Raw genomic sequence first — 57,671 nt, forward strand, 5'->3', positions numbered from 1 at the left:
CGAGGCCATCGACCCAATGTAGCAACGTGGCTCGTGGCCCGTACCCCTTTCCGACACGGATCCTTTGCGAACCCTTGACACAGAGCTCGAGTCGAGCCCCCGACGAATCAGTTTTTGGCCCTAATTCCACCTTGAACGGACAGTTGTTGCCAGGAATGATGGCTTGACCTGTGCTGATCGAACCCGGGCACAGGGTGTGCGCCGACCGGCTCGTATTCACCCGTGCGAGACGGCACCTCTTTGACTCCTCTCACAAGGGGCCGAAATGATTCCGCTGCCCGGAGACCACTTCCCGTCCGCCACCGGCTCGACGCTGCGCCGATGGCCGGGCGACCGTCCCCTGAGCATCAGACCGGGCACCGAGTCGGACCTGCCAGAAGTCGTCCGCCTCGACGAGGAGGCCTTCCCGGAGGGCCCGTACGACTACGACATACTCCGGCAGTGGCTCGACGTGTGCGGCGACCGTCTGCTCGTCGCCGATGACGGCACCACCCTGCACGGCTACGTCGCCGTCGCCGCGACGCCGGATCCCACACGTACATGGATTGTCAGTCTCGCCGTCGCTCCCGGCCGCCGCGGACACGGACTGGGCAGGCAGTTGATGCTGGAGACACTGGGCCACCTGCGTTCCGACGGCGTACGTGAGGTGAGGTTGACGGTGGCGCCCTCCAACACGACCGCCATCGTGCTCTACAGGTCGTTGGGTTTCGTCCCTGTCGGGGGCATCCGCAAGGACTATCTCGGGCCGGGAAGGGACCGGCTGCTCCTCGCGCTCTCCTTTTGACTCGCCGCACCAGGACCGCATCTTCGCCGAGGCGTTCCGGGCGCTGCGCCCCGGCGGCATCTGCGCGGGCAGCGGCAGTCGGCGGAGCCTGCGTTCCGCGCTGTCGCATGTGTCCGGGCTGTCGCATGTGCGCGACACGACGAACACGGCCGGTCCGCGGGGACTCCCGGCACGACCGAGCGTGGCCCGCTTCACGAAGGTGTCCGCGGACGTGCACCCGGCGGGCGGCTTCCCTCCGCTTCCCGGTTTCCGGCGACGCGCCCCCAGCGAGCCCTGGAGGGCCGCCCGGATCAGTCCTGCGCGCCGAAGCGGCGTACGTACGCGCGCTGCCACGGCGTCTCCACCGCGTGCCGGTCGTAGTGCCGGCGTACGTAGGCCACCGCGTCCTCGGGCGGTACGCCGTCGAGGACGGCGACGCAGGCCAGGGCCGTGCCGGTGCGGCCGCGGCCGCCGAAGCAGGCGATCTCGACGCGTTCGCCGGCGGCCCGCCGCCAGGCCTCCGTGAGCACCGCGCGGGCCCCCGCCCGGTCGGCGGGCAGCCGGAAGTCCGGCCAGCGCAGCCAGCGGGCTTCCCAGGGGACCGGGGGCGGCTCCTTGCCGAGCAGATACACGGCGTACGTCGGCTCGGGACCTCCGTCGGCCGGAAGCGGCCGGCGCAGCGCCCGGCCCCGGATCAGCCGGCCGGAGGGCAACGACAGCACACCCGCGTCGCCCGGCTCCCAGGTACCGCTGTCGGCGTCGGCGCCGAATCGCTCGCCAGGGTGCGAGTAGGGCTGCGTATCGGGGTCGGTTTCGGCCATGGGTCCACCATAGGGCGGGCCGGGGCAGAGGACCCGGGGCTGGACGAGGCCGGAGCGGAACCGACCCGGGATGTGGCGGGCCGGGAGCGCACACAGGCCCGGACACCCCTCCGGTACCGGGGCTGGGCAGGCCCTGGCCGGGACGGACCCCGGGCAGGCCGGACGCCGAACGGGCACAACGCCGGAGGAGTCCGAGGTCGGACGGGCCCGGAGTCGACCGGGCCCGGAGTCGACCGAGCCCGGAGTCGACCGAGCCCGGAGTCGACCGAGCCCGGAGTCGGCCGAGGGCCGGAGTCGGCCGAGGGCCGGAGTCGAGGCCGGAGTCGAGGCCGGAGTTGAGCGAGGCCGGGATGGGGCGGGACCGGAGCGGAGCCCCGTTCAGCTCACGCCGCGGGAGCCCTGGGCCGCCCGAGTCTCGATTCCCCGGAAATGGTCGGCCATCGCGCGCTGGGCGCCCTCGACGTCCCGGACCCGCAGGGCGGTGAGGATGTCGCGGTGACGGCGGGCCGTCACCTCCGGGGTGATGTCGTCGGTCCAGCCGCGCACCACGGCGACCCGCCGGAAGACGGTCCAGAACGCGCCGAGCAGCTGGGGCACGAGCGGGTTGCCGAGCGATGCGTACAGCAACTCGTGGAACTCGCTGTCGAGTTCGGGGAAGGAGCGCCCGTCGTCGCCGGCCGTCTCCATCTCCGTGACGACGGCTTCGAGCCGGTCCAGCTCCTCCTCGGTCAGCACCTGGGCGACCCGGCTTATCAGCCCCTCCTCCAGCACCTCGCGGACCTGGAGGATCTCGGCAAGCGCCCCGGTCGGATCGTCCGGACGGGCGAGCGTGCGGAAGGTCAGTCCGTCGACGAACGGCGTCATGGACGCCTCGCCCACATACGTTCCGTAGCCGTGCCGGATCTCGACTATGTCGAGTGCCTGAAGGGCCTTGAGCGCCTCGCGGACCGAGTTGCGGCTCACGCCGAGATCGGTCATCAGCTCGGTCTCGGTGGGTAGCGGCGCGCCGGCCGGAAGCCCCTGGTCGAGGATCAGCTGCATGACCTCGCGCTGGATCTGACTGCTCACCCGGCGCTCGGGCCGCCGCCGGTTCCCGGTCTCCTCAGGCATGCGCCGCATCGTACGCTCGCTGGACATCGGACGTCCCACCTCCGGCCTGATTAAACGCCAAGTTCGGCCAACTGCCCTGATTCATACCGCCATTGGTCGCACCAGTGGAAGATACGCCATTCGTGTGCGATCCCTTGACCCTCTCCGCGCCCCCTCTTATGGTCGCGCTGCCCCCTATGACGTAGGACGTCGTATCTCCTGCTCCCCGGGCCATCGCACCGACCGCTCCACCGCCTCACCGGACCGCTCAACTGGACCACTCCTTGCTGGAGGAACCGTGCGCGACGTGAACCGCACTCCGGCGCTGCACCGCCGGTCGTTCCTGAAGTACACCGGGGCCCTGGGCGCGGCCGCCGCCCTCTCCTCGACCCTTGCCGCCTGCACGTCCGGGCCGGAGTCGACGAACGACACCGGCGGTTCGGGCAGCGGCCGGAACGCCACGCTGACGGCCGTGATCGGCTACGGGAACGACGGAAGCTGGGATCCGACGCAGACCGCGTCCGCCTTCTGCATGGCCGCCAACAACCACATCTACGAGGGCCTCCTCGACACCGACCCGATCTCCCGCGAGCCCTACGCCGCGCTCGCCACCCAGGTGCCCGCCGACCTCACCGGCACGTCCTGGAAGTTCACGCTGCGGGCGGGTGCCACCTTCCACGACGGGAAGCCGGTCACCGCCGACGACGTGGTCTTCGTCTTCGACCGGATACTCGACCCGAAGACCCAGACCCTCGCCAAGGGCTTCTTCGCCAGCTGGCTGAAGGAAGTCCGCAGGATCGACGCGCAGAACGTCGAGCTGGTCCTCAAGTTCCCGTTCCCCGAGGGGATCTCCCGGCTCACCCTGGCAAAGATCATGCCCAAGCACGTCTTCTCCCGGCCGGGTGCCTGGGACGACGCGATCAAGGGCAAGGCGATCGGTTCGGGCCCGTACCGGCAGACCGCGCACCACCCGAAGTCCAACACGACGTTCGAGGCGTTCGCCGCCTACAACGGGCCGCGCAAGCCCGCCTTCAAGAAGATGAACTGGCTGACCATAGTGGACGCCGCGCCCCGCGTCGCGAAGATCTCCGGAGCGAGCGCCGGCGCCCAGATCGCCGACAACATCCCGTACGCCAACATCCAGCAGCTCCGCAAGGGCGGCATGACCGTCCAGGGCGGCGCGGGCATGAACAACCTGTTCCTGATGTTCAACACCCGGCACAAGCCGTTCGACGACGTCCGGGTCCGCCAGGCGCTGCACTACGCCATCGACACCGGCAAGATGGTCGAGGTCGCCCTCAGGGGGCACGGGAAGCCGTCGAACTCCTTCCTCAACGAGGCCAACCCCTCCTACCGGCCCGCGAAGACCGTCTACTCCTACGACCCGGAGAAGGCGAAGAAGCTCCTGAAGGCGGCCGGGGTCAAGGAACTGAAGATCGAGATCCTGTCGGTGAACGTCAGCTGGATCGTCGACTGCCTGCCGACCATCAAGGCGTCCTGGGACGCGATCGGCGTCCGGACGACGCTGGCCCCGCAGGAGACTACGGCCGTGTTCACCAAGATGGACCAGAAGCAGGACTACCAGGTCGTCGCCGCCGCCTCGAACCCCAACCAGTTCGGTCTCGACGCCGACCTGATCATGCACTACAACTACGGCCCCCAGAACCCCTGGATGGGCTACGCCCGTTGGGCCGGCGACCCGGTCGCCAAGCAGCTCTTCAAGGACATGGACCGGGCGACGCAGGAGCCCGACGCCGACAAGAAGAAGACGATGATCCAGGACTACATCGACGTCGTCGCCGAGCAGGCCGTGCTCTACCCGGTCGTGCACAACGAGCTGATGACCGCGTGGAATCCGCGTCGGCTCGCGGGGATAAGGCCGCAGCCCTACCCGGGCATCAACCTGCTGCAAGCCAAGTGGGTCTAGGCGACAAGGGAGTTGATACGTGGTCGCCATCGTCAGGATCCTGCTGCGCCGCGCCCTGCTGCTCGTGCCGCTGATGCTCGGGATCGTCCTGTTCGTGTTCCTGGTGATGCGGTTCTCCGACGTCGATCCGGCGTCGGCGTTCTTCCAGGGCGCCAACCCGACCCCGCAGCAACTGCACGACTTCCGGGAACAGAACGGACTGCTCGATCCGCTGCCCTTGCGCTACTTCCACTTCGTGGGTGACCTGCTGCACGGCGACATGGGCACCAGCGCGCTGACCCGGGCGCCGGTCGTCGAACAGGTCACCACCGCGCTGCCGCTCACCCTCCAGCTCACCTTCCTGGGGCTCGGCATCGCGGTGGTGCTGGCGCTGCTCGGCGGGGTCACGGCCGCGATCTACCGCGACCGGCTGCCCGACCAGATCATCCGGGTGGTGTCCCTGACCGGGGTCGCCGCACCGGGCTTCTGGCTGGCCCTGCTCATGATCCAGTACCTCGCCGTCGACCAGGGCTGGTTCCCGACCGGCGGCTACATCAACCCGGCCGACTCGCTCTCCGGCTGGCTGAAGACCATGGCGCTGCCCGCGCTCGCGCTCTCCCTGCCGGTCGCGGCCCAGCTCACCCGGATCGTGCGGACGTCCGTGGTCGAGGAGCTCGACAAGGACTATGTGCGCACCGCGATCGGCAGCGGGCTGCCGCCCCGGGTGGTCGTCGGCCGCAACGTCCTGCGCAACGCCCTGATGAACCCGCTCACCGTACTGGGCCTGCGCGTGGGCTATCTGCTGGGCGGCGCGGTCGTCATCGAGACGATCTTCTCGCTGCCCGGCATGGGCAAGCTGATGATCGACGCCGTGCAGAACGGTGACCCGGCGGTCGTACAGGGCGTCGTCCTGACCACGGCCATCGGCTTCGTGGTCGTGAACCTCGTCATCGACATCCTGTATCTGCTGGTCAACCCACGTCTGAGGGAAGCGGGCTGATGTTCACGCGGAAGGATCTGACGGGGGCCCTCGCCCGGCCCGGTGTCCGGCTGCGCGGCTGGCGCAGGCTGCCGCCGCTGTCGAGGATCGCGGTCTGCTTCCTGACCGTGGTCGTGCTGACGGCGCTGTTCGCCCCCCTGCTCGCGCCGCACGACCCGCTCGACCAGCAGCCGCAGGTGGACGGCACCGGGCATCCGTCGGCCGGCCACTGGATGGGGCAGGACAGTCTCGGCCGGGACATCCTCAGCCGGCTGATGTACGGGGCACGCTGGTCGCTGGCGATCGGCCTCGGCGCCACCGCGCTCGCCCTGGTCGTGGGGGCACTGCTCGGCGCGCTCGCCGCGACCTCGCGCAAGGCGGTCGACGAGACCCTGATGCGCTGCCTGGACGTCGTGATGGCGTTCCCCGGCATCGCGCTCGCCGCCGTGCTCGTCGCCGTGTTCGGCGGCGGCATCACGGTACTGATCTGCGCGATCGCGTTCCTGTTCACCCCGCCCGTCGCCCGGGTCGTACGGGCGAACGTCCTCGACCAGTACGGCGAGGACTACGTCACGGCCGAGCAGGTGATCGGCGCCCGCACCCCGCACATCGTCCTCAGGCACGTGGCCGTCAACTGCGCGGCCCCCATCCTGGTGTTCTGCACCGTGCAGGTCGCCGAGGCGATCGTGTTCGAGGCCTCGCTGTCCTTCATCGGCGCGGGCGTACGGCCCCCGGACCCGTCCTGGGGCAGTGTCATCGCCGACGGCAAGAACATGGTGCTGACCGGCGGCTGGTGGGCCACCGTCTTCCCCGGCCTGCTGATGCTGGTCACCGTGCTGTCGCTGAACATCCTCTCCGAGGGTGTCTCCGACGCGTGGGCCGCGCCGGCCGCCCGGGAGGTGTCCGTACCCCCCGCCGAGGACCGTCTCGAAGCACCCGAGCCGGGCAGCGGCACGGTCCTGGAACTCCCCGGTCTGGCGGAGGCCGCCGCGCGGCTGCGTTCACGGGCCCGCCCGCTCCCGTCCGGCCGGCAGCCTGTTCTCGCGGTCGAGCATCTGGCCATCGGCTTCGAGAACCGGCACAGCGGTGTGGACATCGTCGACGGCATCAGCTTCGAGGTGTATCCCGGCGAAGTCCTCGGCCTGGTCGGCGAGTCGGGCTGCGGGAAGTCGCTGACGGCCCTGACCGTGATGGGCCTGGAGCCGAAGGGCGCCCGGGTGAGGGGCCATGTCCGTTTCGAACAGCGGCAGTTGGTGGGCGAGCCGATGCGGGTACGGCGCCGGCTGCTGGGCCACGAGATGGCGATGGTCTACCAGGACGCGCTGTCGTCCCTGAACCCGGCGATGACGATCAGGGCGCAGCTGAAGCAGGTGATACGGCGGGGCGGCAAGCGCACGGCGGCCGAACTCCTCTCTCTGGTCGGCCTCGATCCCGAGCGCACGCTGCGCAGTTACCCGCACGAGCTCTCCGGCGGCCAGCGCCAGCGCGTCCTGATCGCGATGGCCCTGTCCCGCGAGCCCAGGCTGATCGTCGCGGACGAACCGACGACGGCCCTGGACGTGACGGTCCAGGCGCAGGTCATAGAGCTGCTGCTGCGGCTGCGGGCGGAACTGGACTTCGCCCTGATCCTCGTCTCGCACGACCTGGCGCTGATCTCGGCCGTCACCGACCGGGTGGTCGTGATGTACGGCGGCCAGATCGTGGAGACGGGGGTGACGGCGGACCTGGTGGAGTCCCCGGCACACCACTACACACGCGGGCTGCTGGGCAGCGTGCTGTCCCTGGAGTCCGCGGCGGAGCGCATGACGCAGATCAAGGGGGTCGTCCCCTCCCCGGCCGACTTCCCGGCCGGCTGCCGGTTCGCCGACCGGTGTCCGATGGCGAGCGAGGTGTGCCGGACGACGGCGCCGGACCTGGTCGGCCCGCACACGCACACGGCGGCCTGCCACCACCCGGCCGTCGACCTGCTGACCACGGAGAGCGAGGCCGTGAAGTGAGGATTCCGCCCGACGTGATTCCGCCGACGGCGACCGGGGCCGTCTCATGACCGCGCCGGTGCGGGAGGCCGAGGCCCGCCGGACGGACGCGCTCGTCCGGCTCACCGACGTGCATGTCGTCCACAAGGCGCGCAGCGGCGGTGTGTTCACCAGGGACCGGGTGTACGCCCTGACCGGCGCCGATCTCACCATCGTGCCCGGCGAGACGATCGGCGTCGTCGGCGAGTCGGGCTGCGGCAAGTCGACGCTCGCGAAGGTACTGGTGGGGGTGCAGCGGCCGACCTCCGGGACCGTGACCTTCCGCGGCCGCGACCTGTGGTCCCTGAAACCGGACGAGCGGCGCACGGCCGTCGGCGGCAGCACGGGCATGATCTTCCAGGACCCGTCGACGGCTCTGAACCGCCGGCTGCCCGTGAGCCGCATCCTGCGCGACCCGCTGGATGTGCACCGGCGCGGCACCTCGGCCGAACGGGCCGACCGGGTGAAGGAGCTGATGTCCCTGGTCGGCCTGCCCCGGGCGCTCGCCGACGCGCTGCCCGGCCAGCTCTCCGGCGGTCAGCGCCAGCGGGTGGCGATCGCCCGCGCCCTGGCGCTGGATCCCGACCTGGTGGTGGCCGACGAGCCGACGAGCGCGCTGGACGTGTCGGTCCGCGCGCAGATCCTCAACCTCCTCCTCGATCTGAAGGAACGCCTCGGCCTGGCGCTGGTGTTCGTCTCCCACGACATCCAGACGGTGCGCCGGATGAGCGACCGGGTGATCACGATGTACCTCGGCCGGATCGTGGAGGAGTCCCCGGCCGACGAGGTCACCGACGGCTCCCGTCACCCGTACACCCGGGCGCTGTTCTCGGCGACCCCGGGCCTGCTGGATCCGATCGAGCCGATTCCGCTGACCGGGCCCGTCCCGTCGGCGACACGCCCGCCGAGCGGCTGCCCCTTCCGCACCCGGTGCTGGAAGGCGGACGGGGAGTGTGCGACCCGGATGCCGGAGTTCACGGCCGCGTCGACCCCGGGGCACCGCTTCCGGTGTCACCATCCTGTCGAGGAGGGCCGGTCGACGCGCACCCTGGTCGCGCAGGCCGAGTCCGCCGCCGAGGCCGCCGCCACGGCCGACGTTCCGTTCCAGCAGCACATCCGGGAGCCTTCATGACCTTCCCCGCCCCGCTGACCGGTGTCGTACCGCCCGTCTGCACGCCCCTGACACCGGACCGCGAGGTGGACGTCCCGTCGCTCACCCGACTGATCGACCATCTGGTGGACGGCGGGGTGCACGGCCTGTTCGTCCTCGGCTCGACGTCCGAGGTGGCCTATCTGACGGACGCGCAGCGCAAACTGGTGGTGGAGACGGCGGCGGGGCATGTCGCCGGTCAACTCCCCGTCCTGGCCGGTGCGATCGACATGACCACGCCCCGCGTCCTGGACCACGCGCACACCGCCCGCGCCGCGGGAGCGGACGCGGTCGTCGTCACGGCCCCCTTCTACACCCGCACCCATCCCGCGGAGATCGACCGCCACTTCCGTGTCGTCGCCGCCCGCGCGTCGCTCCCCGTGTTCGCCTACGACCTGCCGGCCTCCGTCCACACCAGGCTGAGCCCCGGACTGGTCCTCGAACTCGCCGCCGACGGTGTGCTGGCCGGGCTCAAGGACTCCAGCGGCGACCTCGGCGCCTTCCGCACGGTCGTCACCGGCGTTCGTACCCACCCCGGCGTCACCGGCTTCACCGCGCTCACCGGCTCCGAGGTGGTCGTGGACTCTGCTCTGGCCCTCGGCGCGGACGGCGCGGTCCCCGGCCTGGCCAATGTGGACCCGGTGGGCTACGTACGGTTGTACGAGCTGTGCGCGGCGGGCGACTGGGAGCGTGCACGCGCGGAGCAGGAGCGGCTGTGCGAGCTGTTCGGCCTGGTGGGCGCCGGCGACTCGGCCCGGATGGGCGGCAGTTCCTCGGCCCTCGGCGCCTTCAAGGCCGCGCTGTTCCTGCGGGGCGTCATCGACTGCCCCGCGACGGCGGAACCCCAGGTGCCCCTGTCGCAGGGCGAGGTCGAGCGGGTCGGGAAGTACCTGGCTTCGGCGGGGCTCCTCTAGCCGGGGCCGGACACCGCGCTGCTCCAGCCGGGGCCGGACACCGCTACCCCAGCAGCCCGCTCACCGGCAGCCGCCTGAACTCGACGCTCTCGTACGGCCCCGTGACACCGGTCTCGTAGAGGATGCCGACCCGGGAGGTGCTGAGCTGGACGAGGTCCGAGTAGGCGGCTCGCTGGGTGGACAGGGTGGCCGCCTTCACGAAGGTCGCGCCGGCGGTGGTGCTGCGCCAGACGGCCATGGACTGGCGGACGGTGGGGACGGAGGGGCCGGAGAAGAGGAGCGGGGCGAAACGGCCGGTCAGCTGGAGGACGCTGCCCTGGACGACGGGGACGTCGTTCAGGGTGGGCTGGACGGCGAAGGGGCGGTCCAGGGTTTCGGCGCCGTCGCCGGAGTAGGAGTCGAGGCGGTTGCCGGGACTCGTTCCGTTCTGGTCGCGCGAGGTGAAGTAGAGCCGCCCGTCGGGGAGTTCGGCCACGGAGCTCTCATTGGCGTTGTCGACCCCGTCGTACGAGTCGTCGACGAAGCCGAGCCGCCAGGTGATCCCGCCGTCGTCGCTGTAGAGCGCGTGCGCTCCGTAGTACTTGGGCTCCTGACCGGTGTCGGCGGACCCGGTGGGCGGGGCGGCGGAGTGGTTGGCGGGCACGACCAGGCGCCCGGCGTGCGGTCCGTGGCGCAGGGCGATCGCGTGGCCGGGGCCGGTGGCGTACCAGCGCCAGCCCGGCAGCTTCGTCTGCGCCGTGATGTCCCGCGGGGCGGTGAAGTGCCGCCCGTCGTCACGGCTGGTCTGGACGAAGACGCGCCGGCTCTGCTCCGCCGTGACCTCGCCCCGCATGATCTGCGCCTCGGTCACCGCACCGCTGTTGTAGGACGTGAGCAGGACGATCCGGCCGGTCCTCGGGTCCACCACCGGCGCCGGGTTGCCGCGGGTGTCACCGCCGCCGGACGCGACGACGCCGAGCGGGCTCCAGGTGCAGCCGCCGTCGGACGACCGTCTGAGGACGACGTCGATGTTCCCGGTGTCACCGGCGCCGCTGTGCCGCCCCTCGGCGAAGGCGAGCAGCGTGCCGGCCCGGGTCATGACGGTCGCGGGGATGCGGTACGTGTCATAGCCCTCCTGGCCCGCGGTGTACGGGACGGAGGAGGTGCAACCGCGCCCGGCCAGGGGCGCGGCCGAGGCGGTGCCGCCGGTGGCGGCGAGGGTGGTGAGGCTGGTGAGGAGTCCGGCGGTGGCTGCGAACGCGAGCATGCGGCTCATGCTGGTCATGGCACTCCCTGGACTGCGTCGACTGCGTCAGACATGGAACGTGGGACGTGGGATGTCCCGGTGAACCTAATCTGCCCCGGGTGCCACAGCAATACCCGCACTTTCACGGCGTATTGACGGGACGTCAGTTCACTCTGACATCACGCCGGACGGATACCGGGTCAGGTCCGCTCCGCGTCTCCCGGGGTCACCAGGCCCGACTCGTACGCCACGATGACCAGCTGGGTCCGGTCGCGGGCGCCCAGCTTGCCCATGATGCGGCTGACATGGGTCTTCGCGGTGAGCGGACTGAGACCCAACGCCGCCGCGATCTCCGTGTTGTTGAGGCCGCGGGCGACCAGGGTGAGCACCTCGCGCTCCCGCTCGGAGAGCCCTTCGGGACCGCCCGCCGCGAGCGCGGGAACCGACGGGGTACGCAGGAAGCGGGCGACCAGGCGGGCCGTGGGGCCCGGTGAGAGCAGCGAGTCCCCGGCTGCCACCGTGCGGATCGCGTCGAGGAGTTCGGCGGGCCGGGTGTCCTTCACCAGGAAGCCGGAGGCGCCCGCGCGCAGCGCTTCCACGATGTGCTCGTCGGTGTCGTACGTGGTGAGCACGAGGACTCTGACTCCGGCCAGGCTCTCGTCGGCCGCGATGAGCCGGGTCGCCTCGATGCCGTCCAGGTCGGGCATGCGGATGTCCATCACGATCAGGTCGGCCCGCTCCGTGCGCGCCAGCTCGACGGCCTCCCGCCCGGTGGCCGCCTGTCCGACCACCTCCATGTCCCGCGCCGATTCCACGAGCATGGCGAACGCGGCCCGCACGAGGTTCTGGTCGTCGGCGAGGACCACACGGATGGTCATCGGGTCTCGCCCCTTCCGGGCTCGGACGCGGCCACGGAATCGAGTCCGGGGCCGCGTACGTCGTCGGACTCGCGCACGTCGTCGGACTCGCTCACGGCCCCGGAATCACGTACAGCTGCGGAATCCCGTACGGTCCCGGGACCACCCGGCACTCCGGGCCCGCGTACGTCATCGGCATCCTGTACGCCCTCGAAAGCGCCCGGCGCCCCTGGCCGGGCCTCGCCGTCCGCCGCCACCCTCCGCTCCGCCGCCGCCCGCTGCTCCGGCAGCGTCGTGCCCAGGGGCAGTACCGCCACCACCGCGAATCCGCCCCCTTCCCGTGTCCCGGTCTCCACCGTGCCGCCCACGCTACGAGCCCGCTCCCGCATCCCCACCAGGCCGAAGCCGGGCGGGCCGCCCGCGTCGCCGATGCCGTCGTCCGTGACCGTCACGCGCAGGGCCCAGCCGTCCGTGCTCAGGTCCACGCGGACACTCACCCCGGGGCCCGCGTGCCGCACCGCGTTGGTCAGCGCCTCCTGGACGATGCGGTAGGCGGCGGCGCCCACGGCGGAGGGGACGCCGTCGGTCCGTGCCATGGTCGGCGCCGCCACCTTCGCGCCCGCCGAACGCGCCGCCGCCACCAGATCGGGTACCCCGTCGAGGCCGGGCAGGGGCCCCCGCCCGTCGCTGCCGCCGTGCTCGGAGTCGCGCAGCACCTCCAGCGTGGACCGCAGTTCGCCGCGCGCGCTCCGGCAGGTCTCGGAGATGTCCTCGAGGGCTTCGGCGACGGCCTTGCGGTCGAGGCGGTCGGGGTCGGCGGCCAGCACGTGCGCGGCGACGGAGGTCTGCACGCCGATCAGGGTGATGCTGTGGGCGAGCAGATCGTGCAGGTCCCGGGCGATACGCAGACGTTCCTCGGCCACCCGGCGGCGGGCCTCCTCCTCACGGGTGCGTTCGGCGCGCTCGGCACGTTCGACGACCTCGGCGAAGTACTGCCCGTGCACCCGGACGTACACACCGAGCACGATGAACGCGACGATCCAGCCGGTGACGCGCAGCGCCTCGGTGCCCTCGGCGGTGCCATGCCCGAACTTGACCGCGAGCATGATCCCGATGACACCGCTGCCGATGACCAGGGAGCGCAGCGGGCGCCCAGTGACGGCGACGGTGAACAGCGCGGTCATCGAGACGAGCAGCGGCGCGTTGTGGTCGTAGTCGAGCGCGTGGTACGGGCCGACGCAGGCGACGAGCGCGAGGAACGCGGCCAGCGGGGCGTGCCGCCGGAAGGTCACCGCGAGGTGCGCGGCGATCAGCAGGGTCCAGCCGAGCGCGTCCGGTCTCCGGCCGTCGGCGTGCACGGTGAGCACCACGGTGATGTCGAGGATCAGCAGCACGCCGGCGAGCAGCGCGTCCTGGCACAGGATCCGCGCCGGGTCGACGTTCCCCCGGTGTCCGAAGCCGGTGAGGTGCAGCATGCGTTTGACGTCCACCGCTTCGTCCTCCGTGAGAGGCGCCCCTCCGGGAGAGGGGCGCCCGATGTCCGATGTGTGAGGGGTGGCCGGACCGGTGGGGGCCGGCCGGCCCGGCATCCAGTGTGCGGGTCGTCGGGGCCGGCCGGCCCCGACGGCCCGCCCTGTGCGAGCGTCCGGGCCGCCAGGCGGCCTGGCCATCGTGCGTCCGGGCCGCCAGACTCCGGGCCGCTGGACTGCCCGGCCACCGGACTGCCGGGCATCCGGGCTACGGACTGCCGAGTGTCCGAGCCGCCAAGCGGCCAAGCGGCCAAGCGGCCAGGCGGCCAGGCGGCCAGGCGGCCAGGCTGCTCAGCCGACCGCGACCGGCTCCTGCTTTCCGGCCGCCTCGGTGTCCGGCTCGCGCGAGAGGGTGCCCGGCCACCACACCTTCCGTCCCAGCGCCACGCTCGCACTGGTCACCAGGTACGTACGGACGAGGAAGGTGTCGAGCAGCACACCGACCGAGATGACGAAGCCGAGCTCGACGAGCTGGAGGAGCCCCATGTTCGTGAGCACCGCGAAGGTGGCCGCGAGGACGAGGCCGGCCGAGGCGATCACGCCTCCCGTGGTGCGCAGCGCGGTGAGCGCGGCGGCGGCCGGCTCGGCACCGGAGCGGGATTCCTCCCGCATCCGGTGCATGAGGAAGATTCCGTAATCGACGCCGAGGGCGACCAGGAACACGAAGGACAGCAGGCCGAGGCCGGGATCGGTCCCCTCGAACCCGAGCAGCGGGCCGAAGACGAGACCGCCGATGCCGAGCGCCGCTCCCCACACCGCGATGACGGCGGTGACGAGCAGCAGCGGGGCGACGAGCGACCGCAGCAGCAGGACCAGGATCAGCAGGACCGAGACGAGGACGATCGGTACGACGACGAGCCGGTCGCGGGCGTCGGTGTCCTGGAGGTCGATCTGCTGGGCGCTCGGGCCACCGACGTACGATCCGCCGAGGTCCGCCCGCAGGGCCTTGATCGTGGCGGTCTCGGCCGCCGACTGCGGAGCGCCGCGCGCGATGACGGAGATCTCCGTCCAGCCTCCTCCACCGCTGCGTCCGCGCTCGGCGCTCGCGACACCGGCGTGAGCGCGCACCGAGGCCAGCGTCGCCTCGGCCCGCCCGGGCGGGGTGATCACGGTGATCGGCTGGGTGCCCCGCCCCGGGTAGGCGCGGGCGAGGGTCTCCATCGCGGCGACCGAGTCGGGCCGGTGGGCGAAGGAGTCCTGCTGCTTGAGCGGGCCGGGCAGGTTCAGTGCGCCGAGTGCGAGTGCCCCGAGCAGGACGGCTCCGCTCGCGAGCACGACGAGCGGCCGGCGGCCGGCGGAGGTCCCCATCGCGGAGAACAGGCTCCGCCGCTGCTTGGGCTCGCTGCCGTAGGCGGGGACGAGCGGCCAGAACACCCGCCGCCCGAGCAGGACGAGCACGGCGGGCAGCAGGGTCAGCATGGCGAGGAGGGCGCAGAGCACGCCGACGGTGCCCGTCGGGCCCATGCCCCGGCTGCTGTTGAGGTCGGCGGCGAGCAGGCAGAGCAGTCCGGCGGCGACGGTGCCGGAGGAGGCGAGCACGGCGGGCCCGCAGCCGCGCAGGGCCTCCTTCATGGCGTCGTAGGGCCGTTCCACGCGCCGCAGTTCCTCGCGGTAGCGGGAGATGATCAGCAGGGCGTAGTCGGTTCCGGCGCCGAAGACGAGGATCGTCATCACGCCCGAGCTCTGGCCGGAGACGCTGGTGCCGAACGCCTGGTGGAGTCCGTAGGCGACGCCCATCGACAGATAGTCGGCGACGCCCGCGACGGCGAGCGGCACGAGCCACAGCAGCGGACTGCGGTAGATGAGGATCAGCAGGACGGCGACGACGGCGACCGTGGTGTAGAGCAGCGGTCCGCCGAGCGAGTTGTAGACCTCGCCGGCGTCGGTGGCCAGTGCGCCGGGCCCGCCGACGACGACGCTCATCCCGTCGGTTCCCCGGGCGACATCGCGTACGTCGTTCACGAACGCGTCGCGCTTCTTCTCGTCGGTACCGGGCGCGTTGCTGGCGACCGCGTACATCAGCGTGCTGCCGTCGGGGGACGGCACGGCCTCGGGGGCGGCGGTGAGCGGGTTCGCCCGGGTGATCACGGCGACCTGGCGGGCTGCCGTGTCCCGGTCGGCGGAACGGAGCCCCCCGTCGCGGTGGTAGACGAGCACCAGCTCGGTGGCCTCCCCGCCGGGCAGCCGGTCCTCGATCTTCGCGACCTGCGTGGAGTCCGCGCTCGACGGCAGATAGTCGACGGCCCGGTCGTGCTGCACATCCGACAACTTCGCCGCGAACGGCCCGACAGCGGCCAGCACGGCCACCCACAGCCCGAGCAGCAGCCAGGGCACGGCCGTCCGCCGCCGTCCTGTGCTCGTCTTTCCGGCCTTCTCGGGCCCCATGGCGGGGTCCTCCCCTTCTCGCGGAATGTCTGGACAGGCTCCAGACTTCCGGCGCGGCGGACGGGATACGTCGCGCGGAAGAGCGAGTTCGGGGGTACTGCGAGGGGTGGCGCGGGGACCGGACTACTCCCTGGGGAGTAGCGGTGGGGCGGGACTACGACGGCGTCCGGGCCGTCGCCAGGAGTCGGGTCACGTCGTCCGAGCAGATCGTCAGGGCCGCGCCCACGGTGGCCAGGACGTCGCGTTCGGCGGGGGTGTACGGCCCGTCGGCGAGGGCGATGCGGGCGCCCTGGAGGAGGATCGCCTCGCGGCCCGTCGGGGCGAGGTGCGGGGCCAGCGGGTCCAGGGCCTCGTGAAGTTCTATGGCCAGGCTCGCTCCGCAGGGCTCGCCGAAGAAGCGGCCCGTGTCGGCGGCGAGGGCCTCGACGAGGGCGCCGAGCTGGTCCTCCGTGCAGTCGTCGAAGCCGGCCGCGCGGACGGCCGCGGCGGCGGTCTCCAGGGACGCGCGGGCGCAGCCGCCGCCCGCCGCGAGGACCGCGAGGGCGACGGTGTGGACGGCGTCGCGGAGCATCGCGGAGAAGCGGGTGGTGGTGGGGTGGTCGAGGACGTCGGCGCCGTAGTGGCTGCTGCAGGCCGCGCACTCGACGACGGGCCCCGTCTCGCCGCGCGGGAGGACGGGAACACCCAGAAGCGTGAAGCGGCGCCGACCGGTGAGCCGCTGATAGTTGCGGTCGCCCCCGCAGCCGGGGCAGAAGAACTCCCCGTCGCCGACGGTGCTCCACGCCGTACGGGTGCCCAGGATGCGGGGAACCTGAACTGCACGACCGTTTCGTCCCCATCCTGGCAGCACGTCGCACACCTCCGTAACTCCCCCACAGCCTTAAAGGCGTGGGAGGTACCCCACGGCAACATCGCCGTGCTGGCGTGATGTTAGCCACATTGTTGAGGTGTAGTCAGTACCTAGGACGAGACCTGCTCGTGACCTGCACATGGATTGGCCGGGATACGACCGGGCCCCGCCCGCCTCGAAAGGCGGACGGGGCCGGAAAGAGCCAGGTGAACGAGGTCAGCGGGCCGCGCGGTTGACGGCGGAGACGACGGCCTTCAGCGAGGCACGTGTCGTATTCGCGTCGATGCCGATTCCCCACAGAACCTTGTCGCCGATCGCGCACTCGATGTAGGAGGCGGCCTGCGCGGAGGCACCCTCGCTCATCGTGTGCTCCTGGTAGTCGAGCAGGCGCACGTCGATGCCGATGGACTGCAGGGCGTCGAAGAAGGCGGAGATCGGACCGTTGCCGGTGCCGCTCAGGACGGTGTCGGCGCCGTCGACCGTGGCCTCGACGGTCAGTGTGTCCACGCCGTCCTTGTCCGTGGTGGACTGGCCGGTCCTGACCTGGATGCGGCCCCACGGGTTCGACGGGTTGGGCAGGTACTCGTCCTGGAAGGTCGCCCAGATGTCCTTCGGCGTGACCTCGCCGCCCTCGGCGTCCGTCTTCGCCTGGATGATCTTCGAGAACTCGATCTGCATCCGGCGCGGCAGGTCCAGCTTGTGGTCGTTCTTCAGGACGTACGCGATACCGCCCTTGCCCGACTGCGAGTTGACCCGGATGACGGCCTCGTAGGAACGGCCGACGTCCTTCGGGTCGATCGGCAGGTACGGGACGGCCCACTCGATGTCGTCGACGGTGACGCCCCTGGCGGCCGCGTCGGCCTCCAGCGCGTCGAAGCCTTTCTTGATGGCGTCCTGGTGGGAGCCGGAGAAGGACGTGTAGACCAGGTCGCCCACGTACGGGTGGCGCGCGTGGACCTCCATCTGGTTGCAGTACTCCCACGTACGGCGGATCTCGTCGATGTGGGAGAAGTCGATCTGCGGGTCGACGCCCTGCGAGAACAGGTTCATGCCCAGGGTGACCAGGTCGACGTTGCCGGTGCGCTCGCCCTGGCCGAACAGGCAGCCCTCGACGCGGTCGGCGCCGGCCATCAGCGCCAGCTCGGCTGCGGCGACGGCCGTGCCGCGGTCGTTGTGGGGGTGGATCGACAGGCAGACGTACTCGCGGCGGGACAGGTGACGGCCCATCCACTCGAAGCGGTCCGCGTGCGTGGAGGGGGTCGAACGCTCCACCGTGGCGGGCAGGTTGAGGATGATCTCGCGGCCCGGACCGGGCAGCCAGACGTCCATGACCGCCTCGCAGACCTCCAGGGCGAAGTCCAGCTCGGTGTCGGTGAAGATCTCGGGGCTGTACTGGTACCCGAACTCGGTCTCGGGGCCCAGCAGTTTCTCCGCGTACTCGACGACCAGGCGTGTGCCGTCGACGGCGATCTGCTTGATGTCGTCCCTGGAGCCACGGAAGACCACGCGGCGGAAGACCGGGGCGGTGGCGTTGTACAGGTGCACGTTGGCGCGCTTGGCGCCCTTCAGCGACTCGACGGTCCGCTCGATCAGGTCCTCGCGGGCCTGGGTCAGTACGGAGATCGTGACGTCGTCCGGGATCGCGGTCTCGTCCTCGATGATCGAGCGGACGAAGTCGAAGTCCGTCTGGCCCGACGCCGGGAAGCCGACCTCGATCTCCTTGTAGCCCATCTTCACCAGCAGGTCGAACATCTCACGCTTGCGCGCGGGCGACATGGGGTCGATCAGGGCCTGGTTGCCGTCGCGCAGATCCGTGGAGAGCCAGCGGGGGGCGACGGTGATCCGGTTGTTCGGCCAGTCGCGGTCGGCGATGTCGACCTGCTCGTACTGCCCGTACTTGTGGACCGGCATCGACGTGGGACGCTGACGGTTCGGGCGGGTGTGCTGGCTCTGGCTGTTCGCCATGATGCGTAGGCTCCTCAGGATGTCCGAAAGGACGGCCGACGGCGCAACGCCAGACTCCGCGGGGAGGGGGTCGGCCTCGACTACAGGCCCTCGCCGCGGCAGCTAAGGAGAAGCAGCCCGAAACGCATGATGCTCCGCAGCCTAGCGGAGCCGCGCTCCGTACGGAGGGCTGTATCAGTATGCGGGATCGCGCCCCCCAAAAGGTGCAAAAAGTGCGCCATACCACTTCTAGGTGGAATCGCAGGCTCCTTATTGCCGCATTTCACCAATCATGGTTGCACGTAGTGACATACACATCACCCAGTGCAAGGGTGCCGGGCATGACGACCAACGGGGGCTTCGAGCCCGTTCACTGCACCATCGTGCCGCCGCACGTCCTCGACAAGCTCGCCCAGCACGAGGACCCGGCGCTCTCCGGTCCCGCGCGCCAGACCCTGGAGCGCGACGCGTACGAGCGCACCCACCGGCGGCTGACCACCGTCCTCGGCGCGCCTGCCGTGCCCGCGCCCGCGGGGGCCGACGAGCGCACACCCCACCGCACGATCTACGACGCCCGCCACCGCCAGGACCTCCCCGGCAAGAAGGTCCGCGGCGAGGGCGACAAGCCGGGCAAGGACGCCACGGTCAACCGCGCGTACGCCGGCCTCGGCGCGACCTTCGACCTCTACCTGAACGCCTACCAACGCACCTCGATCAACGGCGAGGGCCTGCCGCTCGACGCGACCGTGCACTTCGACGCGAACTACAACAACGCCTTCTGGAACGGCGAGCAGATGGTGTTCGGCGACGGCGACGGCGAGATCTTCCTCGACTTCACCATCCCGGTCGACGTCATCGGCCACGAGCTGACCCACGGCGTCACCCAGTACACGGCGAACCTCACCTACTTCGGCCAGCCGGGTGCCCTGAACGAGTCCATGTCGGACGTCTTCGGCTCGCTGATCAAGCAGTACACGCTCGGCCAGACCGCCGCCGAGGCCGACTGGCTGATCGGCGCGGGCCTGCTCGCCCCGCGGATCACCGGCACCGCCCTGCGCTCCATGAAGGAGCCGGGCACCGCGTACGACGACCACGTCCTCGGCAAGGACCCGCAGCCCGGGACGATGGACGGCTACGTCAACACCGGCCGCGACAACGGCGGCGTCCACATCAACTCGGGCATTCCCAACCACGCCTTCTACCTCGTCGCCCAGTCACTCGGCGGCCACGCGTGGGAGCGGGCCGGACAGATCTGGTACGACGTCCTCACCGGCGGGGAGCTGCCGCAGCAGGCCCTCTTCTCGGACTTCGCGCGGCTCACGTTCGCCGCGGCGCGGACCCGGTACAACGACGGGGAGGAACTGCTGGCCGTGACGAAGGCCTGGGAGCAGGTCGGAGTCCCGTCCGCATAGCTCCGGAGACGCGGTCCCGGACCCGTACCCCGGAGGCACCTGCCCGGAGGCATCGGCCCGGACCCGTGGCCCGGAGGTACGGCTCCGAACCCGTACCCCGGAAGCATGGCTCCGGACGCCCGACTCGTACTAGACAGGACCCATGCGTATTGAAGTGCGGCGCACGGGCGGGTTCGCGGGCATCGAACGCCGTGCCGAGGTGGACACCTCGGGACGGCCCGACGCCCCCGAGTGGCACGCCCTGGCCGAGCGGGCGATCGACGCCGGCCGGGGCACACCCCCGGCCGGCGTCCCGGACGGCTTCAGCTATCGGATCACCGTGGACGGAAAGACGGTCTACGCCGCCGACCCCACGCTGACGGAGGAGCAGCGCGAGCTGATCTCACGGGTACTGAAGGAGGGCGCCTGACGGAGGACACCTCACGGCCCGGCGTCGGATCCCCGCGGAGGGCGCCTCACGGTCCGGCAGAGGACGCCGAATTGCGGGCACGCCGAACCGTTGACTTCCGTTACCGCCGGTACAGATGATCGCGCGCATGGCGACGAATCCCCTCCCGCAGTTCCCGGCCGGCTTCCTCTGGGGCGTGTCCACCTCGGCCCACCAGATCGAGGGGGCCGTGGACGAACGCGCCCCCTCGGTGTGGGACGCCTTCAGCGCGGGGCCCGGTCACATCAAGGACGGCTCCACGGCGGCGGTGGCCTGCGACCACTTCCACCGCTACCCGGAGGACGTGGCACTCCTCGCGGGCCTCGGCGTGGACGCGTACCGATTCTCCATCTCCTGGCCCCGGGTGAACTCCCCCGGCGGCCTCGACTTCTACGACCGTCTGGTCGACGCCCTGTGCGCGGCAGGCGTCCGGCCCGTACCGACCCTCTTCCACTGGGACCTGCCGGCGGAGCTGGACTGGATGGACCGGGACACCGCCGAGCGGTTCGCCGAGTACGCCTCGGTCGTCGCCGGACGCCTCGGCGACCGCGTCAAGAAGTGGATCACTCTCAACGAGCCCGCCGAACACACCCTGTTGGGTCACGCGCTCGGCGCGCACGCCCCCGGCAAGCAGCTCCTGTTCGACGCGCTGCCGGTGGCCCACCACCAGCTCCTCGCGCACGGTCTCGCCGTACGGGCGCTGCGCGCGGCCGGCGCCGACGACATCGGGATCGCCAACTCGCACGGCCCGACCTGGGCGGCCTCGGACCGTACCGAGGACGTGGAGGCGGCCGACTTCTACGACCTCCTGCTCAACCGCCTCTTCGCCGATCCCGTCCTGCTCGGGCAGTACCCCGAAGGCATCGGTGAGTTGATGCCCGGCGACGTCGAATCGGACCTGAAGATCATCGCCGAGCCGGTCGACTGGTACGGGATCAACTACTACCAGCCGACCGAGGTGGGCGCTCCCGAGGGCGCGGAGATCGAGTTCAGCGGACTCACGCTGCCCGCCGAACTGCCCTTCACCGTCAAGGAACTGGAGGGTTACCCGGTCACCGACTTCGGCTGGCCGGTGGTGCCCGAGGCGCTCACCGAACTGCTGGTCGGCTTCCGCGAGCGCTACGGCGACCGGCTCCCGCCCGTCGTCATCACCGAGAACGGCTGCTCGTACGACGGCATCGACGACCAGGAGCGGATCACCTTCCTGGACGGTCATGTCCGGGCGCTGCACCGGGCGTTGGAACAGGGCATCGACGTCCGCGGCTACTTTGTCTGGTCGCTGATGGACAACTTCGAGTGGGCGGAGGGGTACGAGCGCCGCTTCGGTCTCGTGCACGTCGACTACGACACCCTGGAGCGGACCCCGAAGGCCTCGTACAACTGGCTGCGGGACGCCCTGCGGGCACAGAGATGACCGCGGCCGACCAGCCGGTCATACCCGTGGCCGCCCTCGCCGAGCCCGTCGAACGGGTCGGCCGGGGCTGGACCTCCGCGCTCTCGCTCGCCAACGGGGCGATCTGGGTGGGCTGGTACGGCCCCCTGCAGATCCTCCTCGCCTCCCAGGCGGAGGACTTCGCGCCCGGCACCGGCATGTCCAAGGAGGCGATGCTGGCCTGGGTGACGGGTGCGGGCGCGGTCGTCTCGCTGATCGCCAACCCGCTCTTCGGCGCGCTGTCCGACCGTACGACCGCGCGCCGGGGCCGCCGTACCCCGTGGATCGCGGCCGGAGCGGCCGGCGGTGCGCTGTCCCTGCTGCTCCTCGCGGGGGCGGGCGGTGTGTGGACGATGGCGGCGGGCTGGTGCCTGGTCCAGCTGACCCTGAACGCCGCGTTCGCGGCGGTCACCGCGGCCGTCCCCGACCGGGTGCCGCGCCTCCAACGCGGGTCCGTGGGCGGCTGGCTGGGCGCGGCGCAGATCCTCGGCGTGGTCGGCGGCACGGGACTCGCGACGGTGGCCGGGGGCACCGGCGGCGGGTACGCGGCGTGCGCGGTGTTCACCCTGGTCGGCGTGCTGCCCTACGTGCTGCGTCACCCGGACCTGCGGCTGCCGGTGTCGGCCCGGCCGCCCTGGTCCGGGCGCGCGTTCCTCGCCTCGTTCCGGCTGAGCCCGCGCGAGCACCCCGACCTGGCGTGGGCCTGGCTGACCCGCTTCCTGATCAACCTCAGCAACGCCTTGGTGCTGCTGTATCTGCTCTACTACCTCCGGGACCGGCTGCACTACGGCGACCCCGAGCAGGGTGTTCTGATCCTCACGGCGGTGAACGGAGTCACGCTGCTCGCCACCGTCGTGGTGGGCGGGGTGTGGTCGGACCGGCTCGGCCGCCGGAAACCGTTCGTGATCTGGTCCGGCGTCCTGATGGCGGTGGCCACGGCGGTACTGGCCGGCTGGCAGACCTGGCCCGGCGCGATCACCGCCGCGGCCGTCCTCGGCATCGGCTTCGGCGTCTTCACCTCCGTCGACTTCGCCCTGATGACCGACGTCCTGCCGAAGGCCCTCGACCGCGGCAAGGACCTCGGCGTCATCAACATCGCCAACGCCCTCCCCCAGGTCGCGGCCCCCGTACTGGCGGCCCCGATCGTGACGTATCTGGGCGGCTACCGGGTCCTGTACCTGGTCGCGGCGGTGATCGGGCTCGCGGGGGCGGTACTGGTGGGGCGGATCAAGGGGGTGGACTGAGCGGGCCGGGCGGTCCCTTCGGACGGGCCGCCCGGCCCGGTCACAGGGCCCCGGCGTCCCTGGCCGTCCACAGGGACGGGTACACCGGGCGGAAGCCCAGGTCGTGGCGGATGCGGTCGGTGGACACGATCCCGTTCCAGGGGTCGGGGTCGGTGCGCTCGTACAGGGCGGGGGGTACCTCGACACCGTTGATCAGGTGGAGGTCGACGGTGGTCACGGGGGCGTCGTCGGCGATGTTGCAGATCCGGCCGGCGGCCACGCCGGGGGCGTACAGCAGGCGGCGCAGGCCCTGGGCGACATCCGCGTGGTGGACCATCTGGAGCCGTTGACCGGCAGCCCAGTGCGCGGCCCACCGCATCGACGCGGCGAGATGCGGGTCGCCCTCCCCGTAGACGAAGGCTAGGCGGCCTACCCGGACGTCCATACCGCCTTCCAGGGCGAGCAGGCCGCGCTCCGCCTCCGCCTTGGACGCCGGGTAGGCACCCCACATCTCGCCGCCGGGCAGGCTCGGGTCGTCCTCGGTCAGCGGGCGGCCCCGACCGGTCCCGTACACCAGATTGGTGCTGACCTGCACGAACCGGCGCACCCCGGAGGAGACGGCGGCGCGGCCGAGCTCCAGTGCGGCGTCGCGGTTGACCGCCCAGGCCTCGTCGTCCGGCACTCCGCGGAAGGCGGCCGCGATGTTCACCACCGCGTCGACGCCCGCGAGGGCCTTGCCGAGCGTCTCGGAGTCGCGCAGGTCTCCGACGGCGGTCTCGACCCCGAGGCCGTTCGGGCCGGTGAGGGCGGCGAGGGCCGCCGCCCGGGACTCGTCACGGACCAGGACCCGTACCCGGTCGCCGGGGGGTGCCTGCTGCAGGAGGCGGGGTACGAAGCGGCGTCCGACCTCGCCGGTGGCTCCGGTCACCAGTGTCAGCATGATCTGTTCCTCTCGTCGGCCTCCACCGTCCCCCCGTGCCGGGCGGAGCGGGAGAGACCTCCTGATCCAGGGACCGGCAGTGCCTGGATAAGACCGGCGGCCTGCGTCACGCTGGAGAGGTGAACCGAGCCGAACTCGCCGACTTCCTGCGCCGCGGCCGGGCCCGTCTGGAGCCCTCCGACGTGGGGCTCACGGCCGGTTCCCGCCGCCGCACCCCTGGCCTGCGCCGCGAGGAGGTGGCGGCGCTGGCGGGCATGTCCGTGGACTACTACACCCGGCTCGAACAGTCACGCGGACCGCACCCCTCCCGTCAGATGCTGGGCGCGCTGGCGCGGGCGCTGCGGCTCACCGGCGACGAGCGGGACCACCTCTTCCACCTGGCCGGCGAGGAGCCACCGCGGGCCGGGAGCGCCTCGTCGCATGTCCGCCCCGGGCTGCTGCTGATCCTCGACCGGCTGCACGACGCACCGGCGCAGGTCATGACCGACTACGGCGACGTGCTCGCGCAGAACGCGATGGCGGCGGCGCTGACGGGCGAGGCGGACCCCGGGCGCAACGTCGTACGACGGTTCTTCACCGACCCGCGGTCCCGCGCCCTCTTCCCGCCCGAGGACCGCCCCGAGCACGCCCGCTCCCATGTCGCCAACCTGCGCGCGGTCACGGCGGCCCGCCCCGACGACCCGGCCCCCGCCGCCCTGGTGGCCGAACTCCGCTCCACAAGCGAGGAGTTCGCGGACCTCTGGGAGTCCCACGAGGTCGCGGTGCGGCGCTCCGCGACGAAACGGTTCCTGCACCGCACGGTCGGTCTGCTGGAACTCGACTGCGAGTTCCTGCTCAGCTCCGGCGACAACCAGCTCCTCGTCGTCCACACGGCACGCCCAGGCACCGAGTCGCACGAGCGTCTCCAACTGCTGCGCGTGGTGGGCCTGCAGAACATGACTCCGGCCGCCGGACAGCGGTGACCTCCGTCCGACGGACCCGTATGCCGGACCGCGCCCGGGGCCAACTTCGGCCACTTTCTATGACCGTTGAAGGAAAGGGTCCGCTTCCCTTGCAATCGTGAGGCACCCGCGCCTCAATGGAACCGCACATTCCGACGGACCGTCAGATACGCCTCCGCACGGCGTCCCGCACCCCACGCGCGGACGGTCCTCGTACACGTCTCCCCGCACCCTCACCGAGCACGGAGGTGAGGAGCCCGTGTGCCCGGACCAGGGCGGACGGCTCCGTCCCGACCATCCCCACATGGCAATTCCCCCACAAGGGAAGGGAAACCGATGAGAGGCAAGCGACTCTGTACCGTCGCGGCGTTAGCCGCCGGCACCCTCGCCGCGACCGGTCTGGCCTTCGCGCCGACCGCCGCGGCCGTCACTCCCCAGACGGCCACCATCAACGCGACCTGCACCCTCGGTGGTGGCGGTGCGGCCACCCTCACGGCCACGCAGGACGGCACGGCCGCGACCATCACCCTCAGCTCCACCACCATCACGTCCCCGCTCCCCCTCGCCGAGAACTCGGTCACCTCCACTCTGACCCTGGTCAACGCAAGCGGCGGGACCACTGCCTTCAGCGGCAAGAAGAACCCCGCGATCGCCGCGGGCGGCGGAGTCTCGGTGGGCCCCCTCGACGGCACCGTCGCCTCCGGCGACAGCCTGGAGACCTACGGCGGCTCCCTGAAGATGGTGGTCTTCGGCATCACCATCACCTGCACGGCGGACGCGCCACAGTCCCCGGGTCCGTTCGTCTTCGACTGACCCACCGCGCCATGACGTGACGAGGGACGGTGCCGCCCGCGCGCAGCGGCACCGGCCTTCCGGCAACTCCCTTGCCCACGGCCCGGGTCGGAGACCGTTGGGCGACCGGTCGATGACCATGACAGAAACTGATGGCCCATCAGTCACTGCGCCGGGACTCCATTGACTTCTCACACAACCCGCACATCAATAGCCCCCTGTCGGCGTAGACGAGCCGCTGCGCCCGCATCCCTCAGGAGGGGGCAACAACCATGTCAACCACGGGTCCGACAACCCGAAGACGACGCCTTGCGGCACTGCTCGGGGCGACCGTACTCGCGCTCACCGCGGGAGGTGCGCTGGCCGCCCCGGCCGGAGCCGCTGCCACGAACGTGGACTTCGCCACGCACTGCATCCCGCCGGCGATCGCGGGCATCCCGCCGATCGACGGCACCACCACCGCGAAGATCACGGTGGACAACGCGCGTCCCAAGGTCGGCGACACGGTCACCGTGACCTACACGGTGGTCAAGCCCGCCGCCAGCAACCCCGTCGACATCGCGCTTCCGGCGGACATCATGACGCCCACCGGCAAGGTCGCGCTCGGCGGGGCGCAGACCGGAAGCGTCACCGTCGCCGGTCCCAAGAAGAACGACCCGGTGCCCGGCAAGGGCGCCTTCCCGTCGTTCAGCATGACGGGCACGTTCACCGTCACCGCGCCCGGCGCGATCACCCTGTCGCCGAGCGACTACAACATCCACACCAGCTACATCATGGAGCTGGACACCCCGTGCACGGTCATCACCCCGCCCGCCCCGGTGTCGGAGACGGTCACCGCGACGGGCGGCGGACAGACCAACACCCGGGCCATCCAGCTCGGTTCGGCCTCCGGGAATCCCGGTGACAGCGTGACCGTCACCGGCAGCGACTTCACCCCGGGCGCCACCGTCACCCTCGCCGGACGGTCCGGGGCAACCCAGACCGCCGACACGGCGACCGTGACCGCGAACGCCCAGGGTTCCTTCAGCGGATCGCTCGTCGTCAACGACAAGACGACGACCGGCGTGGTCGCGTACGAGGGAGGAAGCTGGAACGCGGACACCGGCGCGGGTCCCGCCGCGTATGTCGTCATCGACAACACGCCCGTCCCGGACGGCAGTCAGAAGCTCACCACCACGGTGAAGGCGGGAACGCTGTCGATGACCCAGGCCGGGGATGCCGTCGCACTCTCGGCGGTCGACTTCGGCAAGGGCGGTGCCTCCACGGGCTCCCTGCAGACGGTGACGGTCAAGGACTTCCGCGGCGGACCCGCGGGCTGGTCCCTGACCGGCAAGGTCACCGACTTCACCGGCCCCGGCGCGAAGATCGGTGCCGGTGCCCTGAGCTGGACCCCGGCCTGCGCCACCAAGGCCGGCAGCCCGAGCACCTGCCAGGCCGGTTCGTCCGGCGCGGTGGGCACCTCGGGAGCGACACTGGCGTCCACTCCCAACGGAACGCTCACCGGCGGTGAGTTCACCGTCGACGCCGGACTGTCGCTGAACGTACCGGAGTTCACACCCCCCGGCACCTACTCCGGTGTGCTCACGCTGACGCTCAGCTGACCGGTCCGCCACTCGACCGGTCTCCGCACCCCGGTGGCCGGGCGCGCACCCGCCCGTCCACCTCGTCCGCCCATGCCTTCCGCGGGGGTCCGCACCCATGCGCAAGCCGTACGCCCTCCTCCTGAGCCTGCTCCCTGCCCTGCTGGCCTTCTCGGCATGGGTGGCCACGCCCTCGTACGCGGCCGACAACGGCAGTTGGTCGGTCTACCCCGTGTCCTCGCGCATCGCCGCGCGGCCGTACTTCTACCTCTCCGCCGACCCCGGCCAGACCCTCCGGGACAAGGTCACCGTCGCCAACAAGACCAGCGGCCCCCTGACCTTCCGGCTGTACGCGGCCGACGCCTACAACACCGCGCGCGACGGCGGTTTCGCCGTGCGCACGCTGAAGGAGAAACAGCACGGGGTGGGGGCCTGGGCCCGGCCGGCCCGCTCCCGGATCACCGTGCCCGCGCACGGCCGGGTCACCGTGCCGTTCACTCTCCACGTCCCCGAGCGGGCCGAACCCGGCGACCATCCGGGCGCGCTGGTGGCGCTCGACGAACGGATCGAGACGGGCCCCGGCTCCGTCTCGGTCGGGGTGCAACGGGCGGTCGCCGCCCGGGTCTATCTCCGGATCGGCGGGCCCACGGTCCCCGCCCTCGCCGTGGAGAAGGTCCGCCTCACCCGCCACCAGCCACTGATCCCCGGCACGGGCGCCTCCGCGGCCACCGTCTCGTACACCCTCCACAACACGGGCAACGTGACCCTGAACCCGAAGGTGCGCCTGAGGGCCGAGGGCCTCTTCGGGCGGACCCTGCTGTCCCGCGACCTCACGGGCATCCCCTCGGAACTGCTCCCGGGCCAGCGGGTCCGGCTCACCGCGCCCTGGCACGGAGCGCCCCAACTCGACTGGGGCGATGTGACGTTGACGGCCAGCGCGCCCGGGACCCGGGAGTCGGCGAGCGTGTCGTTCCTCGCGCTGCCGTGGCTGGTGGCCGTGTTGGTGGCAGCCGCGTCCGCCGCGGCGGTGGTGACGGTCAGAGTGCGTCGGGCCCGCGTTCGCCCGTCCGTACCCGTACGACCGTCTCCACGGGTACGGACCACACCTTTCCGTCCCCGATCTTCCCGGTCTGCGCGGCCTTGACCACCGCGTCGATGACCGCGTCGGCGTCCGCGTCCTCGACGACGACCTCGATCCGGATCTTGGGGACGAGGTCGACCCGGTACTCGGCACCGCGGTACACCTCGGTGTGCCCGCGCTGACGCCCGTAGCCGCTGGCCTCGGTGACGGTCAGCCCGTGCACACCGAGCTCCTGCAGGGCGGTCTTGACCTCGTCGAGCCGGTGGGGCTTGACGACGGCGGTGATGAGCTTCATGCCTGGTGCTTGACCTTCTGCGCGGTGGGAAGGGACGACGACACCGGGGCGCCGTGGCCCAGGACCCCGTGATCGTAGGCGCTCTCGGCGTGCACCGTAAGGTCCAGGCCGTTCTGCTCGTGCTCCTCGTCCGCGCGCAGGCCGATCAGCCGGTCGAGCAGCCTGCCGATGCCGTACGTGGCGGCGAACGCGTACGACCCGACGGCCAGCACACCGACCAGTTGCCGGCCGAGCTGGCCGAGCCCGCCGCCGTACAGCAGCCCCTCGACCCCGCCCGTCATCCCGTGGACCGCGAAGACCCCGATGAGCAGCGTGCCGATGACACCGCCGACCAGATGGACGCCGACGACGTCCAGCGAGTCGTCGTAGTCGAACTTGAACTTCCAGCTCACGGCGTACGAGCAGACGACACCGGCGGCGAGCCCGACGGCGAGCGCGCCCAGCAGGGACACCGACCCGCAGGACGGGGTGATGGCCACCAGGCCGGCGACCGCGCCCGAGGCGGCGCCCAGCGTGGTCGGGTGGCCGTCGCGCCGCTGCTCGACGAGGAGCCAGCCGAGCAGGCCCGTGCAGCCGGCGGTGAGGGTGTTGAGGAAGGCCGCGGCGGCCAGACCGTTGGCGCCGAGGGCGGATCCGGCGTTGAATCCGAACCAGCCGAACCAGAGGAGACCGGCGCCGAGCATGACCATGGGCAGGTTGTGCGGGCGCATGGCGTCCTTCTTGAAGCCGAGCCGCGGCCCGAGGACCAGGCACAGCGCGAGCCCGGAGGCGCCCGAGGTGATCTCGACCGGCATACCGCCCGCGAAGTCGAGCGCGCCCAGCCCCTCACGGATCCAGCCGCCCGGACCCCATACCCAGTGCGCGACGGGAACGTATACGAGCAGCGCCCAGACGGGCACGAAGACGAGCCAGGCCCCGAACTTCGCCCGGTCGGCGACCGCCCCGCTGATCAGCGCGGCGGTGATGATCGCGAAGGTGAGCTGGAAGGTGGCGAAGAGCAGGGTGGGAACGGTGCCCTGCACGCTGTCCGGCCCGATCCCGGCCATTCCCGCGTGCCGCAGCCCGCCGATGAGCCCGCCGAACGCGTCCTGGCCGAACACGAGGGAGTATCCGGCGGTCAGCCAGACCACCGTGACCAGGGCGATCGACACAAAGCTCATCATGAGCATGTTGAGCACGCTCTTCGCACGGACCATGCCGCCGTAGAACAGGGCGAGGCCGGGCGTCATCAGGAGGACGAGCGCGGTGGCGGCGAGCAGCCAGGCTGTGTCGCCGGTGTCGATCCGGGCAGCGGCCAGAGTCACGGTCTCTCCAACGGGGTGGGGGCGTCGTCAGAGCGTCATGGGCCCGCATTTCCGGTTGCGCACACCCACGTTTCCGATGTGTTTCATTGCGCCGCGATTTCCGAATCCTCACAGATGAGGTGTCCGGCGCCCGGCGCGGGAGCGGCCGGCGGGCGAGTCCTCGACGCCCTGCGCACGGGTACCGGAATGTCTGCCTCCGGGCTGTCGAACAGCTTGGTACGGCGGGCGCCCGACGATCAGGGAGAATGGGCGCCATGAGCGTTCGCAACCAGTCATCCGAGCCGTCCGAAGCAGTGGGGAACCACCGCGCCGGCTTCGCCTGTTTCGTGGGCCGCCCCAACGCGGGCAAGTCCACCCTCACGAACGCTCTGGTCGGCCAGAAGGTGGCGATCACCGCGAACCAGCCGCAGACCACACGGCACACCGTGCGGGGCATCGTGCACCGGCCCGACGCGCAGCTGATCCTCGTCGACACCCCTGGCCTGCACAAACCGCGCACCCTGCTGGGCGAGCGGCTCAACGACATCGTCCGCACCACCTGGGCCGAGGTCGACGTGATCGGCTTCTGCCTGCCCGCGAACGAGAAGCTCGGCCCGGGTGACCGTTTCATCGCGAAGGAACTGGCGTCGATCAAGAAGACGCCGAAGATCGCGATCGTCACGAAGACCGACCTCGTCGACAGCAAGACGCTCGCCGAGCAGCTCATCGCGATCGACCAGCTCGGCCGGGAGCTCGGGTTCGAGTGGGCCGAGATCGTTCCGGTGTCGGCGGTGGGCGACTCGCAGGTGGGTCTGCTGGCCGATCTGATCGTCCCGCTGCTGCCGGAGGGGCCCGCCCTCTACCCCGAGGGCGACCTGACGGACGAGCCGGAGCAGGTCATGATCGCGGAGCTGATCCGCGAGGCCGCCCTGGAGGGCGTCCGCGACGAGCTTCCGCACTCCATCGCCGTCGTGGTCGAGGAGATGCTGCCGCGCGAGGACCGCCCCGCCGACAAGCCGCTCCTCGACATCCACGCCTTCGTCTACATCGAGCGCCCCAGCCAGAAGGGCATCATCATCGGCCCCAAGGGCAAGCGCCTGAAGGACGTCGGCATCAAGTCCCGCAAGCAGATCGAGGCGCTGCTCGGCACGCCGGTCTTCCTCGACCTCCATGTGAAGGTCGCCAAGGACTGGCAGCGCGACCCCCGGCAGCTGCGCAAGCTCGGCTTCTGAGACACCTCGGCGCCCCTGAGGACATCGAGCGCGTGGAAGACGGCCCGGTCTCCGGGCCGTCTTCTCGTACAGGGAACGGGAGAGAAGTCGTCCAGGGGCGGCAGGAAGCCTCCTCAGCCCGCCGTCACCCTCGGTGTCGGCCCGCGGTCACCTTGGTTGTCAGCCCGCTGTGACCGTCAGGTGTACGACACCGTCGAGCCCGGCCAGCAGCACCGGCGTCGCGGGCCCGCCGAGATCCCGTACAGCCGCACGGTCCGCGTCCGCGACGGCCTCCGCCTCGGACACCACGGCCGCCGACTCCAGGGACTTCGCCCCCGACGCCACGGCCATCGCCACGGCCGTCTGCAGGGCGCTCAGCCGCAGCGACTCCAGCTCCACGGTCCCGGCGACGTAGGTACGCCCCGTCTCGTCGCGTACGGCCGCGCCCTCGGGCACACCGTTGCGGGCCCGCGCGGAACGGGCCAGGGTGACGATCTTGCGGTCCTCGGGGTCGAGCGCGCTGCTGTCGGTCATGACCAGAGCATACGAAGTGCCGGCGCGCGCACCCGCTGAGGGTCAGGGACGGACCCGCTGAGGGTCAGGGACGGTCCAGGCGCAACCGCTCGGCGCGCGGCAGACCGGCCACGACGAGATCGTACGAATCCTCGATGAGCTCCCGGACCAGGTGGTCCGGGAGCTCGCCGTCGACGGTCACCGTGTTCCAGTGCCGCTTGTTCATGTGGTAGCCCGGGATGATCAGCCCCGGGTGCTGGTCGCGCAGCCGGATCGCGTCCTGCGGGTCACACTTCAGGTTGACCGTGAGCGGGCGCGCGTCCAGGTTCGTCAGGGCGAAGAGCTTGCCCAGCACCTTGAAGACCGAGGTCTCGGGATTGAAGGGGAAGTCCTCGACGGTCGCGTTGAAGGACAGGCAGAACGCGCGCAGTTGCTGTGGAGTCACGCCGGTTTCTCCTCCTGAGGAGGCCCGGCCTGGCCGACCGGCTCGACGAGGACCGTGACGATCTTGTTCCGGCGGCCGGCCGCGGCCTCCGCGGTCAGCCGCAGCTCGCGCCCGTCGGGCAGTTCGACCACCGAGGAGGCACCGGCGATGGGGACCCGTCCCAGCGCCTTGGCGAGCAGTCCGCCGACGGTCTCCACGTCCTCGTCGTCGTAGGCCTCGAAGCCGTACAGCTCGCCGAGGTCGCCGATGTCGAGGCGGGCGGTCACCCGGAAGCTGTCGCCGCCGAGCTCCTGGACGGGCGGCAGTTCGCGGTCGTACTCGTCGGTGATCTCGCCGACGATCTCCTCGAGGATGTCCTCGATGGTGACGATGCCGGCGGTACCGCCGTACTCGTCGATGACGACGGCGACGTGATTGCGCTCCTGCTGCATCTCGCGCAGCAGATCGCCGGCGTTCTTGGTGTCGGGGACGAACGCGGCCGGGCGCATGGCCGTCGACACGAGCTCGGACTCGGCGTCCCGGCTGATGTGGGTCTTGCGGGCCAGGTCCTTGAGGTAGACGATCCCGACGATGTCGTCCTCGTTCTCCCCGGTGACGGGTATGCGCGAGAAGCCCGAGCGCAGGGCCAGGGTGAGGGCCTGCCGGATGGTCTTGTAGCGCTCGATGACGACGAGGTCCGTGCGGGGAACCATGACCTCGCGCACGAGGGTGTCGCCGAGCTCGAAGACGGAGTGCACCATGCGGCGCTCGTCGTCCTCGATGAGGGACTCCTTCTCGGCGAGGTCGACCAGGGCCCGCAGTTCCGCCTCGGAGGCGAACGGGCCGCGTCTGAAGCCCTTGCCGGGGGTGAGCGCGTTGCCGATCAGGATCAGCAGCGGCGGGATCGGGCCCATGATCCGGGCCAGCGGCAGCAGGACGTACGCCGCCGCCGTCGCGGTGTTCAGCGGGTGCTGGCGGCCGATGGTGCGCGGCGAGACGCCGACGGCGACGTACGACACGAGGACCATGACTGCGATGGCCACGGCGAGGGCCTGCCAGGTCTTGTCGAACTCCTTCAGGCAGGCGAAGACGACGAGCGCGGCGGCCGCCATCTCGCAGGCCACGCGGACCAGCAGCGCCACGTTCAGATAGCGCGTCGGGTCCGCGGTGACCTGCGCGAGCTTGGCGCTGCCGCGCCGACCGCTGCGGACCGCCTCCTCGGCGCGGAAGCTGGAGACGCGCGCGAGGCCGGCCTCCGCGCAGGCGGCGAGCCAGGCGACGACGACCAGGGTGACGGCACCGATGACCAGCTGTGGGCTCATGACACGGTCGGGGCCGGAGACGGACCCGTGATGCCCTTCTCCGCACGCCAGCCGTCCACGATGGCGGCCTGCAGGCCGAACATCTCGGCCTTCTCGTCGGCTTCCTCGTGGTCGTAGCCGAGCAGGTGCAGCACGCCGTGGACGGTGAGGAGTTGGAGCTCCTCGTCCATCGTGTGCTGCGTCGGAGCGTCCTTGCCCTGCTGCTCGGCGACCTCGGGGCAGAGCACGATGTCGCCGAGCAGGCCCTGCGGCGGCTCGTCGTCGTCCTTCGACGGCGGGCGCAGTTCGTCCATCGGGAAGGACATGACGTCCGTCGGTCCCGGCAGGTCCATCCACTGGATGTGCAACTGCTCCATGGCGTCCGTGTCCACGACGATCACCGAGAGCTCGGAGAGCGGGTGGATGCGCATCCGCGCGAGCGCGTAGCGGGCGATGTCGAGGATCGCCTGCTCGTCGACCTCGGTTCCGGACTCGTTGTTGACGTCGATCGACATGGCGGTGCTGGTCTACTTCCCTTTGTGGCCCCGGCTCTTGTTCGAGCCGTTCTCGGTGCCGTTCTCGCTGTCGTACTTCTCGTACGCGTCGACGATACGGCCGACCAGCTTGTGCCGGACGACATCCTGGGACGTGAGCCGCGAGAAGTGGACGTCGTCGAGACCCTCCAGGATGTCCTGGACCTGCCGCAGACCCGACTTCGTACCGCTCGGGAGGTCGACCTGCGTCACGTCACCGGTGATCACGATCTTCGAGTCGAAGCCGAGCCGGGTGAGGAACATCTTCATCTGCTCGGCGCTCGTGTTCTGAGCCTCGTCCAGAATGATGAAGGCGTCGTTCAGGGTGCGGCCGCGCATGTACGCCAGCGGCGCGACCTCGATCGTGCCCGCGGCCATCAGGCGCGGGATCGAGTCCGGGTCGAGCATGTCGTGCAGCGCGTCGTACAGCGGGCGCAGGTACGGGTCGATCTTCTCGTAGAGCGTGCCGGGCAGGAAGCCGAGCCGCTCGCCGGCCTCGACCGCCGGGCGGGTCAGGATGATCCGGTTGACCTGCTTGTGCTGGAGCGCCTGGACGGCCTTCGCCATGGCGAGGTACGTCTTGCCGGTACCGGCGGGGCCGATGCCGAACACGATGGTGTGCTTGTCGATGGCGTCGACGTAGCGCTTCTGGTTCAGGGTCTTGGGGCGGATGGTGCGGCCTCGCGAGGACAGGATGTTCTGCGTGAGCACTTCGGCCGGAGTCTCCTGGCCGTCGCCCTCCCCGTTCTCGCTCGCCCTGAGCATGGCGATCGAGCGTTCCACTGCGTCCTCCGTCATGGGCTGCCCCGTGCGGAGCACCAGCATCATCTCGTCGAACAGGCGCTGGACGAGAGCGACTTCACCGGCGTCGCCGACCGCACTGATCTCGTTTCCCCGGACGTGGATGTCGGCCGCCGGGAAGGCCTTCTCGATCACGCGCAGCAGGGCGTCTCCGGAACCCAGAACAGTCACCATGGGGTGCTTGGCCGGGACGGTGAAGTGCGCGCGCGCCTGCCCCTGAGCGGGGCCGTGAGCTGTGGGTGTCTGAGTCATGGGCCGGCTCTGTAGGCCTGCGTATCCTCCTCGGTCGGCACGCTTGCCACACGGGCAGCCTTGCGTTCCCAGCGTACGTCGCGGCACTCACGGAGCCGTAGGGCTTTTCTTCAGGTCACGAGGTCGTGACCTGAAGACGCGCCGGGACGTGCGGACGCGCAGTGGCCTGAGGACGCGTCGACCGCAGGATCGGACGGCCTCACGGTCAGGTACCTCGCCGACAGGCGGCCTTGATCGGGCGGCCTCACGCCGAGCGGCCGAAACCGATCGTCGGCACGGCCCGGCGCAGCGGCCAGGGGCGGGTGACCTCCGGGAGCAGGCCCTCCAGGAAGGCGTACCGGCTCAGGGCCGCCGGGTTCTGGGCGTCGACCGAATGGACCTTGCGCCACCATGCGGCGATCTCCGACCAGCCGGGCGCCGACAGCGATCCGCCGAACTCCTGGACGGAGAGCGCGGCGATCAGCCCGGCGAAGGCGAGACGGTCGGCGAGCGGCCAGTCGGCCAGGGTCCCCATGACGAATCCGGCGACGAAGACGTCGCCCGCGCCGGTGGGATCCAGCGCCTCGACGGCGATCGCCGGGACCTCGGCGCTCTCCCCGGAGCGGCCGTCCACGGCATAGGCGCCGTCGGAGCCGAGGGTGACGACCGCCAGCGGTACGTGCTCGGCCAGCGCGTGCGCCGCCGCGCGGGGGCAGTCGGCGCCGGTGTACCGCATGGCCTCCTCGGCGTTCGGCAGGAACGCCTCGCAGTGCGCCAGATCGGCGAGCCCCGCCAGGTCCCAGCGGCCGGTGTCGTCCCAGCCGACGTCCGCGAAGATCCGGGTGCCCCGGCTCGCGGCCTGCGCGATCCAGGGCGCGCGGATGCCCGGGGTCAGCGAGGCGACGGCGGCACGCGCCCGCGGCGGGCAGTCGGGGGCGGGCTCCTCGTGCGGCGGCTCGTGCCCGTGACTGACCATGGTCCGCTCGCCCTCGTACGCCATCGACACGGTGACCGGCGAGTGCCAGCCGGGCACGGTCCGCGACGGCGCCAGATCGATGCCCTCGCCCTGCTCCAGGGCGTCCCAGCAGTACTCCCCGTAGTGGTCGTCCCCGAAGGCGGCGGCGAGGGAGGTCTTCAGGCCCAGCCGGGCGAGGGCGGTCGCCATGTTCGCGACCCCGCCGGGGCTCGAACCCATGCCACGCGCCCAGGACTCGGTGCCGCGAACGGGGGCGGAGTCGAGGCCGGTGAAGATGATGTCCAGGAAGACGGTGCCCGTGAGGTAGACGTCCCAGGGCGGGTCCTCGGCGGTGCGAAGCCCGGCGAGCGGGTCGACATGGGCCTGACGGAACGGTCCCTCGCCGTTGATCACGGTGCGCTCCCTGGGGTGGTCCGGTTCTGGCCAGTGTGCACCACACCGGCCGCGCGAGGCCGTGGGTCACGCCGGGGCGGCCGTGGTCCGTGGTGCGGGTGGGGCACGTCCCTCCCGGCCCGCGCCACCCCGTGCGCGCCCCTCGCCCGCCTCGCGTCCGGGAGCCCGATCCGGTCCCCCACCTGGCCATCCGCGGCGGGGGAAGCCGTCGCCCCCGCCGCCACGCGCCCACCCCAGGTCCGGGAGCCCGATCGGTCTCCCGCCTGGCCGTTCGCAGCAGGGGAGGCTTTCGCCCCCACCGCACTCACCCGCCCCACGCCCACCCGGGCAAACGCCGTGCCCACCCCGTGTCCGGAATCCCCCACATGGCCATCCGCGGCACGGGGCGGCTTTCACCCCCACCACCGCCGCTCACCCGCCCCGGGCCCACCCCGTGCCCGAGGGGCGATCCTGGTCCCTCCACCTGCCCGAACATCCTCGCCCGCGCGCACGCGGCACCGGCACCGGTCGGGCACCCGGCTCCGCCCCGCGCTCGAAAAGCGGGCACTCCTACCCCGGGGTCCCCACCGCAAACGAAGAGTGCCCCAGATCACACCGCTACGCCTTCTTCGCGGACCCCCCACCTTGATACAAATTGCCCGCGCGTTCCTGTCCGTCGACAGCCGCCCCATCCCCTCTCTTCTTGAGCCGCTCTCGCCTGCCCTGGGAACGCCCGTGTCCGCCCGCACCCCCACGCCCTGGCCCCTCGTCGCCCTTTTCACGGCCGGGTACCTCGCCGCGTATCTGCTTCCCACCACCGTCGGCCGCCTCGACGCGGGACTCCCGCTGTCGGCCACCCAGGCCGGAGCCGTCGGCAGTGTCCTGCTGCTGAGTTCGGCCTCGGCCGGCTTCCTGCTCGCCTCCCGCGTCGACCGTTTCGGCCCGCGCAGGCTGGCCCGCGCAGGCCTGCTCCTCGCGGCCCTCGGCTACGGCACCGCCGCGCTCTCGACGGCCGTCCCTCTCGTGGTCGCCGGCGCGATCGTCGGCGGCTTCGGTTCCGGTACGGCCACCGCGGTCGCCGCGACCGGAATCGCCGGCCGACGCGATCCGCACCGGGTCACCACCCTGGGGCTGCTCGGCGTCTCAGGCCTCGCGGGCGCGCTGTATCTGACGATCCCCCATCTGGGCCCGGCGCACGGTGTCCCGCTCGCCGCGATCGCCTGCACCGCGCTGCTCGCACTGTCCCTGACGGGACGCCTCCCCGCGCGCACACCGGCGGCGCACACCCTGCGTACCGCCACCCCGCTCCCGCACCGCCGTTCCGGCCTGCTCCTCGCCGGGGCGATGCTCTTCTGGTCCCTCGCGCAGAACTCGCTGTGGGGCGTGAGCGGCCGGATCGGTCTGACACAGGCGGGCCTCACCGAGGTCAAGGTCGGCGCGGTCTTCGCGGTGGCGCTCGGCGCCGGACTGCTCGGGACCATCGGCGCGGGCGCCCTCGGCCCGCGGCTCGGCCGGGCGCTGCCGATCGGCCTGGGCACGGCGCTGATCGCCGGCTGCATCGCGCTGAGCGCGGCGGCCACCGATCTGACGTCCTTCGCGGCGGGCGAGATCGCCTGGAACGCGCTGTACCCGGTCGTGCTGTCGTACGTGATCGGCCTCGCCGCGTCCATGGACACGCGCGGCCGGTGGGCGGTCCTCGTCGGTTCCGCCTCCTCGCTCGGCACGGCGTGCGGCCCGCTCACCGGCAGCCTGCTGTCCGCGCGGGCGGGCTACCCGGCGATGGGAACGGTCCTGGCGGCCGGTCTGCTGCTGGTCGGCGTCCCGATGACCCTCGTGGCCCTGCGCCCTCGGCGCACCACCCAGATCGTCGAGATCCCCCTCGTGGAGATGCCGGTCATGGAGATACCCACCGTGGAGATCCCCGTCATGGAGCTGCCGGTCGTGAAAACGCCGGTCGCGAACGAGCTCATGACACCGACCCCGGCCGTGGACGACCCGTTCGCCGAGATCCCGGCCGCGGTCGGCCGCTTCGCGCGGATCCCGGTCGTGGAGATCTCCGTGCCGCCGATCCCGGTCGCGGACAACGCCTGCGCGGAAATCGCCGTCGTGGACGTCGTGGAGTTCCCGCTGGAGGGTGTGCCCGCCCAGCGGGAGGCCTACGGCACGGCAGGTCCCCGGCACACGGCGGCCACCGTGTCCACGCCGGGGCCCGTGACCGTCTGACGCCCGTCCCCTGTCCGCCCTTCCAACCGTCCAACCGTCCAACCGGGCGGACGGGCAGGCGCTCGCTCGGCTACCCGAACTCGTACGCGTCGACCTCGGCGATGTAGCGCGCCCGGCGCTCCTCGTCGTGCTCCAGGAAGGACGCCTCGAAGGAGTTGCGCGCCAGCTCCCGCAGCCGCTCCTCGCCGAGACCGAGGGCCTCGCGCACCGCGTGGAAGTTGTCGCCGACGTAACCGCCGAAGTAGGCGGGGTCGTCGGAGTTGACCGTGCACAGCAGTCCGGCGTCCATCATGGCGGGCAGCGGGTGCTCCGCCAGGACGTCCACAGCACGCAGCCGTACGTTCGACAGCGGGCACAGGGTCAGCGGCACGCGCTCCCGGACCAGCCGTTCGACGAGCTCGGGGTCCTCCATGCAGCGCAGCCCGTGGTCGATGCGCTCGACGCCGAGGACGTCGAGGGCCTCGGTGATGTACGCGGGCGGCCCCTCCTCGCCGGCGTGCGCGACGCGCCGCAGACCCAGCTCGGCGGCGGCCTCGTACACCGCGCGGAACTTGACCGGCGGGTGGCCGACCTCGGCGGAGTCGAGGCCGATGCCGGTGATCCGGTCGAGGTAGGGCTTCGCGGCCTGAAGGGTGTCCATGGCGGACTCGGCGGACTCGTCGCGCAGGAAGCACATGATCAGCTGGGTGGAGACGCCGTGGGTCTCCTCGCTGCGTCCGAGCGCGCGCCACAGTCCCTCGACGACCGTCCCCATCGGCACGCCCCGGGCGATGTGCGCCTGCGGGTCGAAGAAGATCTCCGCGTGCCGTACGCCCTGCGCGGCGGCCCGGGCGAGGTAGGCGTCGGCCAGGTCGGCGAAGTCCGCCTCCGTCCGCAGGACGGCCATGAGCTCGTAGTACAGGTTCAGGAACGTCTGGAGATCGTCGAAGAGATACGCCTTGCGCAGCTCTTCGGTGTCCGCGTACGGCAGCGTGACGCCGTTGCGCGCGGCGAGCGCGAAGGCCAGCTCGGGTTCGAGGGTGCCTTCGATGTGGAGGTGCAGTTCAGCCTTGGGGAGGGACATCGAAGCATCGTACGGTCGATTCCCGGGCCCACCGGAACCGGCACCTTCCCGACACCGGGACACCCCGACGCCGGTATCCGGACGCCCCGGCACCGGGCGTCGGCGTCACGGACCGTGCGCCGGACCCGAAGCCGACCCCGGGTCCGCCGTGTCCTCACCGTCGCTTCGGGACCGGCACTCTCACCAGGTCGTGCGCCACCGTCAGCTCACCGTCGAACCCCGCCGCGCGGGCCTCGCGCTCGAACTCCCCGGGATCGGAGTAGCGCTGGCTGAAGTGGGTGAGCACGAGGTGCCGTACGCCCGCCTCCTTGGCTACCCGGCCCGCCTGACCGGCTGTCAGATGTCCGTGGTCCGTGGCGAGTTGGTGGTCCCCGTCGAGGAAGGTCGACTCGATGACGAGCAGGTCGCAGCCCTCGGCGAGCGCGTCCACGCCCTCGCACAGCCGGGTGTCCATGACGAACGCGAACCGCTGTCCGCGCCGCACCTCGCTGACGTCGTCCAGCGTGACACCCCGCAGCGAGCCCTCCCGTTGCAGCACCCCGACGTCGGACCCCTTGATCCCGAGCCCGGCGAGCCGCTCCGGCAGCATCCGGCGCCCGTCCGGTTCGACCAGCCGGTACCCGAAGGACTCGACGGGGTGGGAGAGCCTGCGGGCCTCCAGGGTGTATGCGGGGGTCGTCGCGAGGACGCCGTCGTCCCCGACCGGCGCCTCGGTGAGCCTAGCGGTCTCGCGGTAGGCGGTGGCGTACCGCAGCCGCTCGAAGAAGTGCTGACCGGAGAGCGGGTAGTGCGCGGTCACCTCGTGCGGTACGCGGTCGAGGTTGATGCGCTGGATCACCCCGCCGAGTCCGAGCGCGTGGTCGCCGTGGAAATGGGTGACGCAGATGCGGTGCAGGTCGTGTGCGTCGACCCCGGCACGCAGCATCTGGCGCTGGGTGCCCTCGCCGGGGTCGAAGAGGAGACCCTCGCCGTCCCAGCGCAGCAGGTAGCCGTTGTGGTTGCGGTGCCGGGTCGGGACCTGGCTGGCGGTGCCGAGGACCACCAGTTCACGTGCGGACAAGGCGGGTTATCCCGGCGGCCACTGCATGCCACGGCCGCCCAGGAGGTGGGCGTGCGCGTGGAAGACGGTCTGTCCGGCACCGCTGCCCGTGTTGAACACGATGCGGTAGCTCTCCAGCTTCTCCTCGCCCGCGATCTCGCCCGCCTCGCGCAACAGGTCCGCGGCGACGGCGGGTTCGGCGGCGGCCAGGGCGGCCGCGTCCGGGTAGTGCACCCTGGGAATGACCAGGACGTGGGTCGGTGCCTGCGGGTTGATGTCGCGGAACGCCACGGTCGTGTCGCTCTCGCGCACCAGCGTCGCCGGAATGTGCCCCGCCACGATCTTGCAGAACAGACAGTCGTCCTGCGGTTCCCCGCCCTCGTCCCGCCTCGGCTCCTGCGCCATGCGTGTGCCTCCTCACGCCAGCCGATCATTACCTCCGCATGCTAGCGGCCCTACGGCGCGGACGGCTCGCGGGCGGCTCGCGTCGCCGCCCGCCCGCGAACCGCCCGCGCCGGGTCACAGCGGCGGCAGTACGGGCGCGGTCTTCGCCGGGTTCTCCTCCAGCGCGGCCAGCGCGATCCTGACCGCCTCGTCGAGCTGGGTGTCGCGGCCGGCCGCGTGGTCCTGCGGGGCCTGGACGACCTCGACGTCGGGATCGACACCGTGGTTCTCGACGCTCCACTCGTAACCCTCCAGCCAGAAGGCGTACTTGGGCTGGGTGACGGAGGTTCCGTCGACGAGACGGTAACGGCTGTCGATGCCGATGACGCCGCCCCAGGTGCGGGTGCCGACCACGGGTCCGATACCCAGCGCCTTGATCGCCGCGTTGACGATGTCGCCGTCGGAGCCGGAGAACTCGTTGGCGACGGCGACGACGGGGCCGCGCGGAGCGTCCTCCGGGTAACTGTAGGGACGCATGCCGCGGGGCAGGTCCCAGCCGACGATCCGCCGGGCGAGTTTCTCCACCACGAGCTGCGAGGTGTGGCCGCCGCGGTTCTCACGGACGTCCACGACCAGGCCCTCGCGGGCCACCTCGATGCGCAGATCGCGGTGGAGCTGCGCCCAGCCGGAGCCGACCATGTCCGGCACGTGCAGATAGCCGAGGCGTCCGCCGGACCGCTCGTGGACGTAGGCGCGCCGGTCGGCCACCCACGCGTGGTAGCGCAGAGGCTCCTCGTCGGCGAGCGGTACGACGACCGCGTGGCGCGGATCGCCGCCGCCCGACGGCGAGACGGTCAGCTCCACGGGTTTGCCGGCCGTGCCGACGAGCAGCGGCGCGGGCCCGGCCACCGGGTCCACCGGGTGTCCGCCGACCGCGACGATCGCGTCCCCGGCGCGCACCGCGACGCCGGGCGCGGCGAGCGGGGCCCGCGCGTCCGGGTCGGAGGTCTCCGAGGGGAGGATCCGGTCGATGCGCCAACTGCCGTCCTCGTGGCGGGAGATGTCCGCCCCGAGGAGCCCCTGGGCGAGGTCGCCGCCGCGGTGTCCGCCGCGCGGGGTGACGTAGGCGTGCGAGGTGCCGAGTTCGCCCTGCACCTCCCACAGCAGGTCGACGAGGTCGTCGTGGGTGGCGACCCGCTCCAGGACCGGCCGGTACCGGTCGAGGACCGCGTCCCAGTCGACGCCGCCCAGGTCGGGACGCCAGAAGTTGTCCCGCATGAGGCGGCCGGTCTCGTCGTACATCTGGCGCCACTCGGCGGCCGGGTCGACGGTCTGGCGCACCCGCGACAGGTCGACGGTGATGTTCGTGTCGCTCTCGTCGTCGTTCGAGGCGCGCCGGTCACTGGGGACGACCTTGAGCTTGCCGTCGGTCCACAGCAGGACCCGCTTGCCGTCGCCGGTGACGGTGAAGTGGTCGGCGTCGGCGGCGAGATGCTCGATGCGCTGCTGGGCGAGGTCGTACCGCTCCAGTTCGGTCTTCGGGTCCGGGTCGTCCGGGGTGGCGCGGGAGGAGCCGAGCACGCCCCGTACCGGATGGCGCAGCCACAGCAGCCCGTCCTTGGCGGCGCGCAGCGTCGAGTAGCGGGCGGCCTCGACGGGGAACGGCACGATCCGGTCGGCGAGTCCGTCCAGGTCGATACGGGTGCTGGGGGTGCCCTCGCTGTCGGGTGTCTCGTCCTTGTCGGGGGCCTCGAAGGGCCTGCCGTGGCGCTGCGGTCCGAAGGGGGACGGGGTCGTCGCGGCCAGGGTGATCAGATACGGCCGGGAGCCGCCGACGAACGCCAGGTCGAAGACGTGCTCGTCGTAGACGGGGTCGAAGGCGCGTGCCGAGAGGAAGGCTAGGTGCTTGCCGTCGAGGGTGAACGCCGGTGCGTAGTCCCTGAAGCGCAGCGGGGTCGCCTCGGTCACCGACAGGTCGGTGGTGTTGGCGAGCTTGAGGTGGCGCAGCGGGCGCGGTCCGGGGTGCGACCAGGCGAGCCACGCCGAGTCGGGCGAGAAGACGAGGCCGGTGACGTCGCCGTCCTCGCTGCGGTCGACCTCGCGGACCTCGCCGCTCTCGCGCTCGACGAGCAGCACGCGCCCGTCGTGCGAGGCGACGGCGGCGCGGCTTCCGTCGGGCGCCATGGCGAGGCCGAGGACCCGGCCGAGGGCGCCGGCGGCGAGCCGGCGCGGGGTGGCTCCCGGGGCGACGCCGGTGGCGGGGGCGAATTCGAGGGCGTCGTCGCCCTCCGCGTCGGTGACCCACACCACGTGCTCCTCGCCCTCGGCGCGGAAGGTGCGGGGCAGCCGGGCGCGGACGCCCTGCTCGGCGGCGAGCGCGCGGGCCGGTCCGGAGCGGTGGGTGACCCAGTGGACGGCACCGCGCACGGAGACCGCGCTGCCGCGTCCGGTGTGGTCGGGCGCGGCGGCGGAGAACCAGCGGGAGGCGCTCACGGGGTGCGGCTGCTGGTCGACGCGCTGGCCGCCGAGCCGGATGCCCAGCCGGCGCGGCTCGGCGCCGTCGAGGCCGTCGAGGAGCCACAGTTCACCGGCGGAGGCGTACACCACGCGGGTGCCGTCGGTGGCCGCGTGGCGGGCGTAGAAGCCGTCGAGAGGTGTGTGGCGCCGCAGGTCGGAGCCGTCGGCGAGGGAGGAGTACAGGGCTCCGACGTCCTCGTGGTCCGACAGGAAGGCGATCCGCTCGCCCACCCAGAAGGGGTGTTCGAGGTTCCCGTCGATGTCCTCGTGCAGCCGGACGAACTCGCCGTCGCCGTCCCGGTCGATCCACAGCTTGCCGGCCGTGCCGCCCCGGTACCGCTTCCACCATGCGGCCTCGCGCCCCATCGGGGCGGACAGCAGGACGACGCCGGGTGCACCGTGGGCGACATCGCCGACGGGCCCGTACGGCAGGGTCGTCGCGGGACCGCCGTCGAGCGGGACGGACCGTGCCCAGGTGCGGCGCAGGCTGGCCTGGCCCTGGGTACTGAGGGCGAGTACCTGTCCGTCGGGGGTCCAGCCCCGTACCTGGGTCTTCTGACTGCCCCAGTACGTCAGCCGTTTGGCGGGCCCGCCGGACAGGGCGGCGGTGTGGACCTCGGGGGCTCCGTCACGCGTCGACGTCCAGGCGACGGTCGTACCGTCCGGGGAGATGCGTGGATGGTTGACCGGTACGTTGTCGGCGCTGACCCGCCAGGCGCGACCGCCGTCCTCGAGGGAGGCGGCCCAGATGTCGTCCTCGGCCGTGAAGACGACCAACTCGCCGTGCAGATGCGGAAACCGGAGATACGCGGAGGGTGCGGACTCAGTCACCCGGTCACCCTACGCAGCCCGCGCGCGCCCCGACAGGGGTTTGGATCACTTGATCCGTGTACGGCCTGCCAGGTCACTTGCCCTGCGAGGGCCAGCAGGTGGGGTCGCCCTTGCACCACATGGTCTTCGTCACGGTGACGGTGACGGTGGGGTTGGGCTGCCCGTTCGTGGGGTGGTAGGTGACCGGTGGGGTGGGGCCGCCCGCGGCGTTGCAGTCGCCCAGGCCGTTCACGTGGAACCACTGCTTGCCGCCGACCGTGGCGGTCAGGTCGCCGCGTACGCAGGCGCCGTTGACGGCCCGGGTGACCTTGCCCTTGACGACGATGGCCCGGCCGTCGCCGGTCTGGCCCCGGCAGTCGACGGTCGCCACGGTGTTCTCGGTCGGCGAGGGCGACTTCCCGGGCGTGTAGGCCTTGTTGGCGCTGCCGTAGTGGGCGGTGCAGGTGAGCCAGCGCACGTCCACGTGCTGTCGTTCGAGTTGTGTGGTCGCCGTCCGGTCGGTCGTGTAGGCCACGGTGGCGGTGCTGAGTCCGTCCACCGGCTGGCACGCGGTCACAGCGAACACTCCGGCCGCGCCCAGCCCGGCGGCCATCAGTGCCCGCCCGCACCCCGTCCGGCGCCTGATATGCCTCAAAGCCCCCATGCACGGCAGCGTGCCACCGCACGGCGATGCGCGGTAGACCTCATACGGCCATCGGGGGCACAACCACCCGAAGGGGTTGTCCATCCCCCGGCCGGGTGACGATGGAGTCGCTCGTCCCCCTATGGGGCAGCCCGCTCGGCAGCTCGTCAGCCGAGCAGCAGCAGCCACTCCTGGAGCTCCACCAGGTTGCCCTCGGGGTCCTTGAGGTGGGCGACGCGCATGCGGTCCGTCATGGGTGCCGGACCGTGCAGCAGGGTCGCGCCGCGCGAGACGACCTGCTCGCAGTAGGTGTCGAGGTCGTCCACCCGCAGCACCACGAGCGACCGGTGTCCGGTCACCACGTCACCGAGTTCCCCCAGGATCTCGGTCATCATCGCGCGGTCCTGGAGGGCGATGCCCGCCGACCCGGTGACCGGACTGAACTTCTCGTACGGTCCCTCGGCCGCGCCCGACTGGGGCTTGAGGCCGAGGACTTCGGAGTAGAAGCGGTAACAGGTGGCGAAGTCGGAGACGAGCAGTCGTACCTGAGCGAGTTCCATGAATTCCCCGGTGAGGTGCGGACGGTGAGGTCGTGCCGACGGACGGCGGGTCAGGACCAGCGGCCGGTGCGGGCCAGCAGCAGTGCCGTGGCCACGGTCCCGGCCGTCGAGGTGCGCAGCACCGTGCGCCCCAGGTGGAACGTCTTCGCGCCGGCCTCGGTGAAGAGCGCGACTTCTTCGGGGGAGATCCCGCCCTCGGGGCCGACCACCAGGACGATCTCCCCGGAGCCGGGCAGCGCGGCGGTCGCGAACGGCTCGGTGCCGAGGTCGGTGTCCTCGTGGAGTACGGCGGCCAGATCGGCTTTGGCGAGAAGTGCGGCAACCTGCTTGGTCGTCATCGCGTCCGCGACCTCCGGGAAGCGCACCCGGCGGGACTGCTTGCCTGCCTCCCGGGCGGTGGCGCGCCACTTGGCGAGCGCCTTCAGGCCCCGGTCGCCCCTCCACTGCGTGATGCAGCGGGAGGCGGCCCAGGGGACGATCGCGTCGACGCCGGTCTCGGTCATGGTCTCGACGGCCAGCTCGCCCCGGTCGCCCTTGGGCAGGGCCTGGACGACCGTGATGCGCGGCTCCTGTGCCGGTTCCTCGGCCACCGCGTCCATCCGTACGATCAGCCGGTCCTTGCCCTCGGTGTCGAGGACCACGCAGTCCGCCCAGCGCCCGGTCCCGTCGGTGAGTACGAGGTCCTCGCCGGCCCGCAGCCGTTTCACCGAGACGGCGTGCCGTCCCTCGGGGCCGTCGAGGACGTAACGTCCGCCGCCGTCGGCGTCGAAGTGCTCGACAAGGAACACCGGTGCCGTCATCGGGCCGCACCCTCTTCCGGGATCTCGTCGGCGGCCGACAACGCTGTCTTGGCGGCCGCGATCTCTGCGTTCAGTACCTCCACCAGCTGCCCGGCGGGCAGGTCGCGCGCCATGCGGTGGCCCTGTCCCGCCCACAGCGCCATGCCCTGCGCGTCGCCCGCCCTGGCGGCCGCCTTGCGCAGCGGCAAGGTGAGGTGGTGGATCTCGGGGTAGGCGGCGGGGGCGTACGGGCCGTGCTCGCGCATGAAGCGGTTGGCCAGCCCGCGCGCCGGTCGCCCGGAGAAGGCGCGCGTGAGTTCCGTGCGGACGAAGAGGGGGTCGGTCAGCGCCTGCTTGTGCACGGCGTTCGCGCCGGACTCGGGGGTGGCGAGGAAGGCGGTGCCCAGTTGGGCCGCGTCCGCGCCCTCGGCGAGGACGGCGGCGATCTGGCTGCCGCGCATGATGCCGCCGGCCGCGACGACCGGGATCCGCACGGTCTCGCGGACCTGGGCGACCAGGGAGAGCAGGCCGACGCCCGTGCCGTCCGTCTCCGGGTTGTCGCGGTGGGTGCCCTGGTGTCCGCCGGCCTCGATGCCCTGCACGATGACCGCGTCGGCGCCGGCCCGCTGCACGTTGCGGGCTTCCTCGGCGGTGGTGGCGGTGACCAGGGTGAAGGTGCCGGCGCGGCGCAGGGAGTCCAGCACGTCCTTGCTCGGGACGCCGAAGTGGAAGGAGACCGCCGCCACCGGGTTGTCGAGGAGGACGGCGAGCTTGGCGTCGTAGCCGTCGTCGCGGCCGCTGTCCGGATCGCCGAGCTCGGTCTCGTACCAGGCGGCCTCACCCGCGAGCTGGTTGGCGTACACCTCGACCGTGGCGGCGTCCGCGTACTCGGGCTGCGGCAGGAACAGATTGACGCCGAAGGGACGACCGGTCAGCCCGCGCAGCTGCTTGATCTCCTGGTACATGCCGTCGGCCGTCTTGTACCCGGCGGCGAGGAAGCCGAGCCCGCCGGCCTCGGACACGGCGGCCGCGAGCTGCGGGACGGAGACGCCGCCCGCCATGGGGGCCTGCACGATCGGGTGAGGGAAGAGATCGGTCAGCGCGGAGGACATGACGGCATGTTGTCACGTCCCCAGGACAAGTCCGAATCCGGCCGTCCGCCCGGCATGGGCCACCGGGACGGTCGGGCGCGGGGTGGCACGGCCACCCCGCGTCCTGCCTGGATCAGCGGCCGTTGAAGGCGTCCTTCAGCCGGGAGAAGAGCCCCTGCTGACCGGGCTGGAACTGACCGGTGGGCCGCTCCTCGCCGCGCAGTATGGCGAGCTCGCGCAGCACCCGCTCCTGCTCCGCGTCGAGCTTGGTCGGCGTGGTGACCTCGACGTGCACGATGAGGTCGCCGCGGCCGCCGCCGCGCAGGTGGGTGACGCCCCGGCCGTGCAGCGGGATCGACTGGCCGGACTGCGTGCCCGGACGGATGTCGACCTCCTCCAGGCCGTCGAGCGTCTCCAGCGGCACCTTGGTGCCGAGGGACGCCGCGGTCATCGGGAGGGTGACCGTGCAGTGCAGGTCGTCGCCGCGCCGCTGGAACGTCGAGTGCGGCAGCTCGTGGATCTCGACGTACAGGTCGCCGGCGGGGCCGCCACCGGGGCCGACCTCGCCCTCGCCCGCGAGCTGGATCCGTGTGCCGTTGTCCACACCGGCCGGGATCTTGACCGTGAGCGTGCGACGGGACCGGACCCGGCCGTCGCCCGCGCAGTCGTGGCACGGGGTTGGGACCACGGTGCCGAAGCCCTGGCACTGCGGACACGGCCGTGAGGTCATGACCTGGCCGAGGAAGGACCGCGTCACCTGGGACACCTCGCCGCGACCGCGGCACATGTCACAGGTCTGCGCGGAGGTCCCGGGCGCGGCGCCTTCACCGTTGCAGGTGGCGCAGACGACGGCCGTGTCGACCTGGATGTCCTTCGTGGTGCCGAAGGCCGCCTCGTCGAGCTCGATCTCCAGCCGGATCATGGCGTCCTGGCCCCGGCGGGTGCGCGAGCGCGGTCCGCGCTGCGACGCCGTACCGAAGAAGGCGTCCATGATGTCCGAGAAGTTCCCGAAGCCGCCCGCGCCGAAGCCGCCGGCAGCGCCGCCGCCCTGCTGGGACAGCGGGTCGCCACCGAGGTCGTAGACCTGCTTCTTCTGCGGGTCCGACAACACCTCGTACGCGGCGTTGATCTCTTTGAACCGCTCCTGCGTCTTCGGATCGGGATTGACGTCCGGGTGCAGCTCGCGAGCGAGCCTCCTGAACGCCTTCTTGATCTCGTCCTGGGACGCGTCGCGGCGCACGCCGAGTACGGCGTAGTAGTCCGTGGCCACTTAAGACTCCGCCAGGATCTGTCCGACGTACCGTGCCACCGCTCGTACCGCTCCCATCGTTCCCGGGTAATCCATGCGGGTCGGGCCGACCACGCCGAGTTTGGCTACTGCCTCGCCGCCCGAACCGTAGCCGACCGAGACCACGGACGTGGAGTTGAGTCCCTCATACGCGTTCTCGTGCCCGATTCGCACGGTCATGCTCGAATCCCCGGCCTCTCCAAGCAACTTGAGGAGCACTACCTGCTCCTCCAGTGCTTCGAGCACCGGCCGGATGGTGAGAGGGAAGTCATGTCCGAATCGCGTGAGATTGGCGGTACCGCCGATCATCAGCCGCTCCTCGGTCTCCTCGACGAGTGTCTCCAGCAGTGTGGAGAGCACCGTCGAGACCGTACCCCGATCCTCCGCCTCGAAGGCGTCCGGGAGGTCCTGGACGAGCTGTGGGACGTCCGCGAAGGGGCGCCCCGCGACCCGGCTGTTGAGCCGGGCCCGCAGATCGGCCAGGGAGGTCTCACCGAACGGAACCGGACAGTTGATCATGCGCTGCTCGACCCGGCCGGTGTCCGTGATCAGCACGAGCATCACCCGCGCGGGGGCGAGTGACAGCAGCTCCACATGGCGCACGGTCGAGCGGGTCAGCGAGGGGTACTGCACGACGGCGACCTGCCGTGTGAGCTGCGCGAGCAGCCGCACGGTCCGCCCGACGACGTCATCGAGGTCGACGGCTCCGTCCAGGAAGTTCTGGATGGCCCGTCGCTCGGGCGCGGTCATCGGCTTGACGCCCGCGAGCTTGTCGACGAAGAGCCGGTATCCCTTGTCCGTGGGGATGCGTCCGGCGCTCGTGTGCGGCTGGGCGATGTAGCCCTCGTCCTCCAGGGCCGCCATGTCGTTGCGGACGGTCGCCGGTGAGACGCCCAGCCGGTGCCGCTCGGTGAGCGCCTTGGAACCGACCGGTTCCTCCGTGCCCACGTAGTCCTGGACGATGGCGCGGAGCACCTCGAGCCTGCGTTCACTGAGCATCGCGCACACCTCCAGAATTCGACTCGGTGGTCTTCGTGGCCTTCGTGGCTTTCGTCTGGCACTCGGCACACGGGAGTGCCAGCGTCCCCCGGCCCAGTGTACGGCGGTGAGGCACGACCCCGGCAAGGGCGGGCCTGCGATGTCGTGCACGGCACCCGGTCACCGCTAGCGTCGCCGCATGAGGCTGACTTGGGAAGAGCTGGGGTGGGAAAGGGTGGCGCCCCGGGTCGGGCGGCGACGACTTCCGGACTGGGACTGCACGGTCGGGCTCGTCGTCGGAGAGGGCGCGGCGCTGATGATCGACGCGGGATCGAGCCTCGCGGAGGGCGCGCTGTTGCGCCGGGAGGCGCAGGCTCTCGTCGGGCACCGTGTGACCCTTCTCGCGCTCACCCACCCGCATTTCGACCATGTGTTCGGCGCCGCCGCGTTCGCGGGCGCGGAGGTCCTCGTCGCGGGCGGCTCGTCCGAGGTGTACGAGAACGGCCGCGGGGAGCTGTGCGCGGACGCGGTGCGCAACGGTCTCGACCCCCGGGCGGCGGAGGAGGCGGCCGACACCCTCGTACGTCCCCGGCAGCAAGTCCGGGACACCTTGAACCTGGCACTCGCCGGTGGCGTCGAGGTCCGGCTGGTGCGGACGGGTGAGGGACACACAGCCCACGACCTCGTGGTCGTGGTGCCGGGCGACCCGGCGGTGGTGTTCTGCGGCGACCTGGTCGAGGAGTCCGGCGAGCCCCAGGCGGGCCCCGACGCCGTGCCGTCGCGCTGGCCCGCGGCCCTGGACCGGCTGCTCGGCCTCGGCGGCGAGGACGCGCTGTACGTTCCCGGTCACGGGGCGGTCGTGGACGCCGCGTTCGTACGCGCCCAGCGGGACGCCCTGGCCGCGCGTTTCGGCGCGGCCGGTTTCGGCGTGTCGCGGTGAGCGCCGCCGGGCTTCTCCTATCGTCATCCGAATGCGCCAGTACTCTCCGGACCTGACCCCGCCGTGGAAGAAGCCCCGGCCCGTGCCCGAGGTCCCGGCGGACCCGGGTCTGGTGGTCGAGGAGCCCGGCACCGGCTTCTGCGGCGCGGTGATCCGCTGCGAGGCGGGCACGGTGACCCTGGAGGACCGCTTCGGCAAGCACCGGGTGTTCCCGCTGGAGCCGCGCGGCTTCCTCCTGGAGGGCAGGGTCGTGACGCTGGTGCGCCCGACGGCTTCGGCGCCGGTACGCCCCAGCCGTACGGCCTCCGGCTCGGTGGCGGTGCCCGGCGCCCGCGCCCGGGTCGCGCGGGCCGGGCGGATCTACGTCGAGGGCCGCCACGACGCCGAACTGGTCGAACGGGTCTGGGGGGACGATCTGCGCATCGAGGGCGTCGTCGTGGAGTACCTGGAGGGCGTCGACGACCTGCCTGCGATCGTCGCCGCGTTCGACCCGGGCCCGGACGCCCGGCTCGGTGTCCTCGTCGACCACCTGGTCCCGGGTTCGAAGGAGTCCAGGATCGCCGAGGCGGTCACGAGCGAGCACGCCCTGGTGCTCGGCCACCCGTACATCGACGTCTGGGAGGCCGTGAAGCCGTCCTCCGTGGGCATTCCGGGCTGGCCCCGGGTCCCGCGCGGCCAGGACTGGAAGACGGGCGTGTGCCGGGCCCTGGGCTGGCCGGAGAACACCGGCGCGGCCTGGCAGCACATCCTGTCCCGGGTCCGCTCCTACAAGGACCTGGAGCCGGAACTCCTGGGCCGGGTGGAGGAACTGATCGACTTCGTCACCGCGCCCGAGTGACGGGGGCTCCGGAGCGGGCGGGGCCCCCGGAGCCGGGGGCCGGGGGCGCCGTCCGAGCCACCGGAGCCGGAGACGCCGCCGCACCCGGACGGCGTGCGCTCACCGCCGGGCCGGCGTGTGGCGCCGGCCACCGACAGCCCACCGTCGGTGCGCCGCGAGCGGACCGGACCGCATGGGCTCACCGCCCGGCCGGCATCCCGGCGCCGACCGCTGGCAGCCCGCCGTCACGGTGCGCCGCGAGCGGGCCGGACCGCATGGGCCGCGAGCGGGCGGGGCTGTGGTTCTCAGTCCACCAGGTCCCGGACGACGGCGTCCGCCAGCAGCCGCCCGCGCAGGGTGAGAACGGCGCGCCCGGCGTCGTACGGACCGGCTTCGAGGAGCCCTTCGGACAGGGCGCGGCGGGAGGCCGCGAGCCCGTCGGGGCGGAGCAGGGAGAGCGGGCAGCCCTCCCGCAGCCGCAGTTCGAGCAGGATCCGCTCGACCCGGCGGTCCTCGTCGGAGAGGAGCTCGCGCCCCGCACCCGGTGAGCGGCCCGAAGCCAGCGCGGCCGCGTAGGCCCCGGGATGTTTCACGTTCCACCAGCGAACACCGCCGACGTGGCTGTGTGCGCCGGGGCCCGCGCCCCACCAGTCGGCACCCCGCCAGTAGAGCTCGTTGTGCAGACAGCGGCCGGCCTCGGAGGTGGCCCAGTTCGACACCTCGTACCAGTCGAAGCCCGCCGCCGACATCACCTCGTCCGCGATGAGATAGCGGTCCGCGTGCACGTCGTCGTCCGTCATGGGGACCTCGCCGCGTCGGATGCGGCGCGCGAGCTGCGTGCCCTCCTCGACGATGAGCGCGTACGCGGAGATGTGGTCGGGACCGGCGCCGAGGGCCGCTTCGAGCGATGCCCGCCAGTCGTCGTCCGACTCCCCCGGTGTGCCGTAGATCAGATCAAGGTTCACATGTGCGAATCCGGCCGCGCGGGCCTCGGCGACACAGGCCTCGGGTCGGCCGGGGGTGTGCGTGCGGTCGAGCACCTTCAGGACGTGCTGCCGGGCGCTCTGCATGCCGAAGGAGATCCGGTTGAAGCCGCCGGCGCGCAGGGTCGCGAGGTACTCCGGGTCCACGGACTCGGGGTTCGCCTCCGTCGTGATCTCGGCGTCGTCCGCGAGCCCGAACTCGTCCCGGATCGCGCCGAGCATCCGGACGAGATCGTCGGCGGCCAGCAGCGTGGGCGTGCCGCCTCCGACGAAGACCGTGCGGACGGGGCGCGGGTCGTCGCCGAGGACCTTGCGGGCGAGGCGCACCTCGTCGGTCAGGGTGTCCGCGTAGTTGTCGCGGGAGGCGAGCACACCGCCGCTGCCCCGCAGCTCGGTCGCCGTGTAGGTGTTGAAGTCGCAGTAGCCGCAGCGGGTCGCGCAGTACGGCACGTGGAGGTAGAACCCGAGGGGCCGCTCGGCCGCCCCGTCCAGGGCGTGCGCGGGCAGCGCCCCGTCGTCGGGGACGGGCTCACCGTCGGGAAGTGCGGAAGGCATGCCTTCCATTGTCCAGTACGGGCGGGGTGCACGGTTCCGTCCCGTGCCCGGACCGATCCGTCCCCTGCCCTGACCGGCCGGGCGGCGGCCCCGCACCGGCCCCTGACCGGCGGGGTGCGGGCACACGGTGCGCGGCGCCCAGGGGACGGGCTGCGGGCACGCGGGGCTACTCCGTCTGCAACACCAGCAGGGCCATGTCGTCCTCCGGCGGGCGGGTGCCGAACGCGTGGACCAGCCCGCGGATCCGTTCCGCGATCAGCTCGGCGTTCAGGCCGGCGCAGCCCGCGAGGGCCTGCGCGAGACCGTCGTCGTCGTCGAACTGGCGGGACCCGTCACGCCGCTCCGTCACACCGTCGGTGACGCACAGCAGGGTGTCGCCGGGGTACAGCTCGAAGGACTCGGAGGTGTATTCGGGGTCCTCGAAGACGCCGAGCAGGGTCTGCGGCCGGGCCATCTCCCGTACGTCGCCGGCGGGGTCCAGCAGCAGCGGCAGCGGATGTCCCGCCGAGGCCAGAGTGCAGCGCACTCCGCCGTCGAAGGGGACCAGCTCGCCGTAGAGCATCGAGAGGAAGCGCGTCTGCGGGCCGAGGTCGGTGCCGAGCCCGGGCCCGCCCGCGGCCACGAGCGCGCGGGCCGCCGCGTCCGCGGCCTCCGTCGCGTCGTCGAGGAGGAGCTGGTTGAGGCGGTCGAGGACGTCCGCGACGTCGTAGCCCTCACGGGCGAGCAGCCGCAGCCAGGGCCGGGCCAGACCGATCACGACGGCGGCCTCGGGGCCCTTGCCCTGGACGTCGCCGACGGCGAAGCACCAGCGTCCGTCGCCGGCCGGGAACACGTCGTAGAAGTCGCCGCTCGGCCCGCCCTTGTCGAGCGGCTCGTAGACGAGGGCGCTGCGCACCCCGGGAATCTCGGCGACCGCGCCCGGCAGCAGTCCGCGCTGCAGGACCCGGCTGATGGTGGCCTGGCGCGCGTACTGGCGGGCCGCGCCGATGGCGAGGGCGATCCGGCGGCTGAGATCCTCGACGAGCCCGGTGACCTCGTCGGGGAAGTCGGGAAGTCCGGCCCGCCCGATGACGAGCGTGCCCAGCGGGCGGCCGCCCGCGATCAGCCGGTAGGCCAGCGCCGCACCGCTCGCGCCGCGGGTGCCCAGCGCCTCGCCGGGCCAGGGCACCGGGACGGCCCGGGACCGCACCGCGTCGGGCAGCCGTGGCGGGTCCTTCTCCAGGGAGCGGCGCAGTCCCTCGATGAGGTTCTCGCTGCCGTGCCAGACGCGGGCGAGGCGGGGGCCGAGGGCGAGGCCGAGACCGCCGGCCCGGTCGGTGGCCTCGTCCTCCAGCCACACGGCGCACCAGTCGGCGAGGCGCGGGACGAGGAGTTGTCCGGCCAGGGCGGCGACCAGGTCCTCGTCGAGCTGCCCGGCGAGCAGGTCGGAGGCCTCGGCGAGGAAGGAGAGGGCTCCCCGGTCCAGCCAGTCGTGACCCCGCGCGATGCTCCGGGTCATCCCCGAGCCGGTTGTCCCGGGACAGGGCTCGCCGTCGGCCCTCGGTCGCCCGTACCCCGGGACCGGCCCCTCGCCGTACGCGCCGGCCCGGGCCCCCTCCGCCCCGCCCGTGAGTCCGTCGCCATCCCCGGGGCCACCCGACGCACGGAGCCCGACGGCATCGGTGAGCCCACCCGATCCGGGAAGGTCGTCGGCGTCCGCGAACCGGCCCGATCGGGAAGGACCGTCGGCGTCCGCGAACCCACCTGGCCGGTGCGGGTCGTCCGTTTCCGCGAACCCACCCGGTACGGGGACAGCACGGGCGTCCGCGAACCCCCCGGTCCCGGGGAGCCGTTCGGCGTCCGCCGATCCTCCCGACCGGCGCAGGTCGTCCGCGCCCGCGAAGATCTCCGCCCCGGGCAGGGCGACGGCGCCCCCGTCGACCAGCAGCCTCGACCACACCGTCTTCACGCCCGGACGGTAGGTGATCCCCCAGGCCTCGGAGAGTGCGGAGACGAGGCGCAGGCCACGCCCGTACTCCGGTGTTCCGTAGGGGTGTTCGGCGCCGTCCTCCCGTATGGCACGCGAAGGGTGGTGGTCGGAGACCTCGACGACCAGCGGGCCCGGCGGGCCGTCGGCCCCGCACTCCAGGCGGCACAGCAGCTCGACGTCGGTGCCCGCGTGCACGACGGCGTTGGTGACGAGTTCGCTGACCACCACGGTGGCATCCTCGGTGAGCCGGTCGTCGATGATCTCGGCGCCGGGCAGGGCCAGTTCGGCCCAGCTCACGAGCGTGTCACGGAGGAAACGGCGAGCGGCTCCAGGGGCGAGCGGAGTGCCCGGCAATGACGTACGTGACACGACGTCCCGGCCGACGCGGTGGTGTGCGGGCGCGTCCGGGGCGCACGCCATGGATTCCCGTTGCGTCGGAATGGCCCCCACTGTGCGGCTCCCTGGGCAGCTCGGACGAATACACCTCGGACGATGCGGCCAGGGTGACAGACCGACTGCGCTCATAAGCGCCGAGTCACCGAAGTGGACCGCCATGGGCGAGAACAGTGGTATGTCTGTGCCCGAAGACGGACAGGTTCGAGCATCCGATCCACGTCCGCCGCTCGCCGTGACGACGGCGGCGTGACACGGCACGGCACGGCGCGGCACGGCGCGGCACGGCGGCTTCGGTGAAGGCCCGCGTGAGGCACGGCGCCGACGGGCGGGCCCCCGCGAAGCAAGCAGCCCGGCGGACCGGGGATGTGCCCGTCATCTTCCTGCCGGGCACGGGCGCCGACGCGGTCTACGCCTTCCGCGGGTACGCGACGAGTGCCGCCGACTGTCCGACGAAGCCGTTCGACCCGGGGTCCTGCGGGCCAAGGTCACCGCCTTCCCCGACCCGCACCGCACCGCACCAACCGTCAACTGGAGATGGAGGAACTGCCGAGAAGGACGCGGCGGAGGCGGGACCTGTGGGAGCCAAGTCGAAGACGCGACGCAACGCGCGGGAGCCGCGTCGGGGGCGGGACGCCTGGGACCTGCGCCGGGGGCCTGGGTTACGAGCCGAGCCGAGCCGCCGGGGCGGGGGCAGGGGCAGGGGCAGGGCACACAGGAGCTGTCCCGGGCAGGGGCGCGTGGGAACGGCACCGTGGGTGGTGGCGCGTGGAGCTCCGCCGCTCGGTCGCGGAGAAGCCCTGCGCGCCACCACCCCCGTACGAACCGGGGGCCGAGGGCTACGCCTCGCGGCTGCCCGCGTACATCTCGTCGATCAGGTGCTTGTACTCCCGCTCGACGACCGGGCGCTTCAGCTTGAGGCTCGGGGTGATCTCGCCGTGCTCGACGTCCAGGTCGCGGGGCAGCAGGCGGAACTTCTTGATGGTCTGCCAGCGCTGCAGGCCCGCGTTGAGCTCCTTCACATAGCCCTCGACGAGGGCGACCGTGGCAGGCGCCGCGACGACCTCGGCGTACGACTTGCCCCCCAGGCCGTTGTCCTTCGCCCACTCCAGGATGGACGGCTCGTCGAGGGCGATGAGCGCGGTGCAGAAGTTCCGGTCGGCGCCGTGCACGAGGATGTTGGAGACGTACGGGCAGACGGCCTTGAACTGGCCCTCGGCCTCGGCGGGCGAGATGTACTTGCCGCCCGAGGTCTTGATGAGGTCCTTCTTGCGGTCGGTGATCCGCAGATAGCCGTCCGGGGACAGTTCACCGATGTCGCCGGTGTGGAACCAGCCGTCCGCCTCGAGGACCTCGGCGGTCTTCTCGGGCAGCCCGTGGTAGCCCTCCATGATGCCGGGGCCGCGCAGCAGGATCTCGCCGTCGTCCGCGATGCGCACCTCGGTGCCGGGCAGCGGCTTGCCGACCGTGCCGGTGCGGTAGGCCTCGCCCGGGTTCACGAAGGAGGCGGCAGAGGACTCGGTGAGCCCGTAGCCCTCCAGGATGTGGATACCGGCGCCGGCGAAGAAGTAGCCGATCTCGGGCGCGAGCGCGGCCGAGCCGGAGACACAGGCGCGCAGGTTGCCGCCGAAGGCCTCGCGGATCTTGGCGAAGACGAGCGCGTCGGCGACCTTGTGCTTGGCGCCGAGCGCGAAGGGCACGGAGGCCGAGCCGGTACGCCGGAAGTTGTCCTGGCTGGCCTTCGCGTACTCGCGGGAGACCCCGGCGGCCCACTGGAAGATCTTGTACTTGGCGCCGCCGCCGGCCCGCGCCTTGGCCGCGACTCCGTTGTAGACCTTCTCGAAGATGCGCGGCACGGCCGCCATGTATGTCGGCCGCACCACCGGCAGGTTCTCGATGATCTTGTCCACGCGGCCGTCGACGGCGGTGACGTGCCCGACCTCGATCTGGCCGGAGGTCAGGACCTTGCCGAAGACGTGCGCGAGCGGCAGCCACAGGTACTGGACGTCGTCCTGGCCGACCAGGCCGGTCGCGGCGATCGCCTTCGCCATGTACGACCAGTTGCCCTGCGGCAGCCGGACGCCCTTGGGGCGGCCCGTGGTGCCGGAGGTGTAGATGAGGGTCGCGAGCTGGTCGGCGGTGATCGCGCCGACGCGCTCCTTGATCAGCTCGGGGTGCTTCTCCAGGTACGCGGTGCCGCGCGCCTCCAGCTCGGTGAGCGTGAGGACCCAGTCGTCGCTCTCCACGCCCGCCGGGTCGATGACGACGACCCGTGTGAGCTCGGGAAGCTCCGCGCGCTTCTCCCGGGCCTTGGCGAGCTGGGCCGCGTCCTCCGCGATGAGGACCTTGCTCGCGGAGTCGGAGAGGATGAACGCCGACTCCTCGGCGTTGGTCTGCGGATACACGGTCGTGGTGGCCGCGCCCGCGCAGAGGATGCCGAGGTC

At 71.7% G+C, this 57,671-nt stretch carries 48 protein-coding genes and 1 pseudogene (2 of these 49 only partly in view); 18 read left to right on the forward strand and 31 right to left on the reverse strand.

Annotated elements, in window-relative coordinates; genetic code table 11:
* A protein-coding gene (locus N4G66_RS04550) for an SCO2525 family SAM-dependent methyltransferase (protein WP_261702618.1) crosses the window boundary here: on the reverse strand, positions 1-9 show its beginning. The gene continues 837 nt to the left of window position 1, outside the view; the window shows 9 of its 846 coding nt (coding positions 1-9); it begins with the start codon at positions 7-9; its stop codon lies beyond the left edge, outside the window.
* A 256-nt stretch (positions 10-265) separates the two neighbouring features.
* Here N4G66_RS04550 and N4G66_RS04555 point away from each other — a divergent pair, with 256 nt between their 5' ends.
* Positions 266-784, forward strand: coding sequence for a GNAT family N-acetyltransferase (locus N4G66_RS04555; protein WP_261702619.1), 519 nt, complete (start codon positions 266-268; stop codon positions 782-784).
* Between the two features lie 290 nt (positions 785-1,074).
* On the opposite strand, the gene N4G66_RS04560 is transcribed toward N4G66_RS04555, so the two are convergent.
* Complete coding sequence (locus N4G66_RS04560; RefSeq protein ID WP_261702620.1) at positions 1,075-1,584, reverse strand: protein-tyrosine phosphatase family protein; 510 nt, start codon at positions 1,582-1,584, stop codon at positions 1,075-1,077.
* Positions 1,585-1,962: 378 nt separating this feature from the next.
* Complete coding sequence (locus N4G66_RS04565; RefSeq protein WP_261702706.1) at positions 1,963-2,703, reverse strand: FadR/GntR family transcriptional regulator; 741 nt, start codon at positions 2,701-2,703, stop codon at positions 1,963-1,965.
* Between the two features lie 268 nt (positions 2,704-2,971).
* On the opposite strand from N4G66_RS04565, the gene N4G66_RS04570 reads away from it, so the two are divergent.
* Genes N4G66_RS04570 through N4G66_RS04590 form a run of 5 tightly spaced genes read left to right on the forward strand, consistent with a single transcriptional unit; the run spans position 2,972 to position 9,637 of the window.
* The gene (locus tag N4G66_RS04570) at positions 2,972-4,600 is read left to right on the forward strand and encodes an ABC transporter substrate-binding protein (RefSeq protein WP_261702621.1); all 1,629 of its coding nucleotides are present in this window, start codon (positions 2,972-2,974) and stop codon (positions 4,598-4,600) included.
* Positions 4,601-4,619: 19 nt separating this feature from the next.
* On the forward strand, positions 4,620-5,579 hold the full coding sequence (locus N4G66_RS04575; protein ID WP_261702622.1) for an ABC transporter permease: 960 nt from the start codon (positions 4,620-4,622) through the stop codon (positions 5,577-5,579).
* Positions 5,579-7,555 carry a dipeptide/oligopeptide/nickel ABC transporter permease/ATP-binding protein gene (locus N4G66_RS04580; protein ID WP_261702623.1) on the forward strand — a complete coding sequence of 659 codons (1,977 nt, stop codon included), beginning with the start codon at positions 5,579-5,581 and terminating at the stop codon, positions 7,553-7,555. The genes N4G66_RS04575 and N4G66_RS04580 overlap by 1 nt, the downstream gene beginning before the upstream one ends.
* A 46-nt stretch (positions 7,556-7,601) precedes the next feature.
* Positions 7,602-8,705, forward strand: coding sequence for an oligopeptide/dipeptide ABC transporter ATP-binding protein (locus tag N4G66_RS04585; protein ID WP_261702624.1), 1,104 nt, complete (start codon positions 7,602-7,604; stop codon positions 8,703-8,705).
* Entirely contained in the window at positions 8,702-9,637 is a 936-nt protein-coding gene (locus N4G66_RS04590; RefSeq protein WP_261702625.1) for a dihydrodipicolinate synthase family protein, read from the forward strand. The genes N4G66_RS04585 and N4G66_RS04590 overlap by 4 nt, the downstream gene beginning before the upstream one ends.
* Before the next feature lie 43 nt (positions 9,638-9,680).
* Here the strand turns inward: N4G66_RS04590 and N4G66_RS04595 are convergent, their stop codons facing one another.
* The 6 genes and pseudogenes from N4G66_RS04595 to leuA all read right to left on the reverse strand — a co-directional run bounded on the left by N4G66_RS04595 (position 9,681) and on the right by leuA (position 18,448).
* The gene (locus N4G66_RS04595) at positions 9,681-10,901 is read right to left on the reverse strand and encodes a sialidase family protein (RefSeq protein ID WP_261702626.1); all 1,221 of its coding nucleotides are present in this window, start codon (positions 10,899-10,901) and stop codon (positions 9,681-9,683) included.
* 161 nt (positions 10,902-11,062) lie between these two features.
* Positions 11,063-11,740, reverse strand: a complete 678-nt coding sequence (locus tag N4G66_RS04600; RefSeq protein ID WP_261702627.1) for a response regulator — start codon at positions 11,738-11,740, stop codon at positions 11,063-11,065.
* Positions 11,741-12,018: 278 nt separating this feature from the next.
* Positions 12,019-13,194 (reverse strand): annotated as a pseudogene (locus tag N4G66_RS04605) (sensor histidine kinase); the annotation flags it as partial.
* A 345-nt stretch (positions 13,195-13,539) separates the two neighbouring features.
* Positions 13,540-15,633, reverse strand: a complete 2,094-nt coding sequence (locus tag N4G66_RS04610; protein WP_261702628.1) for an MMPL family transporter — start codon at positions 15,631-15,633, stop codon at positions 13,540-13,542.
* Between the two features lie 154 nt (positions 15,634-15,787).
* On the reverse strand, positions 15,788-16,483 hold the full coding sequence (locus N4G66_RS04615) for a TerB family tellurite resistance protein (RefSeq protein ID WP_261702629.1): 696 nt from the start codon (positions 16,481-16,483) through the stop codon (positions 15,788-15,790).
* Positions 16,484-16,699: 216 nt separating this feature from the next.
* Entirely contained in the window at positions 16,700-18,448 is a 1,749-nt protein-coding gene (gene leuA / locus N4G66_RS04620; RefSeq protein WP_261702630.1) for a 2-isopropylmalate synthase, read from the reverse strand.
* A 320-nt stretch (positions 18,449-18,768) separates the two neighbouring features.
* Between leuA and N4G66_RS04625 the strand changes: the two genes are divergently transcribed.
* The 4 genes from N4G66_RS04625 to N4G66_RS04640 all read left to right on the forward strand — a co-directional run bounded on the left by N4G66_RS04625 (position 18,769) and on the right by N4G66_RS04640 (position 22,942).
* Positions 18,769-19,839, forward strand: coding sequence for a M4 family metallopeptidase (locus tag N4G66_RS04625; protein ID WP_261702631.1), 1,071 nt, complete (start codon positions 18,769-18,771; stop codon positions 19,837-19,839).
* A gap of 142 nt (positions 19,840-19,981) precedes the next feature.
* Positions 19,982-20,248, forward strand: coding sequence for a protealysin inhibitor emfourin (locus N4G66_RS04630; RefSeq protein WP_261702632.1), 267 nt, complete (start codon positions 19,982-19,984; stop codon positions 20,246-20,248).
* A gap of 115 nt (positions 20,249-20,363) precedes the next feature.
* A complete protein-coding gene (locus tag N4G66_RS04635; RefSeq protein ID WP_261702633.1) occupies positions 20,364-21,680 on the forward strand; it encodes a GH1 family beta-glucosidase in 1,317 nt (438 codons plus the stop codon).
* Positions 21,677-22,942 carry an MFS transporter gene (locus N4G66_RS04640; protein WP_261702634.1) on the forward strand — a complete coding sequence of 422 codons (1,266 nt, stop codon included), beginning with the start codon at positions 21,677-21,679 and terminating at the stop codon, positions 22,940-22,942. The genes N4G66_RS04635 and N4G66_RS04640 overlap by 4 nt, the downstream gene beginning before the upstream one ends.
* Before the next feature lie 40 nt (positions 22,943-22,982).
* Here N4G66_RS04640 and N4G66_RS04645 read toward each other — a convergent pair whose 3' ends face one another.
* A complete protein-coding gene (locus N4G66_RS04645; protein ID WP_261702635.1) occupies positions 22,983-23,861 on the reverse strand; it encodes an NAD-dependent epimerase/dehydratase family protein in 879 nt (292 codons plus the stop codon).
* Positions 23,862-23,980: 119 nt separating this feature from the next.
* Between N4G66_RS04645 and N4G66_RS04650 the strand changes: the two genes are divergently transcribed.
* The 4 genes from N4G66_RS04650 (at position 23,981) to N4G66_RS04665 (ending at position 28,318) form a co-directional block, all read left to right on the forward strand.
* Positions 23,981-24,823, forward strand: a complete 843-nt coding sequence (locus N4G66_RS04650) for a helix-turn-helix transcriptional regulator (protein WP_261702636.1) — start codon at positions 23,981-23,983, stop codon at positions 24,821-24,823.
* A 315-nt stretch (positions 24,824-25,138) separates the two neighbouring features.
* The gene (locus N4G66_RS04655) at positions 25,139-25,615 is read left to right on the forward strand and encodes a hypothetical protein (RefSeq protein WP_261702637.1); all 477 of its coding nucleotides are present in this window, start codon (positions 25,139-25,141) and stop codon (positions 25,613-25,615) included.
* Positions 25,616-25,866: 251 nt separating this feature from the next.
* Positions 25,867-27,195: a beta-xylosidase gene (locus N4G66_RS04660; protein WP_261702638.1), complete on the forward strand. Its 1,329-nt coding sequence runs from the start codon at positions 25,867-25,869 to the stop codon at positions 27,193-27,195.
* A gap of 97 nt (positions 27,196-27,292) precedes the next feature.
* Positions 27,293-28,318, forward strand: a complete 1,026-nt coding sequence (locus N4G66_RS04665) for a DUF916 domain-containing protein (protein ID WP_261702639.1) — start codon at positions 27,293-27,295, stop codon at positions 28,316-28,318.
* Here the strand turns inward: N4G66_RS04665 and N4G66_RS04670 are convergent.
* Both N4G66_RS04670 and N4G66_RS04675 read right to left on the reverse strand, forming a co-directional pair.
* Positions 28,212-28,550, reverse strand: a complete 339-nt coding sequence (locus N4G66_RS04670; RefSeq protein WP_261702640.1) for a P-II family nitrogen regulator — start codon at positions 28,548-28,550, stop codon at positions 28,212-28,214. The genes N4G66_RS04665 and N4G66_RS04670 overlap by 107 nt on opposite strands.
* On the reverse strand, positions 28,547-29,854 hold the full coding sequence (locus tag N4G66_RS04675) for an ammonium transporter (protein ID WP_315903613.1): 1,308 nt from the start codon (positions 29,852-29,854) through the stop codon (positions 28,547-28,549). The genes N4G66_RS04670 and N4G66_RS04675 overlap by 4 nt, the downstream gene beginning before the upstream one ends.
* 245 nt (positions 29,855-30,099) lie before the next feature.
* On the opposite strand from N4G66_RS04675, the gene era reads away from it, so the two are divergent.
* The gene (gene era, locus N4G66_RS04680; RefSeq protein ID WP_261702641.1) at positions 30,100-31,065 is read left to right on the forward strand and encodes a GTPase Era; all 966 of its coding nucleotides are present in this window, start codon (positions 30,100-30,102) and stop codon (positions 31,063-31,065) included.
* Positions 31,066-31,224: 159 nt separating this feature from the next.
* On the opposite strand, the gene N4G66_RS04685 is transcribed toward era, so the two are convergent.
* From N4G66_RS04685 to N4G66_RS04710, 6 genes are all read right to left on the reverse strand, one after another.
* Positions 31,225-31,578, reverse strand: a complete 354-nt coding sequence (locus N4G66_RS04685; RefSeq protein ID WP_261702642.1) for a cytidine deaminase — start codon at positions 31,576-31,578, stop codon at positions 31,225-31,227.
* 64 nt (positions 31,579-31,642) lie between these two features.
* Complete coding sequence (locus tag N4G66_RS04690; protein ID WP_261702643.1) at positions 31,643-32,002, reverse strand: MmcQ/YjbR family DNA-binding protein; 360 nt, start codon at positions 32,000-32,002, stop codon at positions 31,643-31,645.
* The gene (locus N4G66_RS04695; protein WP_261702644.1) at positions 31,999-33,303 is read right to left on the reverse strand and encodes a hemolysin family protein; all 1,305 of its coding nucleotides are present in this window, start codon (positions 33,301-33,303) and stop codon (positions 31,999-32,001) included. Before N4G66_RS04695 ends, N4G66_RS04690 begins: the two co-directional genes overlap by 4 nt.
* On the reverse strand, positions 33,300-33,797 hold the full coding sequence (gene ybeY, locus N4G66_RS04700) for an rRNA maturation RNase YbeY (RefSeq protein WP_261702645.1): 498 nt from the start codon (positions 33,795-33,797) through the stop codon (positions 33,300-33,302). The genes N4G66_RS04695 and ybeY overlap by 4 nt, the downstream gene beginning before the upstream one ends.
* 12 nt (positions 33,798-33,809) lie before the next feature.
* Entirely contained in the window at positions 33,810-34,868 is a 1,059-nt protein-coding gene (locus tag N4G66_RS04705) for a PhoH family protein (protein ID WP_261702646.1), read from the reverse strand.
* A 244-nt stretch (positions 34,869-35,112) separates the two neighbouring features.
* On the reverse strand, positions 35,113-36,216 hold the full coding sequence (locus N4G66_RS04710; protein WP_261702647.1) for a carbohydrate kinase family protein: 1,104 nt from the start codon (positions 36,214-36,216) through the stop codon (positions 35,113-35,115).
* A gap of 714 nt (positions 36,217-36,930) precedes the next feature.
* On the opposite strand from N4G66_RS04710, the gene N4G66_RS04715 reads away from it, so the two are divergent.
* A complete protein-coding gene (locus N4G66_RS04715) occupies positions 36,931-38,418 on the forward strand; it encodes an MFS transporter (RefSeq protein ID WP_261702648.1) in 1,488 nt (495 codons plus the stop codon).
* A gap of 70 nt (positions 38,419-38,488) precedes the next feature.
* On the opposite strand, the gene N4G66_RS04720 is transcribed toward N4G66_RS04715, so the two are convergent.
* From N4G66_RS04720 to hrcA, 10 genes are all read right to left on the reverse strand, one after another.
* Positions 38,489-39,481, reverse strand: a complete 993-nt coding sequence (locus N4G66_RS04720; protein WP_261702649.1) for an adenosine deaminase — start codon at positions 39,479-39,481, stop codon at positions 38,489-38,491.
* Between the two features lie 154 nt (positions 39,482-39,635).
* The gene (locus N4G66_RS04725; RefSeq protein ID WP_261702650.1) at positions 39,636-40,541 is read right to left on the reverse strand and encodes a ribonuclease Z; all 906 of its coding nucleotides are present in this window, start codon (positions 40,539-40,541) and stop codon (positions 39,636-39,638) included.
* A gap of 6 nt (positions 40,542-40,547) precedes the next feature.
* Positions 40,548-40,925 (reverse strand): histidine triad nucleotide-binding protein, encoded by a 378-nt coding sequence (locus N4G66_RS04730; RefSeq protein ID WP_261702651.1) that lies wholly within the window; start codon positions 40,923-40,925, stop codon positions 40,548-40,550.
* A 114-nt stretch (positions 40,926-41,039) separates the two neighbouring features.
* Positions 41,040-44,252 (reverse strand): S41 family peptidase, encoded by a 3,213-nt coding sequence (locus N4G66_RS04735; RefSeq protein ID WP_261702652.1) that lies wholly within the window; start codon positions 44,250-44,252, stop codon positions 41,040-41,042.
* A gap of 73 nt (positions 44,253-44,325) precedes the next feature.
* Positions 44,326-44,844: a hypothetical protein gene (locus N4G66_RS04740; protein ID WP_261702653.1), complete on the reverse strand. Its 519-nt coding sequence runs from the start codon at positions 44,842-44,844 to the stop codon at positions 44,326-44,328.
* A gap of 197 nt (positions 44,845-45,041) precedes the next feature.
* Positions 45,042-45,434 (reverse strand): VOC family protein, encoded by a 393-nt coding sequence (locus N4G66_RS04745; protein WP_261702654.1) that lies wholly within the window; start codon positions 45,432-45,434, stop codon positions 45,042-45,044.
* Positions 45,435-45,484: 50 nt separating this feature from the next.
* Positions 45,485-46,234 (reverse strand): 16S rRNA (uracil(1498)-N(3))-methyltransferase, encoded by a 750-nt coding sequence (locus tag N4G66_RS04750; protein ID WP_261702655.1) that lies wholly within the window; start codon positions 46,232-46,234, stop codon positions 45,485-45,487.
* Complete coding sequence (locus N4G66_RS04755) at positions 46,231-47,325, reverse strand: nitronate monooxygenase (RefSeq protein WP_261702656.1); 1,095 nt, start codon at positions 47,323-47,325, stop codon at positions 46,231-46,233. Before N4G66_RS04755 ends, N4G66_RS04750 begins: the two co-directional genes overlap by 4 nt.
* Before the next feature lie 112 nt (positions 47,326-47,437).
* Complete coding sequence (gene dnaJ / locus N4G66_RS04760) at positions 47,438-48,574, reverse strand: molecular chaperone DnaJ (protein WP_261702657.1); 1,137 nt, start codon at positions 48,572-48,574, stop codon at positions 47,438-47,440.
* On the reverse strand, positions 48,575-49,591 hold the full coding sequence (hrcA, locus tag N4G66_RS04765) for a heat-inducible transcriptional repressor HrcA (RefSeq protein WP_261702658.1): 1,017 nt from the start codon (positions 49,589-49,591) through the stop codon (positions 48,575-48,577).
* A 178-nt stretch (positions 49,592-49,769) separates the two neighbouring features.
* Here hrcA and N4G66_RS04770 point away from each other — a divergent pair, with 178 nt between their 5' ends.
* Positions 49,770-50,510: an MBL fold metallo-hydrolase gene (locus tag N4G66_RS04770; protein ID WP_261702659.1), complete on the forward strand. Its 741-nt coding sequence runs from the start codon at positions 49,770-49,772 to the stop codon at positions 50,508-50,510.
* Positions 50,511-50,541: 31 nt separating this feature from the next.
* On the forward strand, positions 50,542-51,348 hold the full coding sequence (locus tag N4G66_RS04775; protein ID WP_261702660.1) for a DUF3097 domain-containing protein: 807 nt from the start codon (positions 50,542-50,544) through the stop codon (positions 51,346-51,348).
* A gap of 284 nt (positions 51,349-51,632) precedes the next feature.
* Here the strand turns inward: N4G66_RS04775 and hemW are convergent, their stop codons facing one another.
* From hemW to N4G66_RS04790, 3 genes are all read right to left on the reverse strand, one after another.
* On the reverse strand, positions 51,633-52,865 hold the full coding sequence (gene hemW, locus N4G66_RS04780; protein WP_261702661.1) for a radical SAM family heme chaperone HemW: 1,233 nt from the start codon (positions 52,863-52,865) through the stop codon (positions 51,633-51,635).
* Between the two features lie 166 nt (positions 52,866-53,031).
* Positions 53,032-55,254, reverse strand: coding sequence for a SpoIIE family protein phosphatase (locus tag N4G66_RS04785; protein ID WP_391858757.1), 2,223 nt, complete (start codon positions 55,252-55,254; stop codon positions 53,032-53,034).
* Between the two features lie 812 nt (positions 55,255-56,066).
* Positions 56,067-57,671, reverse strand: partial view of an AMP-dependent synthetase/ligase gene (locus N4G66_RS04790; protein ID WP_261702663.1) — the 3' portion only. Its footprint extends 264 nt past the window's final position; the window shows 1,605 of its 1,869 coding nt (coding positions 265-1,869); its start codon lies off the right edge, out of view — the gene reads right to left on this strand; it ends in the stop codon at positions 56,067-56,069.

The sequence above is a fragment of the Streptomyces rhizosphaerihabitans genome (assembly GCF_025399795.1).
In the GTDB taxonomy this organism is placed as follows: domain Bacteria; phylum Actinomycetota; class Actinomycetes; order Streptomycetales; family Streptomycetaceae; genus Streptomyces; species Streptomyces rhizosphaerihabitans.

Bases quoted from the DNA above. Each gene is read 5' to 3' on its own strand.
- N4G66_RS04555 (WP_261702619.1), top strand. From the start codon at position 266: ATGATTCCGCTGCCCGGAGACCACTTCCCGTCCGCCACCGGCTCGACG.
- N4G66_RS04560 (WP_261702620.1), bottom strand. From the start codon at position 1,584: ATGGCCGAAACCGACCCCGATACGCAGCCCTACTCGCACCCTGGCGAG.
- N4G66_RS04565 (WP_261702706.1), bottom strand. From the start codon at position 2,703: ATGCGGCGCATGCCTGAGGAGACCGGGAACCGGCGGCGGCCCGAGCGC.
- N4G66_RS04580 (WP_261702623.1), top strand. From the start codon at position 5,579: ATGTTCACGCGGAAGGATCTGACGGGGGCCCTCGCCCGGCCCGGTGTC.
- N4G66_RS04585 (WP_261702624.1), top strand. From the start codon at position 7,602: ATGACCGCGCCGGTGCGGGAGGCCGAGGCCCGCCGGACGGACGCGCTC.
- N4G66_RS04590 (WP_261702625.1), top strand. From the start codon at position 8,702: ATGACCTTCCCCGCCCCGCTGACCGGTGTCGTACCGCCCGTCTGCACG.
- N4G66_RS04595 (WP_261702626.1), bottom strand. From the start codon at position 10,901: ATGACCAGCATGAGCCGCATGCTCGCGTTCGCAGCCACCGCCGGACTC.
- N4G66_RS04600 (WP_261702627.1), bottom strand. From the start codon at position 11,740: ATGACCATCCGTGTGGTCCTCGCCGACGACCAGAACCTCGTGCGGGCC.
- N4G66_RS04610 (WP_261702628.1), bottom strand. From the start codon at position 15,633: ATGGGGCCCGAGAAGGCCGGAAAGACGAGCACAGGACGGCGGCGGACG.
- leuA (WP_261702630.1), bottom strand. From the start codon at position 18,448: ATGGCGAACAGCCAGAGCCAGCACACCCGCCCGAACCGTCAGCGTCCC.
- N4G66_RS04625 (WP_261702631.1), top strand. From the start codon at position 18,769: ATGACGACCAACGGGGGCTTCGAGCCCGTTCACTGCACCATCGTGCCG.
- N4G66_RS04630 (WP_261702632.1), top strand. From the start codon at position 19,982: ATGCGTATTGAAGTGCGGCGCACGGGCGGGTTCGCGGGCATCGAACGC.
- N4G66_RS04635 (WP_261702633.1), top strand. From the start codon at position 20,364: ATGATCGCGCGCATGGCGACGAATCCCCTCCCGCAGTTCCCGGCCGGC.
- N4G66_RS04640 (WP_261702634.1), top strand. From the start codon at position 21,677: ATGACCGCGGCCGACCAGCCGGTCATACCCGTGGCCGCCCTCGCCGAG.
- N4G66_RS04645 (WP_261702635.1), bottom strand. From the start codon at position 23,861: ATGCTGACACTGGTGACCGGAGCCACCGGCGAGGTCGGACGCCGCTTC.
- N4G66_RS04655 (WP_261702637.1), top strand. From the start codon at position 25,139: ATGAGAGGCAAGCGACTCTGTACCGTCGCGGCGTTAGCCGCCGGCACC.
- N4G66_RS04660 (WP_261702638.1), top strand. From the start codon at position 25,867: ATGTCAACCACGGGTCCGACAACCCGAAGACGACGCCTTGCGGCACTG.
- N4G66_RS04665 (WP_261702639.1), top strand. From the start codon at position 27,293: ATGCGCAAGCCGTACGCCCTCCTCCTGAGCCTGCTCCCTGCCCTGCTG.
- N4G66_RS04670 (WP_261702640.1), bottom strand. From the start codon at position 28,550: ATGAAGCTCATCACCGCCGTCGTCAAGCCCCACCGGCTCGACGAGGTC.
- era (WP_261702641.1), top strand. From the start codon at position 30,100: ATGGGCGCCATGAGCGTTCGCAACCAGTCATCCGAGCCGTCCGAAGCA.
- N4G66_RS04685 (WP_261702642.1), bottom strand. From the start codon at position 31,578: ATGACCGACAGCAGCGCGCTCGACCCCGAGGACCGCAAGATCGTCACC.
- N4G66_RS04695 (WP_261702644.1), bottom strand. From the start codon at position 33,303: ATGAGCCCACAGCTGGTCATCGGTGCCGTCACCCTGGTCGTCGTCGCC.
- ybeY (WP_261702645.1), bottom strand. From the start codon at position 33,797: ATGTCGATCGACGTCAACAACGAGTCCGGAACCGAGGTCGACGAGCAG.
- N4G66_RS04705 (WP_261702646.1), bottom strand. From the start codon at position 34,868: ATGACTCAGACACCCACAGCTCACGGCCCCGCTCAGGGGCAGGCGCGC.
- N4G66_RS04720 (WP_261702649.1), bottom strand. From the start codon at position 39,481: ATGTCCCTCCCCAAGGCTGAACTGCACCTCCACATCGAAGGCACCCTC.
- N4G66_RS04730 (WP_261702651.1), bottom strand. From the start codon at position 40,925: ATGGCGCAGGAGCCGAGGCGGGACGAGGGCGGGGAACCGCAGGACGAC.
- N4G66_RS04740 (WP_261702653.1), bottom strand. From the start codon at position 44,844: ATGGCCGCCGGGCTGGGCGCGGCCGGAGTGTTCGCTGTGACCGCGTGC.
- N4G66_RS04745 (WP_261702654.1), bottom strand. From the start codon at position 45,434: ATGGAACTCGCTCAGGTACGACTGCTCGTCTCCGACTTCGCCACCTGT.
- N4G66_RS04750 (WP_261702655.1), bottom strand. From the start codon at position 46,234: ATGACGGCACCGGTGTTCCTTGTCGAGCACTTCGACGCCGACGGCGGC.
- N4G66_RS04755 (WP_261702656.1), bottom strand. From the start codon at position 47,325: ATGTCCTCCGCGCTGACCGATCTCTTCCCTCACCCGATCGTGCAGGCC.
- hrcA (WP_261702658.1), bottom strand. From the start codon at position 49,591: ATGCTCAGTGAACGCAGGCTCGAGGTGCTCCGCGCCATCGTCCAGGAC.
- N4G66_RS04770 (WP_261702659.1), top strand. From the start codon at position 49,770: ATGAGGCTGACTTGGGAAGAGCTGGGGTGGGAAAGGGTGGCGCCCCGG.
- N4G66_RS04775 (WP_261702660.1), top strand. From the start codon at position 50,542: ATGCGCCAGTACTCTCCGGACCTGACCCCGCCGTGGAAGAAGCCCCGG.
- hemW (WP_261702661.1), bottom strand. From the start codon at position 52,865: ATGCCTTCCGCACTTCCCGACGGTGAGCCCGTCCCCGACGACGGGGCG.
- N4G66_RS04785 (WP_391858757.1), bottom strand. From the start codon at position 55,254: ATGGCGTGCGCCCCGGACGCGCCCGCACACCACCGCGTCGGCCGGGAC.